Below are 56544 nucleotides of genomic sequence, written 5' to 3' on the forward strand. Positions count from 1 at the left end.
GGGTTCCTGTCCAACGTTAATCGGGGCAGGGTGAGTCGACCCCTAAGGCGAGGCCGAAAGGCGTAGTCGATGGGAAGCAGGTTAATATTCCTGCACGACTTGTAATTGCGATGGGGGGACGGAGAAGGCTAGGTGGGCCAGGCGACGGTTGTCCTGGTGAAAGTGCGTAGGTGGTGTTTCTAGGCAAATCCGGAGACACAACACTGAGACACGAGACGAACGCACTACGGTGCGGAAGCCATTGATGCCCTGCTTCCAGGAAAAGCCTCTAAGCTTCAGATTACAAGTCATCGTACCCCAAACCGACACAGGTGGTCGGGTAGAGAATACCAAGGCGCTTGAGAGAACTCGGGTGAAGGAACTAGGCAAAATAGAACCGTAACTTCGGGAGAAGGTTCGCTCTTGATGGTGAAGTCCCTTGCGGATGGAGCTGTCGGGAGTCGCAGTGACCAGATGGCTGGGACTGTTTATCAAAAACACAGCACTCTGCAAACACGAAAGTGGACGTATAGGGTGTGACACCTGCCCGGTGCCGGAAGGTTAATTGATGGGGTTAGCGCAAGCGAAGCTCTTGATCGAAGCCCCGGTAAACGGCGGCCGTAACTATAACGGTCCTAAGGTAGCGAAATTCCTTGTCGGGTAAGTTCCGACCTGCACGAATGGTGTAACCATGGCCATGCTGTCTCCACCCGAGACTCAGTGAAATCGAATTCGCCGTGAAGATGCGGTGTACCCGCGGCTAGACGGAAAGACCCCGTGAACCTTTACTACAGCTTGGCACTGAACATTGAACCTACATGTGTAGGATAGGTGGGAGGCTTTGAAGGCGTGACGCCAGTTGCGCTGGAGCCGTCCTTGAAATACCACCCTTGTATGTTTGATGTTCTAACGCAGGGCCCTGAATCGGGCTCGCGGACAGTGCCTGGTGGGTAGTTTGACTGGGGCGGTCTCCTCCCAAAGAGTAACGGAGGAGCACGAAGGTTGGCTAATCCTGGTCGGACATCAGGAGGTTAGTGCAATGGCATAAGCCAGCTTAACTGCGAGACGGACAGGTCGAGCAGGTACGAAAGTAGGTCATAGTGATCCGGTGGTTCTGAATGGAAGGGCCATCGCTCAACGGATAAAAGGTACTCCGGGGATAACAGGCTGATACCGCCCAAGAGTTCATATCGACGGCGGTGTTTGGCACCTCGATGTCGGCTCATCACATCCTGGGGCTGAAGTCGGTCCCAAGGGTATGGCTGTTCGCCATTTAAAGTGGTACGCGAGCTGGGTTCAGAACGTCGTGAGACAGTTCGGTCCCTATCTGCCGTGGGCGTTGGATGATTGAAGGGAGTTGCTCCTAGTACGAGAGGACCGGAGTGAACGAACCTCTGGTGTTCGGGTTGTCACGCCAGTGGCACTGCCCGGTAGCTAAGTTCGGAATCGATAACCGCTGAAAGCATCTAAGCGGGAAGCGAGCCCTGAGATGAGTCATCCCTGACCCCTTGAGGGTCCTAAAGGGCCGTTGGAGACCACAACGTTGATAGGTGGGGTGTGTAAGCGTAGCGATACGTTGAGCTAACCCATACTAATTACCCGTGAGGCTTAACCATACAACACCCAAGAAGTGTTTCTGGCCTTGTAGCGAATGAGTGAACTACTTACAAATTCAGTGATAATGACAAGCAACTAGCAAAGTCGTTATTCACGTCAGCTTTCTGGATTAAGATTTTGCCTGGCGGCAATAGCGCAGTGGAACCACCTGACCCCATGCCGAACTCAGAAGTGAAACGCTGTAGCGCCGATGGTAGTGTGGCATTCGCCATGCGAGAGTAGGACACTGCCAGGCACCCAATTTTAGATTACGCATTGAGCGTGGTCTTTACCGGTTAGTGTGCTGATATGGCTCAGTCGGTAGAGCGCATCCTTGGTAAGGATGAGGTCCCCAGTTCGATTCTGGGTATCAGCACCATTTTCAAGCAGTACAGCTTTTGCCTGACGGCAATAGCGCCGTGGAACCACCTGATCCCATGCCGAACTCAGAAGTGAAACGCGGTAGCGCCGATGGTAGTGTGGCATTCGCCATGCGAGAGTAGGACACTGTCAGGCACCTATTCAGAAGAGGCCTCCCATGCGGGAGGCCTTTTTGCATTTCTGTCCTCCCGCCGCAATTCCCTGCTTCTATTTCAGTAAAAATGCTGGGCTATCAAGGGATTGCTCGTTACTCTTTAGCCGTTGCCCGATGAACACGTGATGCTGCCTGCGAGGTATTGATGGCTACGTTGAAGGAAATTGCACAGGAGGCGGGGGTATCGCTTGCTACCGTATCCCGTGTGCTGAACGAGGATCCCAGCCTGAGCGTCAAGGACGAGACCAGGCAGAAGATCTTCGAGATTGCCGAGCGGCTGGAGTACAAGACCAGCAGCGCCCGCAAAGGGGTGCACAAGAGCAAGCTGCAGCTCCTGGCTGTCTACGCCTATCCCCAGAGCACCGAGGTCAACGATCCCTATTACCTCGCCATCCGCTACGGCATCGAGACCCAGTGCACCCGCCTCAACATCGAGCTGGCCCACTGTTACAACGGTGCCGAGGGGCGTGAGCTCTCTGCCGTCGATGGCATCCTGGTCATCGGCCATCTGCCGGAAGAACGGCTGGCCGTGCTGCGCGGCCTGTCTGCCCAGCTGGTGTTCGTGGATTGCCGCTCCCAGGGGGATTTTGACTCGATTGACGTGGATCTGGCACTCATCAGCCAGCAGGTAGTGGACTTCTTCATCGCCGAGGGCCATCAGCGCATCGGCTATATCGGTGGCCAGGATGATGGCCCGGATCTGCGGGAACTCGCCTTTCGCGATTATGGCCAGCGGCTTGGCGTGGTACAGGAGAGCGATCTCTATCGCGGAGACTTCTCCAGCGCTTCCGGCTACAAGCTGGCGAAGGAGATGCTGGCCGGCGACTGGCCCAGGGCACTGTTTGTCGCCTCCGACTCCATCGCCATCGGTGTGTTGCGTGCCATTCACGAGAAGGGATTGGCGATTCCCCAGCAGATCGAGCTCATCAGCGTCAACGATATTCCGACCGCCAAGTTCACCTTTCCGCCGCTCTCCACGGTGCGGATCCACTCCGAGTTGATGGGCTCCCAGGGGGTCAATTTGCTGGTTGAGCGGCTGCGAGACGAGCGGGATATTCCACTCCGAGTGCTGGTACCGAGCAAGCTGACCCTGCGTGGCACCACTCGCTGATTTTAGTAAAATATTCTGCTTTTTAGTCGCGCCATCTTGCGGTGGTGCGACACCTCTCCCAAACAAACCTCTTTCCCATATCATCCAACAACTTCATATCATATTGTTTTATAGTTGATTTTATTGTAGCTCAGCCAGCTACTATCAACATCCATGCCACTCATCCATATCTTGCCCTCCTTTATCTCCCGCTTCTGATCTCGCTCACAAAACCATCTGTTCATTGTGATCAGGTTAAAACTTTACCAATCAAAAGCTGATATTTAGTAAATGTTTATCTAGAGTTTACCCAGTCAAAGTTGCCTTGTTCCGGGAGGACATGTGAATAACTGGGAAAACGTCCAATTCGTTGGTGAAAACAGGCTGGCCCCGCGCGCCTACTTCTTCTCTTATGCCGACCACGCGCTGGCGGCCACCATGCAGCGCGAGCTGAGCCGCCGTTTTCTGAGCCTTGGCGGCCAGTGGCAGTTCCACTACTTCGACCACCCCCTGCAGGTGCCGGAGGCCTTCTATCACAGCCCCATGAGCGAGTGGGGCCAGATCACCGTGCCCAACATGTGGCAGATGGAAGGACATGGTCAGCTGCAGTACACCGACGAAGGTTTTCCCTTCCCCATCGACGTGCCCTTCGTGCCGACCAACAACCCCACCGGCGCCTATCAGCGCAGCTTCACGCTGAGCCCGGCCTGGGACGGCGAGCAGGTGATCATCAAGTTTGACGGGGTGGAGACCTACTTCGAGGTCTATGTGAACGGCCACTATGTCGGCTTCAGCAAGGGGAGCCGTCTCACAGCCGAGTTCGATATCAGCGCCTACGCCAACATTGGCGAGAACCTGCTGTCAGTGCGGGTGATGCAGTGGGCTGACTCCACCTATATCGAAGATCAGGACATGTGGTGGATGGCGGGGATCTTCCGCGACGTCTATCTGGTGGGCAAACCGGCCGCCCATGTGCAGGACTTCTTCATCCGCACCGCGCTGGCGGATGACAATCAAAGTGCCACTCTGAGCTGCGATATACAGCTGGAGAATCTGGGGGCGGCTGCCTGTGATCACCGTCTGGTCTGGTCGCTGCTGGATCAGGGCCGCGAGATCGCCAGTGGCTCGCTCGACCATCTCGCCATCGACGGCAAGTGTGATTGCCGCTTCACGCTGGATCTGGCCACCCCCCATCTGTGGAGCGCCGAAGATCCTTACCTCTATCAGCTACAACTCTCCCTCTACAACGGTCAGGGCGAGCTGCTGGAAGTGATCCCGCAGCGAGTCGGGGTGCGTGAAATCAAGGTCAAGGATGGCCTCTTCTACGTCAACGGTCACTATCTCAAGTTGCACGGGGTGAACCGTCACGACAACGACCACCTCAAGAGCCGCGCGGTCGGCATGGACCGTGTTGAACGCGATATCGTGCTGATGAAGCTGCACAACCTCAACTCGGTGCGCACCGCCCACTACCCGAATGACCCGCGCTTCTACGAGCTGTGCGACCAGTACGGTTTGTTCGTGATGGCGGAGACCGATGTGGAGACCCACGGTTTTGCCAACGTCGGCGATCTCAGCCGCATCACCGACGACCCCTTCTGGGAGCCGGTGTTCGTGGATCGCATCGAGCGCCACGTGCACGCCCAGAAGAACCACCCCTCCATCATCATCTGGTCGCTCGGCAACGAGTCCGGCTACGGCTGCAACATCAGAGCCATGTACCAGCGCTGCAAGGCGATCGACCCGACCCGGCTGGTGCACTACGAAGAGGATCGCGATGCCGAGGTGGTGGACGTGGTGAGTACCATGTATTCCCGCGTCTCCCAGATGAACTGCTTTGGCGAGTTCCCGATGGCCAAGCCACGCATCCTCTGCGAATACGCCCACGCCATGGGCAACGGCCCGGGGGGCCTCAGCGAATACCAGCAGGTGTTCGACCGCCATCCCCACATTCAGGGTCACTACATCTGGGAGTGGTGCGATCACGGCATTCTGGATCAGGACGAGCAGGGCCGCCCCGTCTACAAGTACGGCGGCGACTACGGCGACTACCCCAACAACTACAACTTCTGCATGGATGGCCTCATCTATCCGGATCAGACCCCGGGGCCGGGGCTGCGCGAATACAAGCAGGTGATCTGCCCGGTCAAGGTGCGCGCCCTGGATCTGGCGAGCGGCAAGCTGGCGGTGGAAAACCGCTACTGGTTCTCCAATCTTGACGATATCCGCTTGCTGGTCGAAGTGAAGGCCGAGGGCGAGCTGCTGGCCAGCCAGCAAATCCGGCTGGAAGGGGTTTCCCCCGGAGCCACTACCGAGTTGCAACTCGAACTGCCATCCCTCGATGGGCGGGAAACCTTCGTCCAGCTGCGGGTCATCAAGGCCACAGCTACCCGTTACAGCGCGGCGGAGCACGAGCTGGGCCAGTACCAGTTCCAGCTGAAAGAGTCGACTCGCCAGCTGCAGCCCTTTGCCAATCCCAACGCCACCCCGTTGCAGATTGCCGACGAACGGCTTGACCTGACCTTGAGCGGTAGCGGCTTTGCCCTGCGCTTCTCGCGCCTCGACGGCAAGCTGGTGAGCTGGCAGCAGGATGGTATCGAGCTGATTGAGCGCTCGCCGCGCCTCACTTTCTTCAAGCCGATGATCGACAACCACAAGCAGGAGTACGAGAGCCTGTGGCACCCGAACCACCTGCAGATCATGCAGGAGCACTTCCGTACTCTGAGCTGGCGCCAGCTGGGTGAGGCGGTCGAGGTGACGGTCGAGAGTCTGATCGCGCCGCCGGTGTTCGACTTCGGCATGCGTTGCCGCTACGTCTACACCCTGAGCCCGAACGGCCAACTGCACGTGGCGCTGTCCGGTCAGCCCTACGGCGGCTATGACGACATCATCCCCAAGATCGGCTTCGAGCTGGGTATTCGTCAGGATCTCGACCGGGTGCACTACTACGGCATGGGGCCGGGCGAAAACTATCAGGACAGCCGCCAGAGCAACTGGATCGACAGCTTCCAGAGCACAGTCGGCGAGATGTGGGAGCACTACCCCTTCCCGCAGGACAACGGCAACCGCCAGCAGGTGCGCTGGGCGACCCTGACCAACCGCCACGGCGCCGGTCTCTACGTGCGACCCGATGCCCCCATCAATCTGAGCGTCTGGCCCTACAGCTGGGAGCATATCCACGCGGCGCAGCACATCAACGAGCTGGAACCGAGCGGTTATCTCACCCTCAATCTGGATCACAAGGTACTGGGGCTTGGATCCAACTCCTGGGGCTCCGAGGTGCTGGACTCCTGGCGGGTGCGCTTCGAGCCGTTCAGATTCGGCCTGACCCTGCTGCCCATCGCCCGTGGCAACCTCAATCCGGCTGCGCTGGCCGGGCTCGATCTCACCATCAACGGCGGGAGGAACCTCGCATGATCACCCTGGACAACCTGACCCTGTTCAAAAACATCTACCGGGAGGGCAAGAAGTGGGGCCGCTGCGTGGAGGCCATCAACAACCTGGCCAACCTCAAGCCCGGTATCTGCCACTCCATCGGTGACTCCCTCACCTACCGCTTGCAGGAGGGGGCCAGCCCGGCCACCTCGTTGTTCGAGGGGCAGCGCCGCTACTTCGACGTTCACTACTACCTGGAAGGGGAAGAGACGGTGGAGTGGGCAGCCAAGAGCGAGCTGGCGGTCGAGCAGGCCTATGACGACACCACAGACCGCGAGTGGCTGGCTGGCGAGGTGCGTGAGCGCCAGCAGGTGGGCAACGGGCAGGTGGTGATCTTCGAGAACGACGAGGCTTACCGGTTCGTAGGCGACAGCCCGGTGCGCAAGGTGATCATCAAGGTCACCGTCGAAGGCGGCTACTTCAAAAACAAATAACAAGCCGCCGGTTCTGCACTGACAAAAGCCGGAAGGGCGGGGCTCACCCTACACATCATGCCCCGCCCTTTCGCGAGATAACTACAGGTCTGGAGATGCACCATGTCTGATTCCAAACGCAATACGATAGGCAAGTTTGGTCTGCTGTCGCTCACCTTCGCGGCGGTATTCAGCTTCAACAACGTCATCAACAACAACATCGAAATCGGTCTGGCCTCCGCCCCGATGTTCTTTCTGGCCACCATTTTTTACTTCATTCCGTTTTGCCTGATCATTGCGGAGTTCGTGTCACTGAACAAAAACTCCGAAGCGGGCGTCTATGCCTGGGTGAAGAGCGCCCTCGGCGGTCGCTGGGCCTTTATCTCCGCCTACACCTACTGGTTCGTGAACCTCTTCTTCTTCACCTCGCTGCTGCCGCGGGTCATCGCCTACGCCTCCTATGCCTTCCTCGGCTACGAGTACATTCTCACCCCGGTGGCGACCACGGCATTGAGCATGGTGCTGTTCGCCTTTGCCACTTACGTCTCCACCAACGGCGCCAAGATGCTGGGCCCCATCACCTCGGTGACCTCGTCCCTGATGCTGCTGCTGACCCTCTCCTACATTCTGCTGGCGGGTGCGGCACTGGTGGGCGGCGTGCAGCCGGCCGACCCCATCACGGTAGAGGCCATGGTCCCCGATTTCAGCTGGGCCTTCCTCGGCATCACCACCTGGATCTTTATGGCAGCCGGTGGCGCCGAGTCGGTGGCGGTCTACGTCAATGACGTGAAAGGGGGCTCCAAATCCTTCGTGAAGGTGATCATCGTCGCCGGGATCTTTATCGGCGTGCTCTACTCCATCGCATCCCTGTTGATCAACGTGTTCGTCCACAGCGACACCCTGAAATATACCGGCGGCTCGGTGCAGGTGTTTGAAGGGCTGGCAGCCTACTTCGGCCTGCCGGAGATCCTGATGAACCGCTTCGTCGGGTTGGTCTCCTTCACCGCCATGTTCGGCTCCCTGCTGATGTGGACGGCGACCCCGGTGAAGATCTTCTTCTCCGAGATCCCGGCCGGCATCTTCGGCAAGAAGACGGTCGAGCTGAACGAGCACGGCGTGCCCGCCCGCGCAGCCTGGATCCAGTACCTTATCGTGCTGCCGCTGATGGTGATCCCGACTCTGGGCTCCAACACCGCGCAGGATCTGATGAACACCGTCATCAACATGACCGCTGCCGCCTCCATGCTGCCGCCGCTGTTCATCATGCTGGCCTACCTCAATCTGCGGCTGAAGCTCGACCACCTGCCTCGGGAGTTCAAGATGGGCTCGCGCACCACCGGCATCGCCGTGGTCTCGGTGCTGATCGTTCTCTTCTCGGTGGGCTTCCTCGCCTCCACCTTCCCGACCGGCGCCGACATCCTGACCATCATCTTCTACAACGTCGGCGGGATCGTGATTTTCCTCGGCTTCGCCTGGTGGAAGTACAACCGCTACGAAGCCTCCCTCAGCGCCGAAGCGCGTGCCAAAGAGGCCCAGCCGACGGCGCAGGTTGCCATGCAGACGTCATAGCCACGGCATTGAATCCCAATCAAACCGGGTGGCCGTTGGCCACCCGCAAACCGTTGAACCAGAGAAGGAAAAGAGCATGAGCGAGACGATCGAGTTTGCCGAATTCAAGCGGGTCGAGATGAAGGTGGGCAAGGTGCTGGAGGTGGTGCGCCACCCCGGGGCCAACAAACTCTACATCGTCCAGATCGACGTAGGGGGCGAGCGGCCGCTGCAGACCGTCACCAGTCTGGTGCCTTACTACAGCGAAGAGGAGCTGATGGGCAGCCAGGTGGTGGTACTGACCAACCTCAAGCCCACCAGGATGCGCGGTGAGCGTTCCGAGTGCATGTTGCTCTGCGCCGAGACCCCGGACGAGAGCCAGAGCGTGCTGTTGCAACCGCGGGTGCCGATGGCGCCGGGCACCCCGATCGTCTGAATGGTATTGCGAGCCGGTGCGGGAGACTGCACCGGTTCAGCAACGAGGCCGCCCACGCGGCCCGATCATAACAAGAGAGTAAAGGGCAGGGCCGACAGACCCTTGCCGAACACATCACAGAGTCACTGCGCTCCCCGCAGGGAGTGCGAGTCCACTGGAGGACACCATGTCTGAATCCGTACGCGGCACCATAGGCAAGTTTGCCCTGTTGTCGATGACCTTTGCCGCCGTGTTCAACGTGCGCAACATCGTCAACAACAACATCGAGCTGGGGCTCAGCTCCGCCCCCATCTTCCTGCTGGCGACCATCGTCTACTTCATTCCCTTCGTCTTCATCATCGCTGAGTTCGTCTCGGCCAACAAAAACTCCGAGTCGGGGATGTACGACTGGCTGAAAAAGCCGCTCGGCACCCGGATGGCCTATCTGGGCTCGTTTCTCTACTGGTTCGTGAACCTGTTCTGGTTTGTCTCCCTGCTGCCCAACGTCATCGCCTACGCCTCCTACGCCATGCTGGGCTATGAGTACAGCTTCTCGCCCATGGTCACCTCGATCATCTCCATCGTGCTGTTTGCGGCGGCGACCCACATCTCCACCAAGGGGGCGAGCTGGCTCGGCAAGATTGCCGAAATAGTGGCCTACGGGGTATTTGCCCTGTTCGCCATCTATGTACTGGGCGCCCTGATGGCTCTGAGTGGGGATCATGTGCCGGTCCAGCCCATCACGCTGGAGGCGATGACTCCCACCGTCAACTGGGCGACCCTCGGCATCATGTGCTGGATCTTCCAGGCGGCAGGCGGTGCCGAGACCGCAGCGGCCTACCTCAATGACGTGAAGGGCGGCCAGAAGTCCTTCATCAAGGTGATCATCAGCGCGGGTATCGTCATCGGTGCCATGTATGCGGTCGGTTCCCTCTTGGTGAACGTGTTCGTGCCGCGCGAGAGCCTCACCTATGCCGGCGGCATGGTGGAGATCTTCACCGGCATGGCGCAGTATTTCGGGCTCTCCGAGGCGCTGGTGGGCCGCTTCGTCGGCGTGGTGCTGTTTATCGCCATGTTCGGCTCCATGATGATGTGGACCTCGGCGCCGGTGAAGATCCACTTCTCCGAGATCCCCCAGGGGGTGTACGGCGAGAAGACCACCCAGCTCAACGAGCACGGGGTGCCGGTGCGCGCCGCCTGGTGGCAGTTTGTCTTCGTGTTCGCGATGCTGGTGGTCAACGGTTTCGGCTCCGAGTCGGTGCAGCAGATGATGAACACCGCCATCAACCTCACCGCCGGTACCGCCATGTTGCCGCCGATCTTCATCATGGTGGCCTACTTCGTGTTCCGCTGGAAACATGACGACACCCCCCGCGACTTCCGCATGGGGTCGCGCACCTTCGGGATGGCGGTGGTGTCGGTGCTGATCGCCATCTTCGTGGTGAGCATGAGCGCCTCCGCCTTCCCGGCCGGGGTGGATCTGGTGCGCGCCTTCTTCATCAACGTCTTCATGACCGCGGTCTTCTCGGCGCTGGCCTACTGGTGGATCTCCCGCTTCGAGAAGCGCCAGGCCCGCAAGTCAGGTGGCAACGAGAAGAAAGCGGGCAGCGACACCCTGGCCAGCCAGCGCTGATCGGCTGGGTGAGAAAGCGGAACGGGCGGCCTTGGTCGCCCGTTTTTTTATCCATTTTTAGTCGTTTGGGAGCTGTCAGGGCCGTTTTATCGTCTACTTTTGCTACTCGATATGGCGAAGGCGTTAAGCATTGATGAACAATTATTCGCCGCTCAACTTTGCGCCTCTCCGTTATCGGGGTAAGCTGGAGGTTCGTTTTAGCGGGAGGTGCCAGACATCTCCCGCTCTGTTTCTTGTCCTCCCCAATCCTGACTGCTGCCATGGCTGCAGGATGCCCTTCTGATGGAGACCTTTCGTGCGTCTGGATCCCTTTACTGTTGTGCTGATTGCGGTGGTCACCCTGGCCTCCCTCTTTCCCTGCGAGGGGCAGGTAGCCGTCTGGTTCGGTCTGCTGACCAAGCTGGCGGTGGCGCTCTTGTTCTTCATGCATGGCGCCAAGCTGTCGCGCCAGAACCTGCTGGCAGGCCTCGGCCACTGGCGGCTCCATCTGGTGGTGATGCTCAGCACCTTCGTGCTGTTTCCGCTGCTGGGGCTGCTGCTCACGCCACTGGTACCGGGCTGGCTGAGCCCGGCTATCTACCTCGGCTTCCTCTATCTCTGCGCTTTGCCAGCCACCGTGCAGTCGGCCATTGCCTTCACCTCGATGGCGGGAGGCAATGTGTCGGCGGCGGTGTGCAGCGCTTCGGCCTCCAGCATCCTCGGCATCTTCCTCTCGCCGGTGCTGGTGGGGCTGATGATCAATGTGCAGGGGGAGGGGGTCGATACCTGGCACTCCATTCAGGCCATCATGGTGCAGCTGATGCTGCCCTTCGTGGTGGGGCACCTGTCACGCCCCCTCATCGGTCGCTGGGTTGACAGCCACCGGCCACTCATCGGCAAGCTGGACCAGAGCTCCATCCTGCTGGTGGTCTATGTGGCCTTCAGCGAGGCGGTGGTGCAGGGGATCTGGCACCAGGTCGGCTGGTACGATCTGGCGAGTATCGTGCTGCTGAGCTGCGTGCTGCTGGCGCTGGTGCTGGGGTGGAACGTCTGGATCAGCCGTCGCCTCGGTTTCAACAGGGCGGACGAGATCACCATCGTCTTCTGCGGCTCCAAGAAGAGCCTGGCCAACGGGGTGCCCATGGCCAACGTCATGTTCCCCGCCGCCAGCGTCGGGGTGATGGTGCTGCCCCTGATGATCTTCCACCAGATCCAGCTGATGGTGTGCGCCGTGCTGGCCCGCCGCTACCGCGAGCAGGAGGCCCTGCCCCAGGTTCAGGAGGGGTAAGCGGTCCGGATAAAGAAGAGGGAGGCCATGGGCCTCCCTCTTTCGTTTGCCGCGTCGTCAGCGTTTGCGCCAGACGGTGAGCTGGGCCACCGTGTGCTGGTACTTGCGGGCGGTCTCGCGGATGACGAAGGGGACGTCCCTCGGGGGCATGTGCTCCTCGAACTCCTCCGCCAGCAGCCGTTGCAGCGCCTGATAGGTGCCGAGGGCCTCGCCGTTTTCCCGGATGCCGCCGAGCCAGTTGGCCTTGGGGGTGTAGTCGGTCAGCCAGGTGTAGGGGCTGGTGAGCACCAGCAGGCCGCCGCTGCGAAGGCGCGGCGCAATGTCCCGCAGGAAGCGGGCGGGCTCCCGCAGTCGGTCGATCAGGTTGGAGGCGAGCACCAGGTCGTAGTCGCCGTACCTGGGCTTGAGGTTGCAGGCATCCCCCTGGCTGAAGTGGACCCGCTCGCTCTGCTCGCGACCAAGCTCGTGGCGGGAGAGGCGCGCCTCGCAATATTCCACCAGATCCCCTTCCACCGGCACCGCATAGCGGAAGCTGTCCTGTCTTGCCAGGGTCAGGGCCACGTCGATGAAGCGGGCCGAGTAGTCCACCCCGTCCACGTGGGCGAAGCGGCGAGCCAGTTCGAAGCTGGCGCGGCCGGTGGCGCAGCCGATATCCAGCGCCCGCTCATGGCGGCCGCAGAGCTCGCTGGCAAGACCGGCCAGAGCCTCGGCGTAGTTGGCGACCCCGAAGTGGCTCGGGCCGTACTGGAAGTCGAGGTACTGAGCGACGAGCGTGTCGGTTTCATAAGGATTCACGATGACGGGCTCCTGATGGCGTGAGACCAGGTAGCGGAAGCCCGCGTGCTGGAAGAAGTGGCGACGGAAGGCGTAGCGGGAGGACTTGAGCGCCTCGTTGCCGGTGCTGATCCAGCTCCCGCCCTTGATGAGGGTGTGCTTGCCGTCGAAGGTGGGGGTGGAGAAGTCGTCGTAGAGGGGGTGCACCTTGAACCCCTCGAAGCCGTCGATGGCGGTGCTGGTCCACTGCCAGACGTTGCCCACCAGATCGAAGAAGCTGCCCTGGGGGCAGGCATCCACCGGGCAGGAGGAGGCGAAGCGTGCCAGGTTGATGTTGCCGGGGGCCTCCATCCAGTCCGGCTGATCGCCGGCCAGTTGCTCCCGCAGCAGCATCCACTCCCCCTCGCTTGGCAACTGGACGGGCAGGCCGGTCTGATCCGCCTTCCAGCGGCAGAAGGCGGCGGCCTCCAGCTGGTTCACCTCCACCGGCCAGTCCCAGGGCATGGGGACCTGCTCGGTCATCAGCCGCAGTTGCAACTGCTCGGGTTCATTGGGATCGCCGACCCAGAAGGTGGGCATGCGGGCGTTGGCATACTGGCGCCAGCCCCGGCCCTCGTCGTCCCACCAGGCGGGCGCTTCATATCCGCCCGCCTGCACGAAGGCCAGGTATTCGGCGTTGCTCACCAGCATGCGGCTGGCCTGGAAGGGGGCCAGCTCGATGTGGCGCTCGCCGTATTCGTTGTCCCAGCCGTAGGTGGCATCCCGTTTGCCGAGACGCACCTGGCCGCCGGCCACCGGCAGCAGGGTGTTGACGGGGACGGCGGCGAGATCGTGGCGCGCCTCGGGGCAGACCGGCCACTGGGGCTGGCTGCGCACCCAGGCCAGGGGCAGCTGGCGGATCAGCACGCTGGAGGTCTCGAGGTGGATGCGCTCGTGCTCTATGCCCATCAGGATGACCCAGGCCGGGCTTTGCCAATGGATGGGCAGCTCGATCGGCATTCGCTCGATGAAATCACACACCAGATCCCGCACCCGGCCGCGGTAGGCGCGCAGTTCGGCCACAGTGGGCCAGTCGTAGTGGGTTTCGTCCAGATCGTCCCAGCTCATCTCGTCCACCCCGATGGCGACCAGGGCCTCGATGCGGGGGTCGATCCGACCCTCGATGAGACGGGCCGCCAGCAGCTTGTTGACGAAGAAGGCGGCGGTATGGCCGTAGTAGAAGATGAGCGGGTGGCGTAGGGGGATCGCCTTGTTGAACCAGGCCCGCTCGTCGGCCAGGCAGTCGAACAGCGAGTCGTAGAGATCGAAGGTCTGGCAGAAGTAGGCGAGGAGCTCGCGGCGCTTGTGGTCGGGATCGTCGCCGGTCAGCAGCGGGGTGCGGGTGGGGGCAGGCAGGCCCGGATGAACGAATGAGTGGCTGGCTTGGGTCACGCTCTGACTCCTTGTTGATTCTGGCGGGTGAAGCAGCGATGGAGTGCTCTATACGCACCAGGTATCACTATTGGCTCAACGAACCGGGGCGGCAACCAAAAAAATGGGTCAACGCCCTCCTTCGGGTGTGGTCAGATTGACCAGATTGTGGTCTGAATGACTCTTTGTTATGGACCCTTCGAGCCTCGAAATATTGAAATGGATAGATAAATCATGATGTTAGCCATATGGCACAGGGTTTGCTGATTGCCACTCACCTGCCGCGCCGTGCGGCAAAGAGGAAACGAGGAGTAGCGGGATGAAATGGATGCTGGGAGTGGTGCTGGCCCTGGGACTGACCGGATGCAGCTGGCAGGATGACGTCAAGGTGCGCGGGGAGGGGGCCGTGGTGGAGCAGCAGCATCCCCTTGGGCATGCGGTGACCCGGGTGTTGGCGGGCGTGCCCGCCAACCTGTACCTGGTGGCGGGAGAGAGCCACACCCTCAAGGTCAAGGGGGAGGCCAACCTGCTGCCCTATCTGGTACTCACCGAGAAGGGGGAGAAGCTGGAGATCGAGGTCAAGGATGGCTACCGGCTCGACCCCACCCAGCCGCTGGAGATCACCATCACCCTGCCGACGCTGCACGAGTTGGCACTGGCGGGGGTTGGCAACGGCGCCTTGCGCGACTTCAAGGGGGATGATCTGGTGCTCTCCCTGGCGGGCACGGGGGACATCGTCGCCAGCGGGCTGACGCTGGATCGGCTGGAGGGCAACATCGCCGGGCTGGGCAACCTGGATCTGGGGCAGGGCTCCGCCCGGGTGATGACGCTGAACATTGCCGGCGCTGGTGGCGTCAAGGGGGCCGGGCTCACCAGCGAGGAGGTCGAGGTGAGCATCGCCGGTAGTGGCGAGGTCGAGGTGCGGGCCCAGTCGCAGCTCAAGATAGAGATCGCCGGTGCCGGTGCGGTCAACTACTGGGGCAGCCCAGCGCTGACCAGCGAGATCGCGGGTTCGGGTCAGGTGAGCCGGTTGGGGAGCTGATCCCATCACCGCAACAATGAAAAAGGCCCCTCGGGGCCTTTTTTGCAGGATACGACACTGTTGAGCGACGCCTCACTCGAGGGGGAGTGCGAGGCCCAGATCGGCGTTCAGGCGCATCAGCAGCCACTGCATGCCGGCGAGGTGCTGGTGGTCATGGCTGACGAGCAGGCGCACCAGACCGTCCAGGGTCACCTCCCCATAGCCGCCATAGCGGGCGCGGCGCTGCCAGGCGTCGGACGGCACCTTCTTCAGCCATTCGACGGTCTGCAGGCGGGCGGTGCGAAACCGGTCGAGCTGCCTGGCGGTATCCTGCCGGGGGTAATCATGGTCCAGCGCCAGCTGATAGCCATCGAGGGAGGCGAGTTCCGGCAGGCTTTCCGCCAGGGTGCGACGAAACCGCACCTGATAGCCCAGCACTTCGATGTCCAGCAGGTGGCAGAGGTGCCCCCTGGCACTGAAACGCTCGGAGGGGATCCCGGCCCAGTTGGCGGGTTCCCAGTCCAGACGGTCGGTGGGGACCTGTGCCAGCAGCCGCTCGAACTGGTCCGGCATGGCCAGCAATGTGGTGAAGAGAGGCATCCTTGTCTCCTGTTTCCGGGTGAATGGCCGCCCGCTGACGGGTCGGACACGAGCGGGTCAGCCTCAGGCCGGTTCGCCCAGATGGCGGGCGTGGAAGCGCAGGTGCGCCTCGATGAAGCTCGCCACGAAGTAGTAGCTGTGGTCGTAGCCGGGGTGACGGTTGAGCTCGAGGGGCCAGCCCTTGGTACCGGCCACCTCGGCCAGGGTATCGATGCCGAGCTGCTCCGCCAGGAAGGGGTCGTCCAGCCCCACGTCCACCAGGGTCGGCAGGGGCGGGCTGTCGTGATGGCGCAGCAGCTGGCAGGCATCCCACTCCTGCCACAGCAAGGGGTTGTTGCCGAGGTAGGCGCCGAGCGCCTTTTGGCCCCAGGGGCAGCGGCTCGGGTGGCTGATGGGGCTGAAGGCCGACACGGAGCGGTAGCGACCGGGCTCGCGCAGGGCGGCGATCAGCGCACCGTGGCCCCCCATGGAGTGGCCGCTGATGGCGCGCTTCGTCGAGACCGGGAAGTGGGTCTCGATGAGATCGGGCAGCTCCCGGGTGACGTAATCGTACATCTGGTAGTGGTCGCGCCAGGGGTGCTGGGTGGCGTTGACGTAGAAGCCAGCCCCCATGCCGAGGTCGTAGCCGGGATCGTCCGCCACCCCCTCGCCGCGGGGGCTGGTGTCCGGTGCCACCAGGGCGATGCCGAGCTCGGCGGCGATGCGCTGGGCTCCCGCCTTCTGCATGAAGTTCTCGTCGGTGCAGGTGAGGCCGGAGAGCCAGTAGAGCACGGGCACCTTCTGGCCGGTGAGGGCTCGGGGTGGCAGATAGATGGCGAAGCGCATCTCGCAATCGAGCACATTGGAGCGGTGGCGATACTGCTTGTGCCAGCCGTCGAAGCTCTTGTTGCTGCTGATGATGTCCAGATTCATCGAAGGACTCCTTCCCCCGCCCATGTATCGATGGGCGGGGCGCTCATGGGATCAGTAGTGGATAACGGTGCGGATGCTCTTGCCTTCGTGCATCAGATCGAACGCCTCGTTGATCTGCTCGAGGGGCATGGTGTGGGTGATGAAGTCGTCCAGCTTGAACTCACCCTGCATGTAGCGCTGCACGTAGCTCGGCAGCTCGCTGCGACCGCGCACGCCGCCGAAGGCGCTGCCGCGCCACACCCGGCCGGTGACCAGCTGGAACGGGCGGGTGCTGATCTCCTGGCCCGCACCGGCCACGCCGATGATGACGGATTCGCCCCAGCCCTTGTGGCAGCACTCCAGCGCCGCGCGCATCACCTTGACGTTGCCGATGCACTCGAAGGAGAAGTCGACGCCGCCGTCGGTCATCTCGACGATCACCTCCTGGATAGGCTTGTCGAACGTGTTCGGGTTGATGCAGTCGGTGGCGCCCAGCTTGCGGGCCAGCTCGAACTTGCTCTCGTTGATGTCGATGGCGATGATGCGGCCGGCCTTGGCCAGGCGCGCGCCTATGATGGCGGAGAGGCCGATGCCCCCCAGCCCGAAGATGGCGACGCTCTCACCCTCTTTCACCTTGGCGGTGTTCATCACTGCGCCGATGCCGGTGGTGACGCCGCAGCCCAGCAGACAGACCTCTTCCAGCGGGGCGGCCGGATCCACCTTGGCGATGGAGATTTCGGGCAGTACCGTGTATTCGCTGAAGGTGGAGGTGCCCATGTAGTGGTAGATGGGCTGGCCGTCCTTGGAGAAGCGGGTGGTGCCGTCCGGCATCAGCCCCTTGCCCTGGGTGGCGCGGATCTTCTGGCACAGGTTGGTCTTGCCGGATTTGCAGAACTTGCACTCGCCGCACTCGGGGGTGTAGAGCGGGATCACGTGATCGCCGACCTTGACGCTGGTGACACCCTCGCCGACGGACTCGACGATACCGCCCCCTTCATGGCCCAGGATGCAGGGGAAGACCCCTTCCGGATCTTCACCGGAGAGGGTGAAGGCATCGGTGTGGCAGACGCCGGTCGCGACGATCCGCACCCGCACCTCGCCGGCCTGGGGCGGCATGACCTCGACCTCTTCGATGGAGAGGGGCTGACCCGGTCCCCAGGCGATGGCGGCTTTACACTTGATGCTCTGAACCTGTGCCATGAATGACGTCCTCGTAGTGGTTGGATGAACGGAAATGAGTTCGGAGATCCAGTGTAGTTTCCCGCCGATTTGGTGATAATAACGCTAAGTATCAAATCACTTTTACACACAGGTAATAATGTTCGGCTGGGAAGGGGTCTGTGAATTTGTCAGCGTGGCGGAGCAGGGGGGCTTTACCCCGGCCGCGCGCAAGCTCGGGGTGTCGGTGGCCCAGGTGAGCCGCCAGGTGGCGCAGCTCGAAGACAGGCTGCAGGCCAAGCTGCTGCTGCGCACCACCCGCCAGGTGCGTCTCACCGAACTCGGGGAGATCTATTTTCGCCACTGCCGCCAGCTGCTGGACAACCTCTACGAGGCGGAGCTGGCGGTGGGACGCCATCAGGCGGTGCCCCAGGGCTCCTTGCGCATCACGGCCCCGGTCTCCTACGGCGAGAGCCGCATCGCCCCCCTGGTGAACGACTTCATGGTGCGCTTCCCCCAGTTGGAGGTGACCCTCAACCTCACCAACCAGTTGCTGGATCTGGTGCACGAGGGGTTCGATCTGGCGATCCGCCTCGGCCACCTCAAGGATTCGACCCTGGTGGCCCGCAAGCTGGCGCAGCGGGTACCCTATGTGTGCGCCTCCCCCGCCTACACCGCCCGCCACGGCATGCCCAACAGTCTCTCGGAGCTGGCCCGTCACACCTGCCTGGTGGGCAACGGGGACGAGTGGCACTTCACCCTGAACGGTAAACCCCACAGCGTGCGGGTACGCGGTCTGCTGCAGTGCAACAGCGGCCACGCCCTGCTGGATGCGGCCATCAAGGGGATCGGCATCATCCAGTTGCCGGACTACTACGTGAGCGACCACCTCGCCCGGGGGGAGCTCATCGAGCTGCTGCCGGAGCTGCGGGCCCCCGAGGAGGGGATCTGGGCCCTCTATCCCCACAACCGCCACCTCTCCCCCAAGGTGCGGCTGCTGGTGGACTATCTGGCCGAGCGCCTCAGTGATCCCCACCAACCCGCCCTGGTTCGGCCCATCGGTTGATGGGGGCGATACAGGTATAAGAAAGAGGCTTGAATGGGTTGGTAGGGCGTTGTTGCCCAAATCGATGCAGCTTGAATGGAACTAACTGAGGACTTGGTGATCTGATCACCACCATCTCCTTCAAGTCTGCATCATGAGCACGTCGCTTCACCCCATCACCAACTGGCCTACATACAACAAATCTTTGATTAACCGTGGTTCACTCACCTTCTGGGTTGATGCCGAGGCCATGAACAACTGGTTTCACCACGGCCATCATGGGCGGCGGGGCCGCAGCCAACTATACACTGACCAGACCATCTGCACCTTCCTGATGCTCAAGGGGATTTTCAACCTCACTCTGCGGGCCACCCAGGGACTACTCGACTCCCTGTTCGAGTTGATGAACGTACCGCTTTGTGCCCCCGATTACAGCTGTGTCAGCAAGCGAGCACGCACGGTGGCGGTGGCTTATCGACAGCCCTCTAAGGGGCGCATCACTGACTTGGTTATCGATTCGACGGGCCTGAAGGTATTTGGTGAAGGCGAGTGGAAGGTCAGAAAACACGGCGCCGAGAAGCGGCGAGTGTGGCGCAAGTTGCATCTGGCGGTAGACCCGGTGACCCACGATATCGTGGCGGCGGAAGTCTCGCTGGAAAATGTCCATGATGCCGAGGTGTTGCCGACCTTGCTCAACCCACTGCGGCGCAAGCTGGGACGTGTTTATGCGGATGGCGCCTATGACAGCAAAGCCAGCCATCAGCTAATCTCGCGCAAAGGGGCGACAGCCTGTATCCCGCCTCGCAAGAACGCTGGGCTATGGGAAAAAGGACATCCAAGAAATGAGGCTGTGCTGGTGATGCGCAAGGAAGGGCTGGCGCACTGGAAGAAGATATCGGGGTATCACCGTCGCTCGCTGGCGGAAACGGCGATGTATCGGTTCAAGCAGTTGCTGGCGGGGAGAATCAGTCTGCGTAACTACAATGGCCAAGTGGGAGAAGTCATGGCGTATGTCAGTGCCATAAACAAACTGAATACCCTTGGTCTGCCTGTCAGAAAGCCCCGAGTGTAACGGTCACTTGGGGCTGGGGCAGTTGTGGCTTGACGGGAATTCAGATAATAAGTGCGACACTCATGGATGAATGGCGAGAGGTGGCCAACTGCTGATTGGTGGTACCCTTCTGCTCGCCAAAGTAAAAGCAGTATCACCATGAGCTATCAGCAGTTGACCGAGGGGCAACGATACCAGTTATCGGTGCTTCGCGCACAGGGGATGTCCATCCTTGCCACCGCACGCGCCATTGGCGTTCATCGCTCCACCCTCTACCGGGAGCTGCGTCGTAACGCCGGGCCGCAGGGCTACCAGCCAGACAATGCGCATCAGCACGCCACCCACCGACGGGCCAGTGCGGCCAAATCTCGGCTATCTGCCGATGTCATCCAGTTTGTCGAGCTGACACTCGCCTGGTGGTGGAGCCCGGAGCAGATAAGCGCGGTGGGCAAGCAGATAGGCCTCATGGTGAGTCACGAGTGGATATACCGCCATGTGGCCGCCGACAAAGCCCGGGGTGGCCAGTTGTACCGCCATCTGCGCCAGGGCCACAAGCGCTACCGCAAGGGGGCGAGCAGCCTGCGTTCTCCCATCAAGGAAGCCCGCTCTATTGATGAACGGCCGGCTATCGTCGATAGCCGGGAGCGGCTCGGTGATTGGGAGGCGGACACGGTGCTGGGCAAGCAAGGCACAGGTGCACTGGTCACCCTGGTGGAGCGCAAGAGCCGGCTCTATCTGGTCAAGCGGGTCGCGAGTAAACAGGCTGGGGTGGTGCGGGATGCGATAATCGAGATGTTAACGCCCTACATCGAGCAGGTGCATACCATCACCTTTGACAACGGCGGCGAGTTTGCCGAACACAAGGCGATAGAGGAAGCGCTGGGTGCCGAGACTTACTTTGCGCACCCTTACTCTTCGTGGGAGCGCGGTCTGAACGAGAACAGCAATGGGCTGTTGAGGCAGTTTATCCCAAAGGGAACAGACCTGAGAGAGGTCACGGACGAGGATGTCAGGAGAGCGGAGCAGTGGCTCAACCTACGACCTCGGAAATGTCTCGGATTCAGGCAGCCTGTCAAGGTATTCGAAGAGTACTGTCAGGCGGCATAGGCGAGTGTCGCACTTCGAAGTTGAATTCGCGTGATGGTTGATTTGGGAAACAGCGCCGGTTGGTAGAATACAAGTATTCATAAATGAATTTTTGTTTCAAATGAGCTTTTGTTGTTGTAGCCTGTCAAACGCAATAGACCTGCTCATACCGGGTCTTTATCCTCTTATTGCTAAAGGACAGATAATAATGAAAGGCACGGTTATTGATTTTAATGAATCAGCTCGTACTGGTTTGATTTCTGGGGATGATAGTAATAGATATCAGTTTGACATTATTGAATGGAAAGGGAATCAGCTCCCGAAGAGTGGCTTGAAAGTTGATTTTTCTATTGAAGGCGAGCATGCAAAAGCCATCTATGCCATAGCCTCTAATGCTGGTTCTTCCAAGAAGGTCGCAGCTGCGCTGTTTGCATTTTTCCTGGGCGCTTTCGGTGCTCACAAGTTCTACCTGGGTTACACCAAACAAGGTGTGATCATGCTGCTGATATTTCTGCTTGGTTTCATTCTGCTTGGTTTGCCGTCGGTTGTTATCGGGATCATTGCCTTCATCGAATTTGTTGTTTATATCTCCAAGTCAGATGAAGAATTTGAGCAGACCTATATTATCAATAAGAAAGTATGGTTCTAGCCGATAAATTACCCGGCTAATTACAGGTTTATTGATATGTTGTGCTGATGAAGGAATAACCCGTTCTTTGACAAGGCCGGGTTATTTTTCTATTCAGCCAAGAACATCCTGGATATCTCAAAGAAAAGGCCCGCATGTGCGGGCCTTTTGCATGGCATGAAGGGCGGGGCTATTCCCGCTCCTTGACGTAGGGGGTGCCGAGGGCCTTGGGGGCCACCGCCTTGCCGATGAAACCGGCCAGCAGGAAGACCGTCAGGATGTAGGGCAGCGCCTCGATGGCCTGCACTGGGATCGGGAAATCGCCGATGCTGACCCCTTGCAGCCGGATGGCGACCGCGTCGAGGAAGCCGAACAGCAGACAGGCCGCCATGGCGTTCCAGGGGCGCCACTTGCCGAACACCAGGGCCGCCAGCGCCATGAAGCCCTTGCCCGCGCTCATGTTGGGGATGAACTGGGCGGTCTGGGCCACCGCCAGATAGGTGCCCCCGATCCCCGCCAGCAGGCCACCGATGATGAGGGCTGTGTAGCGCATCCGCACCACGGAGATACCGGCGGTGTCGACCGCCGCCGGTGCCTCGCCCACCGCCCGCAGCCGCAGGCCGAAGCGGGTGCGGAACAGCACCCACCAGGCCAGGGGCACGGCGGCGAACGCCACATACTCCAGCAGGGAGTGACCGCTCAAGAGCTCGCTGTAGAGCTGGCCGATGACGGGTACGTCATAGAGCTCCTTGGCATAGGGCAGGTCGATGGGGGCGAAGCGCGCCGCACCGGAGAGCGCCGGGGTCTGGCCCCCCTGATCGAACCAGTAGCGCCCCAGGGTCACGGTGAGACCGGCCGCCAGGATGTTGATGGCCATGCCGCTCACCACCTGATCACCCCGGTGGGTGATGGTGGCGAAGCCGTGCAGCAGGGCGAACAGGATAGAGATCCCCACCCCGACCCCCAGCCCAATCCAGGCGGAACCGGTGACGGCGGCGGCCGCCGCACTGGCGAAGGCGGAGGCCAGCAGCTTGCCCTCCAGGGCGATGTTGACCACCCCGGAGCGTTCACAAAACATCCCGGCCATGGCCGCCAGGATGAGCGGCGGCGCGGTACGAATGGTCGCGTCCAGCATCAGGATCAGCATTTCGAACATGATCAGGCTCCTTTCACTTGGGCGACCGGGCGGTTGGCAAAGGCCAGATAGGCCTGCTCGATGCGCGGGCGCAGCATGTGCTCCAGGGCGCCGCAGAACAGGATCACCAGACCCTGCAGCACCACGACGATGTTGCGGTCCACCCCGAACTCGAAGCTGAGCTCGGCGCCGCCCTGGTAGAGGAAGCCGAACAGCAGGCTGGCGATGATGACGCCGACCGGGTGGTTGCGGCCCATCAGGGCCACCGCGATGCCGGTGAAGCCGAAGCCTTCCACGAAGTTGAGCTTGATCTGGTGCAGCTCACCCTGCAGCACGTTGAGGGCGAAGAAGCCCGCCAGCATGCCGGAGATCACCATGGCCAGGATCACCACCTTGGGGTAGGAGATGCCCGCATAGGCGGAGGCACTCTGGCTTGCGCCCACGGAGCGGATCTCGTAGCCCCAGCGGGTATGCCAGATGAAGACCCACACCAGGGCCGCACAGATCAGCGCCCAGAAGAAGCTGATGTTGAGGGGGCTGTTGGGCATGGCGATGCCGAAACCGGCCGCCAGCTCGCTCATCTTCGGCAGCCAGCTCGCCACGGCGAACACCTTGCTCTCGGTGGCCATGGATCCTGGCGGCTTGAAGACGTCGACCAAGAGGTAGGCCATCAGGGAGGCGGCGATGAAGTTGAACATGATGGTGGTGATGACGATGTGGCTGCCCCGCTTGGCTTGCAGCCAGGCCGGGATGAAGGCCCAGGCCGCGCCGAACAGGCCGCCGGCGATGATGGCGAGCGGCAGCAGCAGGGCGAACGGCAGTACGTCCCCGAGCAGCAGACAGACCAGACCGACCCCGAGGCCGCCGATATAGGCCTGCCCTTCACCGCCGATGTTGAACAGGCCGGCGTGGAAGGCCACCGCCACCGCCAGACCGGTGAAGATGAAACCGGTGGCGTAATAGAGGGTGAAGCCTATCCCCTCGCCGGTGCCGAAGGCGCCGTACCACATGATTTCGGCTGCCTCGATGGGACTGATGTCGAGGTAATAGAACAGGATGGCCGACACCAGGAAGGCCAGCAGGATATTGACTGCGGGCAGCACGCCCACGGATATCCAGGCAGGAACACGTGCTTGGCTCATGAATGGGCCTCCTTGATATCGTCGGGGACTGGTGTGTTGACCATCATCAGGCCGAATCCGTTACAAGTGGTTGTGACCTTCATGATGTGGCTCCTTGTGATTGGCTTGCCGCCACGTCGTCAGGAACTATGTTCGCCATCATCAGGCCGATGGTGCGTTCATCCGCCCTGGCGCCGTCCAGCTCGCCGACGATGCGGCCATCGGCGATGACCAGAATGCGGTCGGAGAGGCTCATGATCTCGTCCAGCTCCACCGACACCAGCAGCACCGCCTTGCCCTTGTCGCGCATGGCGATGATCTGCTGGTGGATGTACTCGATGGCGCCGATGTCGACGCCCCGGGTCGGCTGGCCGACCAGCAGCACATCCGGGTCCTGCTCCACTTCCCGGGCGATCACCAGCTTCTGCTGGTTGCCGCCGGAGAAGTTGGCGGTCTTGTGCTCCGGGCTCGGCGGGCGCACGTCCCACTTCTCCATCTTGGCCTGGCAATCCTGGCGGATCGCCTCCTTGTCCTGCAGCCAGCCCTTGTTGTACTGGGCACGGCGGTGATAACCGAGGATGAAGGCCTCTTTCGCCTCGAAGCGGTTGATGAGCCCCATCTTGTGCCTGTCTTCCGGGATGTGGCCGAGGCCGAAGTTGCGCACCTGCTCCGGGTCGGCCGGGTGGCTCTGGCTCACCTCGTGGCGCTGCGCCCCGGCGATGGTGAAGCCGCCCTTGCTGGGCTTGAGGATGCCGCCGAGCATGCTGAGCAGCTCGGACTGGCCGTTGCCGGAGACCCCGGCGATGCCGACTACTTCCCCCGCCCGCACTTCGAAGCTGACGGATTTGACCCGTTCCACCCCGGCGTCATCGACGTAAGAGAGGCCCTCGACCTTGAGCTTGGCCTCGCCCGGCTGGGCGGTGCCCTTGTCGACCTTGAGGCGCACCTTGCGGCCCACCATCAGCTCGGCGAGCTGCTCCTTGTCGGTGTCTTTGGTGGCGACATGGGCCACCATTTCACCCCGGCGCATGATGGAGACCTGATCCGTGATGGCCAGGATCTCCCGCAGCTTGTGGGTGATGAGGATGACGGTCGCCCCCTGATCCCGCAGCTTTTTCAGCACCTCGAACAGGTGATCCGCCTCTTGCGGGGTCAGCACCCCGGTGGGCTCGTCGAGGATCAGGATGCGGGCACCGCGATAGAGCGCCTTGAGGATCTCGACCCGCTGTTGCAGGCCCACCGGCAGATCCTCGACCTTCTCGTGCAGCGGCACCTCGAGACCATAGTCCCGTGCCAGCTCGCCCAGCAGCTTCTCGGCGGCCGCCAGGCTCTTGCCCAGGTGCCAGCCGTTCTCGGCGCCGAGGATGACGTTTTCCAATACGGTAAAGTTGTTCACCAGCATGAAGTGCTGGTGCACCATGCCCACCCCGGCGGCAATCGCATCTTGGGAGCCATGGGGTTTGAACGGATTCCCGTCGATCAGCATCTCGCCTCTGTCGGCGTGGTAGAAACCGTAAATGATGCTCATCAGGGTCGACTTGCCGGCGCCATTTTCGCCGACGATGCCGTGAATGCTGCCTTTACGAACCTGAAGGTCGATCTGCTTGTTGGCGTACACGTCGCCGAACCGCTTATCGATACCCCTTAATTCGATGGCATAGCGATCTGTCTGGTCCATGATGCAGTCCTTGCGGGTCATGAAGTAGAGACTAAAAACCGGCCCGTGCGGGCCGGTCATCACTGGTTGAGAGTCGTAGCAGTGACTCGGTATTTGCAGGATCAGTACTTACAGGAGTTGTCGCTCATGTAGTCGTGCACCTTGATCTTGCCGGCGATGATGTCGGCCTTGATGCTCTCGACCTTGGCTTTCATTTCCGGGGTGATCAGCTTGGCGTTGTTCTCGTCCAGCGCCCAGTCAACCCCGCCTTCGGCCAGACCCAGGGACTGGATGCCCGGCTTCCAGCTGCCCTTGGCGGCGTCATCCCAGCTCTTGTACGCGGCCAGACCCACGGACTTGACCATGGAGGTCAGCATGGTGCCCGGTTGCAGGTGGTTCTGGTTGGAATCCACACCGATGGCCAGCTTGCCTTCGTCCTTGGCAGCCTGATAGACACCGATACCGGTGCCACCGGCAGCGGCATAGACCACATCGGCGCCCTTGGCGAACTGGGACTTGGCCAGTTCTGCACCCTTGGCCGGGTCGGCGAAGGCTGCCGGGGTGGAGCCGGTCATGTTCTGATAGACGTCGATCTTCGGATTGATGTACTTGGCGCCCTGCTCATAGCCGCACTGGAACTTGCGGATCAGCGGGATGTCCATGCCGCCCACGAAGCCGACCTTGCCGGTCTTGGAGGCGATGGCCGCCAGGGCACCCACCAGGAAGGAACCTTCATGCTCCTTGAAGATGAGGGACTGGACGTTCGGCTTGTCGACCACCATGTCGATGATGGTGAACTGGGTGTTCGGGAACTCGGTGGCCACTTTCTCTACCGCGGAACCCATGTTGAAGCCGACGGCGACGATGGGGCCGTTGCCACGGCTGGCCAGACGACGCAGGCCCTGCTCGCGCTGGGCTTCGTTCTGGGGTTCGAACTCCTTGACCTTGACGCCTTTGTCCTTGTTGTAGACTTCGACGCCGTTGCGGAACACGGCTTCGTTGAAGGACTTGTCGAATTTGCCTGCGGTGTCATAGATGACGGCGGGCTCGGAGGCTGCCTGGGCGGACAGGGCAGCGAGGGTGAGGGCGGCCACGGTGGCCAGCTTGAGCACTTTAGTCACGATCGTATCCTTGATTGTTATGTGAGGGTCCACAACCTGTCTTGGCAGGTCATAAAGCACGCTGGCTAACTGTAAGTGAGCCAGCCCGTTGGTCAAGGGGATCATAGAGGAAAAACGTTTGCGTTAACGGTTTGAAATATAAGCAAATTGCCTTATAAGTTTTTGTTTTATGGTGTTTTTGCAGAATTAAATTCCGGGATTAATAGGGCTCGATCGACATTTGTGTTTGGATTCATGACGTTAGGCGCAACCGTTTTCCTCCCCTGATGAAAAAACTGGCTTCCATCGGCACCAGCCCTGCGGCCTCATCGACGCCACGTTGGCGGGCGGGCTGGCTGATCGCCAGGAGATCCGCCCCGGGTGTGACAGCCCAAGATGGGTGGCTATTTCCCCTCCCAGGGCCGTCGTCTGTGGCCGTTTTTCCTGCTCGTTCGGGGCCTGCGTGATGGCAAGCACGTTCATATGGAAATGTATTGGTGTTTGTCATATGGGTACGCTAGGTTATACCCGGGTTAACTTGGCCCCCGGGATGGGGGCGTATTTTTTACATTTGTTCGGGTGATAAAAATGAAAAAGAACGTGCTGAGTATGGCAGTGGCTTGTGTGTTGTCCGGTGTCATGTTGACCGCTTGCGGGGGCGGTGGTGACGATAACGGTGGCGGCAGCAATGGTGGCAACAATGGCGGTGGCACCGACACCGGCAGCAAGCCTCTTCACACTGCCGTCTTCCTGGATTCCGTCGTGGGTGGCCTCGACTATCGGTGCAACGATTACACCGGTGTCACCAATGCCAAGGGTGAATTCCTGTTTGATGATGGCGACACCTGCGAATTCGCATTGGGTAACCAACGCCTGGGGGCGGTGACCCTCAAGGCGGGCAACTCGCTGGTGACCCCTTACACCCTGGCGGGTGACGACAAGGAGAAAGCGATCCGCATTGCGGCATTGCTGCAGACGCTCGACAGCGACAGCAATCCGGAGAACGGCATCACCCTCGACAAGGCGCAGGTCGCGCAACTGGGGATCGTCGAACTGGGTAGCGATGACGCCTTCAACACCTCCCTGGTCGAGGCGCTGAAAACAGCGGGCCTCACCAAGGCCGTCGTCTCTCTGGCTGCGGCGAAAGCCCACCTCTCTGCCACCCTGGCTGGCGTCAATGGCCGCTCCGTGGCGGTCGACAAGGTGCTGAGCGATCTGCAGGGACTGACCGATCTGAAAAACCTGGACGTCGAGAGCAAGTTCAAGGAGTACAAGGAGACCCTGCAGGCCGAGACCGGTGAGAGCGGCAAGGCCGATCGCCAGATCGTGCTGGCCATGCTGACCATGCTGGAGGTGACCAACAACCCCGTGGTGGCTGAACGCCTGGCCTTCACCTCGTCCGCCATTGGCAGTGGTTACAGCACCAGCCTGGCCAAGGTGATGGATGTCATCATCCATACCCCCGGCACCGCCTCCGTGGCGCTCAAAGGTGGCAAGGGATATACCCGTGACGTGGCCAAGCTGATGGGCGCCTATGCCGACAGCCTGGAAAACGTCGCGGCTGCCCTGGCCGATATCCAGGATCCGGATTACAGCGCCACCTATGGCGATGACGATACCGTCACCCTCAACCTCGACGGTGCCAAGGCCCTGCGGGCTTCGGCGATGGCGATGGCATCGGCCCTCAACATCGCCGCCTCCTACCAGTACGGTCCGGACAGCGCCTATGTCACCCAGCAGGAAGAAGTGACCTTGCCGCGTATGCACATCAAGGACACCTGGGGCATGCAGCCGACCACCACCTATGAAGAGAGCAGCAGCACCTTCGAGACCCAGTTCAGTCAGCAGGAAATCGAGCCGGATGCGCTGGTGGCGCACGCCGATTTCTTCCGTTTGACCGACGATGCCAAAGCACGGTTGGCCAAGGCCAAGTCGCAGTTGAAGGATGCGGTGAGCCTCGCTCTGACCATCGATCAGAGCAAGCTGGACGAGTCGTTGACCCAGGATGAGATCGAGGCCAATGCCGCGACTCTCAAGGAGCTGGCGAACCACTTTGCAGGCACTGTGCCCACTATCCAGTGGGAAAGCGTCGAGACCCGATACGTCAATACCGGCATGGGCTGGCAGCCTCAAGAGGTGGGGGTGAAGTACAACATCAATGTGCTGCCGTTCTTCGATGAGATGCTGGATCGCAGTGACATGACCATCAAGGTGACCGGCGGCTGTGATGGCGCCGTGGGGGCGCGGGATGCCGAGCTGTCCAAGGCCATGGGAGAGCCCATGTGTCTCATCACGAGTGACGAGTTCAAGGCACTTGCCCAGAGCGATCGCGGCGCACTGAAGTACATCGGCTGGATGCAGGAAGATCAGGAGAGCCACACCGCCATCTATGCCAAGGGGGTGGGTTATGACTGGTCAACCCAGATGACGCCGGTGGCCGGGTCGACCTTTGACAAGGTATTCGTCTCCTGTACCGACCTGGATGACAACAAGGTCAGCTGTGCCGATCAGCTGTAAACCAGTGGGAGCGCTCCTGACGGGGGCGCTCCTGTTGTGGATGCCGGTGGCACAGGCTGCCGGCATGCTGACGCGCTACACCGATTATCGGGAGCGTGTCTTCGATCGTCAGGGTCAGTTGCAATATCAATTGACCACCCACGAATACTTGCAGCGGATGCCCAGCGGGCGTCCGTCATTGTCCAGTCTGTTTGCGTTGCGAGAGATGCAACGAGCATCACTGCAGCTCAAGCAGGGCACCTTGATGGTGAATGACGTCATCGTGCGCTTCGAGCATGGGCATTATCAGGACGGCATGTTGATGATGGGGAACACGGAAGTGACCCTGCCTGAGGGCCGCATGCTGGCCGCTTCACTGCGATTTGATCCCGTCCAGCAGGTGCTGGATGCCCCCCGCGCCCGGTTGCTCAGCTTTTCCGGTGAGGTACTGGGCCAATACCGGGACTATCACCGCCCCCTTCGTTGATCCTGCCGGTTGGTCTCTGGCGGCTCAGGTCGTATAATCCCCGCCTGTATAAATAAACAGGAGTGGTGATGGACGTTTCAACCCTGCTCGACGGGCTCAATGACAAGCAAAGAGACGCGGTGGCGGCCCCCCGTTGCAACCTGCTGGTGCTGGCCGGTGCCGGTTCGGGCAAGACCCGGGTGCTGGTGCACCGTATCGCCTGGCTGATGCAGGTGGAACGCTGTTCACCCTTCTCCATCATCGCGGTGACCTTTACCAACAAGGCGGCGGCCGAGATGCGCGGCCGGGTCGAGAAGGTGATCGGCGACGGCGTGCGCGGCATGTGGATCGGCACCTTCCACGGCATCGCCCACCGCCTGCTGCGGGCCCACCATCTGGATGCGGGGCTGCCACAGGATTTCCAGATCCTCGACTCCGACGACCAGTACCGCCTCATTCGCCGGGTGCTCAAGGCCCTCAACCTCGACGAGAAGCACTGGGCCCCGCGCGCCGTGATGGGCTACATCAACGGCAAGAAAGACGAGGGGCTGCGCCCCGGCGACATCGACCTCTACGGCGACCCCGTCACCCGCACCTATCAGCAGATCTACAAGACCTATCAGGAGACCTGCGATCGCTCCGGGCTGGTGGACTTCGCAGAACTCCTGCTGCGCGCCCACGAGCTGTGGCTGAACAAGCCCCACATCCTCGAGCACTACCGCGACCGCTTCCAGAACATCCTGGTGGACGAGTTCCAGGACACCAACGGCATCCAGTACGCCTGGCTGCGGATGCTGGCCGGCGACACCGGCAAGGTGATGATCGTCGGCGACGATGACCAGTCCATCTACGGCTGGCGCGGCGCCAAGATAGAGAATATCCAGCGCTTCCTGACCGACTATCAGGGCGCTGAGACCATTCGCCTCGAGCAGAACTACCGCTCCACCGCCAACATCCTGAAAGCCGCCAACAGCGTCATCGCCAACAACGCCGAGCGCCTCGGCAAGGAGCTGTGGACCGAGGGGGCCGAGGGGGAGCCGATCTCCCTTTACGCCGCCTTCAACGAGGTGGACGAGGCCCGCTTCGTGGTGGGTCGCCTCAAGGATTGGAAAGAGAAGGGGGGTCTGCTCGCCGACTGCGCCATCCTCTATCGCTCCAACGCCCAGTCGCGGGTGCTGGAAGAGGCACTGATGCAGGACGCCATGCCGTATCGCATCTACGGCGGCCTGCGCTTCTTCGAGCGCCAGGAAATCAAGGACGCCATGGCCTACCTGCGTCTTATCAACAACCGTGGCGACGACGCCAGCTTCGAGCGGGTGGTCAACACCCCGACCCGGGGCATCGGCGATCGCACCCTCGAGATCTTGCGCAATAACGCTCGCGATCAGGGCCAGAACCTCTGGCAGTCCGCCAAGACCTTGCTCAATGACAAGGTGCTGACCGGCCGTGCCGGCAACGCGGTGCGCGGCTTTGTGGATCTGATCGACGCGCTGGAGGAACAGGTTTCCCTGCTGCCCCTGCACCAGCAGGCGGACATCGTCATCCAGCACTCCGGCCTCAAGGCGATGTATCTGGCGGAAAAAGGCGAGAAATCCCAGGCGCGGGTAGAGAACCTGGACGAACTGGTCACCGCTTGCCGTCAGTACCAGCGCCCGGATGAGCTGGAAGACATGAGCGATCTCTCCGCCTTCCTCGCCCATGCAGCGCTGGAGTCCGGCGAGAATCAGGCGGACGAATACGCCGACGCGGTGCAACTGATGACATTGCACAGCGCCAAGGGGCTGGAATATCCCCTGGTGCTGCTGGTCGGTGTGGAAGAGGGCATGTTCCCCAGCCAGCAATCCACCGAGGAGTCGGGGCGGCTGGAGGAAGAGCGCCGCCTCTGTTACGTGGGCATGACCCGCGCCATGGAGAAGCTCTACATCTGTTATGCCGAGAGCCGCCGTATCTATGGCCGCGAGATGTTCCACAAGCCGAGCCGCTTTATCCGCGAGATGCCCGCGGAGTGTCTGGAAGAGATCCGGCTGCGCACCCAGGTCAGCCGCCCCACCCAGTACGGCCGCTTTAGCCAGAACGAGGTGCAGCAGAGCTTCGACGCCAGCGGCATCAAGCTCGGCCAGCGGGTGCTCCACCCGAAATTCGGGGAAGGGATCGTGCTGAACTTCGAAGGGGTCGGCCAGCAGAGCCGGGTGCAGATCCAGTTCGACGACGTCGGCGCCAAGTGGCTGGTGACGGCTTATGCGAGATTGGAGGCGCTCTGATTATTCCTGCCTTTTGACCCAACCAACCCGGCTTAGGCCGGGTTGGTTTTTATATTACCTATCGCGACAACTGTAGATACGCGATCGTCCGAATACGCTTCGCTATTCGAACCTACGAGACTGGCATCAGGTTACAACAAGTGTTATTAATACATTCACGTTAATTACCAGAAAATGCTCATGAATAACATTTTCTTTTTAGGTTTTATACCCAAGCCATATGTTTGGGTTGTAGTAGATGCTAATGAACATTGGTATGATTTTAATGCTAGAAACAATAAGTCTCTTTTTATAAGGGAGGTGGTTTTTGCTGCTGAAGGGAAAGAGCTCTCTATAAAAGTAACAAGACCAGGCATGGTTTGGATATCAAGCAAAACAAAGAGATTAACAACAAACCAAGAGGATGACTATTTTAAAACTGTTGAGTTGCGAAAAGATTTAATTAAGATCGCTAATGTCTATAACTATCTACTAGCTTTGACATCCAAGGAGTACACTTCAGGCTTTACTACTTCGGGAATTCAGATAATAAGTGCGACACTCATGGATGAATGGCGAGAGGTGGCCAACTGCTGATTGGTGGTACCCTTCTGCTCGCCAAAGTAAAAGCAGTATCACCATGAGCTATCAGCAGTTGACCGAGGGGCAACGATACCAGTTATCGGTGCTTCGCGCACAGGGGATGTCCATCCTTGCCACCGCACGCGCCATTGGCGTTCATCGCTCCACCCTCTACCGGGAGCTGCGTCGTAACGCCGGGCCGCAGGGCTACCAGCCAGACAATGCGCATCAGCACGCCACCCACCGACGGGCCAGTGCGGCCAAATCTCGGCTATCTGCCGATGTCATCCAGTTTGTCGAGCTGACACTCGCCTGGTGGTGGAGCCCGGAGCAGATAAGCGCGGTGGGCAAGCAGATAGGCCTCATGGTGAGTCACGAGTGGATATACCGCCATGTGGCCGCCGACAAAGCCCGGGGTGGCCAGTTGTACCGCCATCTGCGCCAGGGCCACAAGCGCTACCGCAAGGGGGCGAGCAGCCTGCGTTCTCCCATCAAGGAAGCCCGCTCTATTGATGAACGGCCGGCTATCGTCGATAGCCGGGAGCGGCTCGGTGATTGGGAGGCGGACACGGTGCTGGGCAAGCAAGGCACAGGTGCACTGGTCACCCTGGTGGAGCGCAAGAGCCGGCTCTATCTGGTCAAGCGGGTCGCGAGCAAACAGGCTGGGGTGGTGCGGGATGCGATAATCGAGATGTTAACGCCCTACATCGAGCAGGTGCATACCATCACCTTTGACAACGGCGGCGAGTTTGCCGAACACAAGGCGATAGAGGAAGCGCTGGGTGCCGAGACTTACTTTGCGCACCCTTACTCTTCGTGGGAGCGCGGTCTGAACGAGAACAGCAATGGGCTGTTGAGGCAGTTTATCCCAAAGGGAACAGACCTGAGAGAGGTCACGGACGAGGATGTCAGGAGAGCGGAGCAGTGGCTCAACCTACGACCTCGGAAATGTCTCGGATTCAGGCAGCCTGTCAAGGTATTCGAAGAGTACTGTCAGGCGGCATAGGCGAGTGTCGCACTTCGAAGTTGAATTCGCGCTTCAATTGTCCCAATAGAAATCACACTTCATGAAACCATGTGCATGAAATTCTTCGGTGAAAGCGGTCAAAACCTCGATGAACCAACAACATTCATCCCGACATGCCCTAATGTAACCTCAGCTATGAATCTTGAGTTCAAAGAATTAGAAAGTCGAGATGGCCAAATTTATATTGATGCATACAAAAAGGCTTTTGATGTTTTAGAACGTTTAGATGAGAAGGGAATTGAATGCTTAAACACTCTATCAAAATCTGAAAGCGAGTATTTAAATAGTGACTACAGCACCTCATTAATTCTCTCTTGGTTTATCATAGAGCATATCATACTTGATATTTTCTTAAGAGAAGCAAATGGCAGCATGAATAAAAATGGGAACTCACCGAAGTTCGATGACATGCTATCAAAAGTGCAAAGCACTGCTAACTATCGTGAGTATTCATCTGTTATTACATTGATAACGCAAGCTAAGAATGCACGTAATGGTTTTGCTCATCGAAATGAGAAAGTAGATAAGGATTCAGCAGAAAAGTCCTTGAATGCAGCATTCGCTTTAGCTTCCTACAAATTAAAGATCGATTTGAAGCACAGTATTTATGTACCCCAGATTCTTTCTTACGGTAGGTAGGACCGTAGGTTCGATTCATGTACAGAACCTTAAGCGGCAAGCGAATTAATAATACCGTCTAACGTGTTGTTTTGCTTGGATTTTCTCTGCCTACTCTTTTTGCCGTTTTTGGATAAATACACCATTGCCCACTCCAACTTCTCTGTTATTTCCTGCCACGCACCATGGATGATGCTCGCCAATATCGGCATTAACCAAAGCGCGCTGTTTTTGGCAATCTTCAGCATCGATAACTCCGCGCTGCCAATCAGCGTCAGCGCCAGCCGACGTTTGACCAGCAAGGCCAGCAAACTAGCCCAGATCAAGCCTTCCGCTATCGCTTTTTGTCGTGTCGCGAACGCCTTCAACCGGTTATGTGATTTCAGCTCTTTGAACAACAGTTCGATCTGCCAACGGCAACGATACAATGCCATCACCTTCTCGGCTGGCCATCGCTCACGCGGAAGATTGGTCATCCATATACAGAACCGTTTTTCCTCTGCAAACCAACGTCTTATGAGTCGATATTTATACTTTCCCGAACTCACATCCAGATCCAGAACCTCGGCTCTGCAGCTTCTCCGATCGATATCCTTGAGCTTTTTTCCGAGTAACTTGGGCATTTCCCTGCCGTCCTGTCGGTAAGCTGCCTGTACTTTGGGATTGAGATTTTGACTCCCTCTGACCAGATAGCTTCCTTTGGCTTTGGTCACATCAGCAAAGTACTCGCGGCTGATGTAACCGGCATCCGCCAATAACAGTTTGTTATTTAACGAATTTGCGGCCGGAAGATGCTTGCGCTCCGATTCGGTATCCGCCGTGATACTCATCGATATCGGCGACTGGTCCAGCAAGGACATGGTCATATGACACTCTACCGCAGCGGGGCTGTGCTTATTGAATCGGCCCGGGAAATGTTCTGCCAATTGCGGATGTAACGCGAATGACGACCCGTCCTGCAGCAGTACCTGCTCAAAGCCTGCCAGTCCGTGGGCGTCCGGTAGACACTCCTTGAGGCGTAAGGCGATGGCTCGTTCAACCAGTGCGCGCATGAACAAGGGAAAACCCTGCTTGCGTAACTGGTTGTGAAAGGGTTTATACGCTATTTGGTCAGTATCATGGAGCTGCAACGCATTGAAATGGCGATGCAAACCAGCAATACCATCCACCTTGTCGCAACCAAGCCTTGAGAGCAGAGCCGGGAGTAGTCTCGCAGGCTGGATATCCCGGAGTCGCTGACAAAAACCGGTAAATTTACCGATCCGGTTGAGTTCAGAAGAGCTAAGAAGTTGCTTGAGGTACTGGGTTGCATTGATAATAGTCATGGCTTCGGGCGTGTCGGTTTTTTTTTGCGATTAAATCAGATCACAAACGAAGCCTTTTTTCTATCTATTTCAATTGGTTGTAGCTAAAGATCCTGTACATGACAGGTCACTGCAGCGGCCAAACTGTTGCCACATCTCAGTTCAGGAGGAAACGCAATGACTCAGGAAAGGATCCAGACCCGCTACCCACTCGGCGGCCCCTTCGCCACCCAGGCTGAGCTGGAGCAGGCCATCACCCAGGCCATAACGACCCACAGACAAGATTTCTTCCCTCTGCTGGAACGGCTGGTGGACGTGGGGGACACCCGGGTCAACCTCAGTCAGGAGAACCCGCTGCGGGTGCTCAGCATCGAACTCGCTGACGGCCGTGAAGGAGTGGCCCATATCAACTACGAGTCCAACTTCGCCGAGAGCTGCCTGATTATCAACGAATACGACCAGCACCAGACCAGCCTGGCCTTTCGCCTCGACGGGGATGCACTTATCTTCGACGTCGAACTGCCGATCGCGTGGAATTTCAATAACTGAAGATTCAGCGGTGTAATGCCGCCTGGTTGCTACACCCGGTCAGCCAGCTCCCCTCACCCTAACCCTCTCCCAAAGGGAGAGGGGATCAGCCCGTGCCAACCTCCAGCCGTGGTAGTCACTCCATACTCTGCTGTTATTTCAGGCGCCTGTAATCTTCCCCATATGGCTGTCATCTGAATAGCAATATCCAGCATATAGCCACCATAACCCTCACTCATGTACAGGATCTTTAGCGGCAACCAATTGAAATAGATATAAAAAAGGCTTCGTTTGTGATCTGATTTTATCGCCAAACAAAATCAACACGCGCGAAGCCTATGACTATTATCAACGCTAATTACTATCTGGAGCAACTCTTGGCTCCCGCCGCACTCGAGCGCATTGCTCGGCTCTGCAAGTTTTGTCTGCGTCAGCGTGCCATTACCCCAGCCATGCTCGTACCTGCACTGCTGCGGGCCATGGGAGGCGACCAGGTCAATGACATTGCCGGTTTACACCGCCATTTCAATGCCTTGCAACTGGTAAACACCCATCAGGTTTCTTACAAACCGTTTCACAATCAGCTGCGCAAAGAGAGCTTTGCCCTGTTTATGAAAGCCCTGGTCGAGCGGGCCATCGCCTTGCGTATCGACCATCAACTCAAAGCAGCCTCCCTCGGCGCGTTCAAGCAGGTGTTACTGCACGATGGCACCTCCTTTGCGGTGCATCGGCGCCTTGCTGCTGATTTTCCCGGCCGGTTCAAGACCATCAGTCCGGCAGCTATCGAGTGCCATATGACCATGTCACTGTCGGAGCAGAGCCCGTTGTGCATGAGTGTGTCTGCCGATACCGCAGGGGAACGGCAATTTCTGCCTGAAGCCCACTCGCTGACCAACTGCCTGCTGCTGGCTGACGCAGGTTACATTGACAGGGCTTGGTTTGAGCAGGTGAACGACGCTGGCGGATTTTATCTGGTGCGCGGCACGAAAAGCCTGAACCCCAAGATAATCCAAGCCTGGCGCGGTGATGGACGGGAAGTACCCAAGCTGGCGGGACTATCTCTGAGAGAGGCCGGACGGCGACGCTGTCGGGCCGAGGTACTGGATATGGTGGTGAAGTCCGGCCAGGTCGAGTACCGGTTGATCCGGCGCTGGTTTGCTGAGGAAAAGCGGTTCTGTCTGTGGATGACGAACCTACCGCGAGCAGCATGGTCAGCAGAGCAGGTGATGAGCCTGTATCGCTGCCGTTGGCAGGTGGAGTTGTTATTTAAAGAGTGGAAATCGCACAACCGGCTCAAGGGGTTTGTGACGGGCGAGAAAGCGATTGCCGAGGGGTTGGTGTGGACGAGCCTGCTGTCGCTGGTGATGAAGAGACGGGTCGCGCAGAGTGTGATGAGTGGGGCGCTATCGATGCTGAAAGCGTCGAAGAACAGTGCGACGTGGTGGCTACCGCTATTGGAAGCAGTGGCCCATAGGGCGCTGACAGAAATAAGGGAAAGATTGGAATGGGCTGCCGATTATTTGGCCAAGAACGCCTGCCGAACCAAGCAGAGAAAGTCGATACAGAACAGGACCTTGGAAGGCGTTTTAAATGGACTCGCCGCTTAAGGTCCTGTACATGAGGTTCGATTAGCGAAGCGTAATCGGACGATCGCGTAAGACGTTCGCGTAATCGGACGTCCACAAAGGCATAACCCTTGAGGGGTCTACTCCAATCCTCCCAGCACCCCATCCACCGACCCGCACCAATCTGGCGGATAGATGCCGCTCGCCACATAACGATGGAAGGTGGAATACGGCCAATCGGCCACCCGTGATACATGACCATGTTTTAGCGGGTTGATATGGATGTAATCCATATGGCGGCGGTAATCCCGCTCATCCCGGATCAGGTGTTCCCAATAATGGCGTTGCCAGATGCCCCGCTCCCCGTGGCGCAACCGGGTCTGGCTGCGGCGCTCGGTCACCGGCAAGGCGCGGGAGAAGTGGCTTTTGATCAGCCGCCAACGCAGGGGGAAATCGGTGTCCCCTTCCGGCAGAGAGAGGATGCAGTGGAGATGGTCGGGCAGCACCACCCAGGCGTGAATGGCGAAGGGGTGAGCCTGCTGCACCTTGGCAACGCTATGGCGCAGCAGGTCGATCTGCTCCACCAGCAACCGGTTGTTGCGCCGCTCCAGCAGGTTGACGGTAAAGAACCAGGTTCCTCCGGGCCACCATGCCCGCCGCCAGTTGGCCATCCTTTTCACCTCGCTGAGACCGAAAAACCAAGCATAGCCTTGCCGCTATATAACCAATCACGCGAACGTCCGATTCCGCGAACGTCCGATGACGCTTCGCTAATCGAACCTACACGCCGCATATGATGGGTTATCGGTATCGTGGCCGAGAGGCACAAACCCCAGGCTCGCCTGTCGGGCTCACCGCAACTGAAACGCCTTGACGATAAACTCGATAAAGAGACGCACGTTGCGGGACTGCTCCTTGTGGAAGGGGTAGACGGCGAAGAGGGCGTGGGGGTCGGGTTGCCAGTCGGGGAGCAGTTTGACCAGGGTGCCGTCCGACAGGTCGTTCGACACGAATTCATCCGGTACCAGGATCACCCCGAGCCCCTGCACCGCCGCCTGTTTCAGGGCGATGCCGTTGTTGGCGCAGAAGCTGGCGGGGGGCAGCTCCACCGCCACGCTCTCCGCGTCCCGGGTGAAGAACCACTTGTTGGGGGAGGAGGAAAGGCTGTAGCGCAGGCAGTTGTGGCCCTTGAGATCCGCCGGGTGGGCGGGCTGGCCCGCCTCCTTCAGGTAATCGGGGGCGGCGCAGAGCACCCGCGGTACCTCGCACAGGGGTTTGGCGCGCAGGGTGGAGTCCTCCAGGGTGCCAGCCCCCCGGATCACCACGTCCAGCCCCTGGTCTATCAGATCCATGTAGGTGTCGCTCAGGATCACCTCGATGCCGATTTCCGGGTAGCGGCGCTGGAATTCGCAGACGAGGGGGTTGAGGCGGATCAGCCCGTAGGACATGGGCATGCCGATCCTCAGCCTGCCCCTGGGGGTGAAGGAGGCGGCCATGATGGACTGGTCGGCGGCCTCCAGGCTGTCCAGCACGGCGCATATCTGGCCGTAATAGGCCATGCCCGATTCGGTGACGCTCAGCCGCCTTGTGGTGCGGTTGATCAGCGCAATGCCGAGATAGGCCTCCAGCTCGTTGATGTTCTTGCTGACCGCCGCCTGGGAGAGGTGCAGGTCGTCCGCCGCCGCCCTGAAGGTGCCCATTTCCACCACCCGGCGAAAGACGTTCAGCGCCGTGATCTTGTTCATCCTGCCCCCGTTAATTCACTACTGGTAAATGATGGCGCCATCATTGCGCACTTTCATCACAATAGTGCGGTTCCCCGGGGTGTCCACCCCCCATCCCCCCCAGACAGAGAGCTGCCCGTGGCAGACCGGCCCGGATCATGGCCCTCCGGGCGTGGCGGGCCCGGCAGAGACGCAGACGAAAGAGAGGCGATGGGCCCAGGGCTCCCCGGCCCCGAGGTGGCAGGCATAGCAGGCATAAAAGCAGGCGGCAGGGCCCGGGCCCCGCCGCCAGATGGCACGCACCGGCTTACTGTACCTTGCCGGGGGCGGGGGGCAGGGTGATGCCGACATCGGCCCAGGGGTTGGTGCCAAGCAACTGGGCGTGGGGCACGTCGGCCTGGTAGCGCATGGTGAACGCTTTGGGCCCGTGGGCGAAGGCCACCAGCAGCCCCTGTTTTGCATCCATCAACCCGGCGTGCATGCCGAGCCCGTGATAGCTGATCCGCACGGCCTTGTCCTCAAGGCCCACCTTGTCTATCTGGAAGCGGGCGATGCTGCCGTCTTTGAGGGTAAAGCCCCAGCGGAACGGGCCGCCGCTGACCACCGTCATCACCTCGTCGATGTCGGTGCCGTCCTCGGCGGAGTTGACGTGCATGCGGCCATATTTGCCGAGCACGGCGCTGCGGGTGCGCTCGTCCAGCGCCATCAGGTCATAGACCTTGGGGTAGGGGCCGACACCGGTCTCCTCGGTGGCGACGCCGCCCCCTTGCACTGCGGGCTCGCGCCCTGCGAGCCTGGCCTGCTCCAGCAGCTCCCCCTGACTCAGGTTGAAGGCCGCAATCAGGGCGCCGTGCTCCGCTTTGGTCAACGCGCGGCGGTGGGAGGCGGCGAGCAGCGGCCTGGCGGCCTCGGGAATGTCGACGGTGACCACGTTGACGCCGATGGGGTTGAGCGCGTTGTTGACCGCCTCGACCCCGGTCACGGCGGGGCGGCCATCGCTGAACTGCACCGAGACAAGGTCACCGGCGAAGGTGTTGAAAGAGAAGGCCGAGGCGAGGGTGCCGGCCAGCAACGGGATAGGGGTGAGTTTCATACAAGACTCCTCGTTAAGGTTCGAGAAGCAGTCTAGGGCGGCGATGTGTTCACTGAAATGACACTCGGATGATATGAAAATTCACTGACAGTAATGAATCGTGGGGGTCAGGGTCGTCGGCCCGCCCCGGGTGAGATCGCCCTCTGCCAGAGGGTGTGAGCCCGGTTGACGCAACGGGGCCCTGCTTGTGGTATGACTCTGGACGTTACTCATCAGAACCTGTCGGAGGACGAGACAATGCTGGCGTTGATCACCACGGCGCACCACACCTGCTACCCCAATCCCATCGCCTTTCGGGCCGGAGAGCGGGTGCGCATCGGCCACGAGGACGACGAGTTCCCGGGCTGGGTGCGCACCTTTACCGCAGACGGCAACGAGGGGTGGGCGCCCCTGTCCCTGCTGACCCCGATCGGCACGGAGGAGGCGCAGGCGCGCCAGGACTATACCGCCCGGGAGCTGGACGTGGCGGCGGGGGAGCGGGTACGGGTGGAGCGGGAGCTGGCAGGCTGGCTCTGGGTTCACAACGAAGCGGGGCAATCAGGCTGGATACCGGCCAGCTGCATCGCCTCGCCCTCATAAGGTGGCAGCGGCTCGGAGAAGGAGTCGAGAGCGGAGAGAGAAACCCGGCCAGCGACATGGCGCGGCGGCCGGGTGAATTGTAAAGAGTAGGGTGACGGAAAACGGGATCAGCCTAGTCTAATCAACTCGATGGGGGCGTAGCGCTCCTGGCTGTTCGTCAGCAGCACGCACTTCTCATGTTCCGCCTCATAGGGGGTCAGATTGTCGGTGTGCGCCTCCTTGAGGGTGTCGACCGCGCCGGTGGCGGCAATCATCACCCGTTGGCCCAGGGTCAGCACATTGCGGTTTCGATCGTAGATCTTCATGGCATTCTCCTTGTGGGATGGGTGCCCCGGCCCGTGCCGGGGCAACGGGCTCCAGACTACGCCCCTCGAAAAACGAGATGTCTGTCACAGATCAAAAAAAGGGGAAAGAGGGACTCGGTGCGGCGACGGGGTATGGCGCGCTGGCCTCGCAGCCCGCCGGTGATCGCCACTGCCTGTCGCAGGGCAAGGAGGACGCCCTCGCTTTTCATCCCCTCGGGCTCGAACTGCAAGGGGGATGCGCTATAGTGGAGCCGCTCGTTTTACTGCCTTCAACCAACCGAGAGTGCATTATGAATCGTGAAATCGCCGCCCAGTTCATCAAGATGCTGACCAACCTGGACCAGTGTCTGGCCAAGGCCGAGGCCCACGCCGAGGCAAAGAAATTCAACGTGGACAACTTCTTCAATGAGCGCCTCATCGTCGACATGCTGCCCCTGAGCAAGCAGGTGCTGATCTGTTGTGACAGCGCCCGCGCCGTGGTGGCCACCGCCAGCCTGAGCGAGCCGCCGGTGCTGGGGGATGATCCCAAGACCATGGCGGATCTGCGCGCCCACGTGGCCAAGACCATCGCCTACCTGCAAGGCAAGCTGGACGCCGATTTCAGCCAGTATGCGAGCGGCCACTACTACCCCTACTGGGCCGGTGGCAAGGGGATGGACGGCCATAGCTGCGTCCACGAGTACGGCATCCCGAACTTCTACTTCCACCTCACCATGACCTATGCCCTGCTGCGCCAGGCCGGGGTGGATCTGGGCAAGCGGGATTACCTGGGCGGTCTGAACCTGCAATAAGCCGCGCTTCAGCGACGACAAAGCCTGCCCCCTGGCAGGCTTTGTCGTTTTCGGCCCGGCTCAGCGCCCCAGGTTGTCGGCCAGTTGTTTGGCGCGACTTGCGGCCCACTGATCGATCATCTTCTCCATCTCCTCGGCGGTGATGGGGGAATCCTTGTGGGTGGTGTCCGGGCTCTCGCGAGCGTCCATCACCCGCACCAGCAGCTTGCCGCTCTGGGCGTCGAGCAACTGGGCCATGCTGCCCACCTTGAGCAGATAGGGCTCCTTGCCTATCACCTCGCGGGTGACGTTGATGGCGATCTTGGCGGGCAGCAGATCCCGCAGCTTGGGGTCGGGCCGGGTCAGGTCGAAGTTGGTGATGGCCGCCTGCACCCGCATCACGCCGGGACCGGGTTCGGTAGCCATCTTGATGCCCTGGCTCATCAGTTCGCGCTGGAAGGTGGCGTGGTAGTAGCGGCCGATCTCGTTCTGCTCGTTGGCGGTCAGCAGATACCACTGGCCGTTCTCCTGGCGGATGAACTGCAAGGGATCGAGCAGTACCTGATGGTACTGGCGCAGATCCACGCCGGGCTCCTTGTAGATGCGCTGGTTGGGGTTGCTCTCGCTTTGCTGGAAGGCGGTGAGCGGGATCGCCTGCAGGCTGTGGGTGACCTGGTTCTTCACGGCGCACCCGCCCAGCAGGGCGGCGGCCATGGTCATCATCAAGACTCGTTTCATGGGGGCTCCTGGCGGTGGATGGTCGCTGCAAGAACGCAGCCCGCCCTGCCCACAGAGATACCTGATCAGGCCCCTCTCTCACAAGGGGTATCTGTGCGGGGCCACCGGGGGAGCCCCCGTGTCGGGTCACTCGGCGGGGATCTCGGGCTCCACCAGGGTGGCGAGCTGCATCAGGGACTCCTGCCAGCCGAGGTAGCACATCTCCACCGGGATGACCGCCGGAATACCCGCCTGTTCGATGGCGAGATCGGTGCCGCACAGCACCTGGGTGAGGGTGATGGTGACCTGCATCTCCCCCGGCAGGTTGGGGTCGTCGAAGCGGTCGGTGTAGCGGATGCGCTTGCCCGGCTCCAGCGCGAGATACTCGCCGCCGAAGGCGTGGGTGTGGCCGGTGCCGAAATTCGTGAACGACATACTGAAGGTGCCGCCGACCCGGGCCTCCAGTGCCGCCACCTTGCAGGTGAAGCCATGGGGGGGCAGCCATTTGGCCAGGGCGTCCGGCTCGATAAAGGCTCTGTATACCCACATCGGCGGGGCCTTGAGTACGCGGTGCAGGGTGACTGTGTTCATGGGGGACTCCTCTTGGCGGCAACAGGGACGGGTCGCAGCAAGGATAGCCGTCATCCCCGTGGCCTGCGGGGGGGCGTCGCCTCCTTTCGCCTGCAGAGAGGATTTTTCGTTTTCTCTTCAAGGAGTTGATCAAGATAGAGGTTATTGTCACCGTTCGCTCATATAATCGCCGCCATGCAAGCGACTCGGAAGGATTCGATGACACAGCTGATGGCGGCCCTGCTGGGGCTGTTTTACGCCAGCCTGATCTGGGCGGCGCCCGTCCCCTTCGTGACGGCCCCCGGCCCCCATGCCACGCAGGCGAGGCTGGAGCCCCTGCTCTCCTGGTTCTCGGGGGAGTTTTCCAGCCAGGAGCAGGCCACCTTCGATGCCCGCTTCACCAGCGCCGAGCTGCGGCTGGTGGAGATCTGGCCCGGGGAGGGCCCCTTTCGCTGGGTCTATGCGGAGCAGTTTCTGACCGAGCGGGCGCAGCGACCGTTTCGCCAGCGCATCTACCGCTTCTCCTCCCTGCCCGATGGCCGCATCCTGATGGCCGAACTGACCATGCCGAGGGCCACGGATTTTGCCGGCGCCTGGCGTCGGCCCGAGCTGCTTGACTCCCTCACCCCGCAGCAACTCTCTCTGCGCGAAGGGTGCGAGATCTGGCTGACCCGCCAGCCGGGCGGGGAGTACAAGGGACAGACCCGGGTCGGGCATTGCGCCACCGATTTTGGCGGTGCCACCACCCTGGTGCAGTACCTCTGGATCGGCCCGGACAGTGTCCGGCTGCTGGACAGGGCCTATGACAACGGCGCCCATCAGCGCTGGGGCAGCCCGGGGGAGGGTTACGTCTACCTGCGCAAGGGGATGCGGCGCGGGGAGTAGTCACGCCGTCCGTCAAGGCCCCTCCCTGCTTGCCGCCATAAAGAACGTGCCGGTCAGGCCGCCGGCCAGTACCCTTGCAGATCCACCAGGATGGAGAGGCTGACCGCGCCAAACAGCAGGCCCGTCATCAGGTTGAGCGGGCGCTGGATGCGGCCGAGCAGGTGCTGGGCGCGGGGAGTGGAGAGGCTCCAGGCCAGGGCGCTGAACCAGACGAGGGAGAGCAGGAACAGCTCCAGGATCAGCAATCCCCGGGTCAGGCCATCCACCTGGGGCGTCACCATGGCGGCCAGCAGTCCTATGAAGAACAGCATCGCCTTGGGGTTGAGCAGATTGGTGGCCAGCCCGCTCTTCACCCCCTTGCGCCAGCCCGGCCGCTCGCCCCCGGCGCGCAGCGCCAGATCCCCGCTTCCCTGCCAGGCCGCTTTCAGCGCCCCCCAGCCCAGCCAGCCCAGATAGAGGGCACCCACCAGTTTCACGGCGAGAAAGAGCCAGGGCTGGCTTGCGATCAGCAGGCTGATGCCGGTGAGACTGAGGGTGGCGTGGAGCAGGATGGCGAGGGCGATGCCAAGGGCCGCTCCGAGGGCGGTGGGCCTGTGCAGGCTGGTGCGCAGGATGAGTGCGAAATCCGGGCCCGGGCTCGCCAGGGCGACGAGGTGGACGAGACCCAGGGTCAGAAACAGGCTGGTGAACATAAAAGACCTCCGACAGCGGTATGGAGGTGACAGCATGGGGCAGGACGGGGGACGGGAGATTGTAAAAGATTGCAGCAGCGACGATTCAGGCGGGCAGCATCTGCTGGCGATACTCCGCCGGGGTGAGCCCGAAGGCCTGACGAAAACCGTGGTGGAAGTGGCTCTGATCGAAGAAGCCCACCGCCAGTGCCACCTCGCTCACCGGCAGACCGCTGCCGAGCAGGCGCTTGCCCTGTTCGAGGCGCAGCCGCTTGAGCCAGGCATAGGGGGTCATGCCGGTCTTCTTCTTGAACTGACGCAGGAAGGCGAAGCGATCCAGCCCGAACAGGGCGGCCAGATCCTCCAGAGTGTGGCGCTCGTCCAGCCGGGCCAGCAGATGGTCGCGCAGGAACCTGAGCTGGGGATCCGCCAGGGCGTGGCGCTCGGGGGCGAGCCGGAACAGTTCGCCCAGCAGGGCCAGCAACTGGCTCTCCGCCAGCAGGCCGTCGGGGGCGGGGCCGTCCAGGTGCATGTGCAGGCGGGCAAAGCCCTGGTAGAGGTCGGGGCGGCTCTGCAATCCCTGGTGGAAAAAGGGCTCGGGGTGCTCCGGCAGCCAGCGGGCCAGCTGCTCGGGGGCGATGGAGAAGACCCGCACCTCGTACCCTTCCGGCAGCAGGCTGAGGCCGTCGTGCATCTCGTCCGGGTTGACGGTGGAGAGTTCGCCGCGCACCAGGTTGTGGCTGTTCCCCTTGTGGATGAACTTCTGGCCGCCCCGCTGCACCAGACCGATGTGGTAGTCCAGATGCACGTGGCGGCCATAGCTGAACTCCCTGTGGTGGGAGTGGGAGAGTTCAACCCCCGGCAGCAGCCGGGATTGCCAGTAGTGGATGCGGGATTGGGGTGCGTTCATCCCCTATTGATACCCCGAAAGCGGCCCCTTGGCTTGTAGATTATTGCGCCGGCGCCTCAGCCGGCCTCCTGGCGCCGCTTGCCGCTGCGCAGGCCATCCAGGCTGAACAGCACCAGGGCGCTCCAGATGCAGCCGAAGGTGATCATCTTGTCCAGCGCCAGCGCCTCGCCATAAAGGGTCACCGCCAGGATGAACATCAGGCTGGGGCCTATGTACTGGAAGAAGCCCAGGGTGGAGAGCTTGAGCCGGGTGGCCGCTGCGGTGAAGCAGAGCAGGGGGGCCGTGGTGACGGCGCCCGCGGCGATGAGCAGCAGGTTCAGGTGCCAGTCATTCTGGGTGAGGTGGCTGGTGGGGCTGTCGGCGATGCCCCACAGATAGAAGGCGGCTGGCGGCAGCATGATCAGGGTCTCGATGAGCAGGCCGGTGAGGGCGTCCAGGGCCAGTTTCTTGCGAATGAGGCCGTAGATGGCGAAGCTCGAGGCCAGCACCAGGGCTATCCAGGGCAGGGAGCCGAAGGCGATGAGCTGGACGGCGACACCGACAAAGGCGAGCCCTACCGCCCACCACTGCAGGCGGCGCAGCTTCTCGCTCAGAAACACCATGCCGAGCAGCACGTTGAACAGGGGGTTGATGTAGTAGCCCAGGCTCGCATCCAGCATGTGGCCGTTGTTGATGGCCCAGATGAACAGCAGCCAGTTGCCGCCGACGGTGACGGAGGTGAAGGCCAGAGTGAGCAGCACCTTGGGATGGCGCAGCACCGCCTGCACCTTGTGCCACTGGCGTCCGAGCAGCACCAGCACCATCAGCAGGGCGCAGGACCAGATCATGCGGTGGGTCAGGATCTCGGCGGCCGGCACGGCGGAGAGGGACTTGAAGTAGATGGGTGCCAGGCCCCAAAGGGTGTAGGCGCCGAGGGCATAGAGGACGCCCTGGCGCTGGATCTGTTGTTGCATGCGGATAACCTTCACTGGAGTGCGGATGTCGGGAAACATCGCAAAAAGTCAGTGTAGCGATCCTTTTGCAGGGAAAGAAGACAATAAATGGGTCTGACGGGATTTTAACAGCAGGAGCGACTTCAGCGACCGCCCCCGCGGCGGATCTTCTCCACGTCCATCAGCAGCCACAGCATGAGGGCGATGGCGGAGATCCAGGGGCCCCAGGTGACATAGGCTTCCCCCTGACCCAGCACGAAGAACAACAGCGGCAGTCCCACCACCAGAAACAGTACACTTCCCAGAAAAAACAGCATTTTTATCTTTAAATTTAATGGCTTGCTATTTGACGATTATATCGATTGAGCGAGGGGATAAAAGAGTAAAAATGAGAAAGGGGGATTTCTCCCCCCTGTTTTGTTGATAAGCGTCATTTATGACGTTATTCGAGCTGGATCCAGGTGCTTTTCAGCTCGGTGTACTTCTCCAGGGCGTGCAGGGACTTGTCGCGCCCGTTGCCGGACTGCTTGAAGCCGCCAAACGGCATGGTCATGTCGCCGCCATCCCAGTTGTTGACGAAGACGGTGCCGGCGCGCAGGGCGCGGGAGCCCTTCACCGCCTGGTTGAGATCCGCCGTCCAGATCGCCGCGGCCAGGCCGTAGTCGGTGTCGTTACCCAGCGCAATGGCCTCTTCCAGGGTGTCGAAGCCGGTCACCGCCAGCACGGGGCCGAAGATCTCCTCGCGGAAGATGCGCATCGTCGGGGTCACGTCGTCAAAGATGGTGGGTTCGATGTAGTAGCCGCCCTCCTCGGGCTGGGTGCGCTTGCCCCCCAGCAGCAGCTTGGCGCCCTCCTGCTGGCCGATGGCGATGTAGTTGAGCACCTGCTCCATCTGGATGTGGTCCACCATGGCGCCGATGCGGGTGGTGGGGTCGAGCGGGTTGGCCGAGATCCACTCGCGGGCGTGGGCCAGCAGCCGCTCCATGAACTGGGGCTTGATGCTGTTTTGCACCAGCAGGCGGGAGGCGGCGGTGCACACTTCCCCCTGGTTGTAGAAGATGGCGCCGACGGCGCTGCGGGCGGCGGCATCCAGATCCGGTGCATCCGCCAGCACGATGTTGGGGCTCTTGCCGCCGCACTCCATAAAGGCGCGTTTCAGATTGGACTTGCCGGAGCACTGCACCAGATGCTTGCCGATCTTGGTGGAGCCGGTGAAGGTGATGCAGTCGACGTCCATGTGCATGGCCAGCGCCTCGCCCACGGTGTGACCAAAGCCCGGCAGCACGTTGAAGACGCCGTCGGGGATGCCCGCCTCCTTCGCCAGACCCGCGATGCGCAGGGCGGTGAGGGGGGATTTCTCGGAGGGTTTGAGGATCACCGAGTTGCCGGTGGCGAGCGCCGGGCCCAGCTTCCAGCAGGCCATCACCAGGGGGAAGTTCCAGGGCACGATGGCAGCCACGACACCGAGGGGCTCGCGGGTCACCAGGGCCAGGGCGGACTCTTCCACCGGGGCGACCTGATCGTAGATCTTGTCTATCGCCTCGGCGTTCCAGGCGATGCAGTTCGCGGCGGCGGGGGCGTCATACCCCATGGCGTCGCCGATGGGCTTGCCCATATCCAGCGACTCCAGCAGTGCCAGCTCCACCAGGTTCAGGCGCATCAGCTCGGCGAAGCGCTGCATGATGAGCTTGCGCTGCTTGGGAGAGAGGCCGCACCAGCGCTTGTCGTCGAAGGCGGCACGGGCCGCCTTGACCGCCAGCTCGGCATCGGCGGCGTCGCAGGAGGCGACCCTGGTCAGCAGTTGGCCGTTGGCCGGGTTGATGCAATCGAAGGTGGCGCCGTTGACGGCATCCCGGTAGGTGCCGTCGATAAAGGCTTGCGAGGGCAGGGTCAGATGGGCGGCCTTGTGTTGCCACTGGGCCAGGGTCAGGTCACTCATGTTCACTCCTTGAACCGGCAGAAAGTCAGTCTCCGCGTATCAATATGCTAAACATCCTGCCGCTTGTAAATCCATCTTGTAACAATTCATTAAACACTGTTCCCGAACAACCCGGGCCAACGGCGGGTCACACCGGGCGCCCTGGCCTGTGGTGTCGCGGGCCTGATCCCCGGGTCGGGCAGGGGTGGATCCCGGCGGGCTGTTCCGAGAGAAGGCCCGTCAAAAGCTGGCGGGCGTGTTGGCCGAGATCAGCACGCACTCCTGATCCCCCACGTTGCGAAAACGGTGGGGAGTGCGGCTGTCGAAGTAGTAGCCATCCCCCGGTGCCAGCAGGTGAACCTGCTCGCCTACCGTGACTTCCACCTGACCCCGGATGACGATGCCGCACTCTTCCCCTTCGTGACTCAGCATGTCGTCACCGGTGTCGGCGCCCGGGGGCAGTATCTCCTGCATCATGCCGATGGCGCGGTTGGCGCGGCTGTGACCCACCAGACGGTAGCTGATGGGGTGGGTGCCGAGATCCGGCATGTCGTCCGCACGGAAGATCACCTCGGAATCCATCTCCGTCTCGTCGGTGAAGAAGCTGGCCAATGACATGGGGATGCCTTCCAGCACCTTGCGCAGGGAGGCCACCGAGGGGCTCACCTGATTTTTCTCGATCTGGGAGATAAAGCCGTTGGTCACACCGGAGCGTTTTGCCAGCTCGCGCTGGGAGAGGGCCGCCTTGGTGCGAACCGCCTTGAGGCGGTGACCGATATCCATCGATAGACACTCCTTGACTGTTTACTATTATTAAAATTGTGTTAAATATCTTATACCACCCCTGAGGGGTGACACCAAGCCGGGCGATAAAAGCCCTTTTTTATGGATTCAGGTGTTTAATTTAATAGGCATGAGCCGGGTGTTACTAAACGCCTTAAGGATGAGGTGACCATGAAACCTGTCAGCGACATCAATACCCCCGACATGTCCGCATTCTGGATGCCGTTCACCGCCAACCAGCAGTTCAAGGCGGCGCCGCGCATCCTGAAGTCGGCAGAGGGGATGTATTATCACTCAGAGGATGGCCGCAAGATACTGGATGGCACTGCCGGACTCTGGTGTTGCAACGCAGGCCATGGTCGGCGCGAGATCGCCGAGGCGGTCTCCCAGCAGATCTCCCACCTCGATTTTGCCCCCACCTTCCAGATGGGCCACCCCCTGCCGTTCGAGCTGGCCAACCGGCTGGTGGAGATCGCCCCCAAGGGATTCGGTCACGTCTTCTATACCAACTCCGGATCGGAATCCGTGGACACCGCGCTCAAGATTGCGCTGGCCTGGCAGCGGGCTCGCGGCCAGGGGACTCGTACCCGGCTCATCGGCCGCGAGCGCGGCTACCACGGGGTGGGTTTTGGCGGCATCTCGGTGGGGGGCATTCCCGGCAACCGCAAGTGGTTCGGCTCCCTGCTGACCGGGGTGGATCATCTGCCTCACACCCTCAACATAGGGAAAAATGCGTTCACCAAGGGATTGCCAGCAGAAGACCTCACCCTGGCCGATGAACTGGAGAAGATTGTCTTCCTGCACGACGCCAGCAACATCGCGGCGGTCATCGTCGAGCCCATCGCCGGCAGCACCGGGGTCATCATGCCCCCCAAGGGCTATCTCAAGCGGCTGCGGGAGATCTGTACCAAACACGGCATCCTGCTGATTTTTGACGAGGTGATCACCGGTTTCGGCCGCCTCGGCTCCCCCTTCGCCGCCCAGGAGTTCGACGTCATCCCCGATATGATCACTTGCGCCAAGGGGCTCACCAATGGCGCCATCCCCATGGGGGCCGTGCTGGTACAGAACCACATCTATGACGACATGATGGCGGCGGGCAAGGGGGCCATCGAGCTGTTCCACGGCTACACCTACTCCGGCCACCCGGTGGCGGCGGCGGCGGGTCTGGCCACCCTCGAGATCTACCGTAACGAAAATCTGCTGACCCGGGCGGCCGATCTGGCGGGCTACTGGGAGGAGGCGGCCCATTCCCTCAAGGGCTGCAAGCACGTGAAGGACGTGCGCAACTACGGCCTGGTGGCGGGCATCGAGCTCGAACCTATGCCCGATGCGCCGGGCAAGCGGGCCTACGAGGTGTTCGTGCGCTGTTTCGAGAAGGGGGCGCTTATCCGGGTGACCGGCGACATCATCGCCCTGTCGCCGCCCCTCATCATCGAGCGCAGCCAGATCGACGATCTCTTCACCCTGCTGCAGGACGCCCTGCAGGCCCAGGACTGACCCCACATCACACAGGATGGCGCTCGTCCCGGGCGTCATCCCCCTGTGCTGCCCCGGCGCGGCGAGGGGAGGACGGATGACCCATCACGGAGGATTTATGAGTTACAGGATCGACAACTTCATCGACGGCGAGACGACCGAGAGTCGCAGCGAGCGTTTCGGTGCCATCTTCAATCCGGCCACCGGCCAGCAGCAGGGCTCCGTCGTTCTCAGCACGGCCGACGAGTGTGCCGAGGCGATTGCCTGCGCCGAACGCGCCTTTGGGGAGTGGTCCCAGACCCCGCCGCTGGTGCGGGCCCGGGTGCTGTTTCGCTTCAAGGAGCTGATGGAGCAGCACAGGGACGAGCTGGCCCAGCTCATCAGCCGCGAGCACGGCAAGGTCTTCTCCGACGCCCAGGGGGAGCTGACCCGGGGGCTGGAGGTGGTGGAGTTTGCCTGCGGCATTCCCCATCTGCTCAAGGGGGAGCACTCCCTCAACGTGGGCCGCGGGGTGGACAGCCACTCCATGATGCAGCCGGTGGGAGTATGCGCCGGCATCACCCCGTTCAACTTCCCGGCCATGGTGCCGCTCTGGATGTTCCCGGTGGCCCTGGCCTGCGGCAACACCTTCATTCTCAAGCCCTCGGAGAAGGATCCGTCCCTCTCCCTGCGCATGGCCGAACTGCTCAAGCAGGCGGGCCTGCCGGACGGGGTGCTCAACGTGGTCAACGGCGACAAGGAGGTGGTGGACGTGCTGCTGACCGACCCGAGGGTCGGTGCCGTGTCGTTTGTCGGCTCCACCCCCATCGCCCAGTACATCTATGCCACCGCCTCGGCCCACGGCAAGCGGGTGCAGGCCCTGGGCGGCGCCAAGAACCACATGGTGGTCATGCCGGATGCCAATCTGGATCAGGCGGTTTCCGCCCTGATGGGGGCCGCCTATGGCGCGGCGGGCGAGCGTTGCATGGCGATCTCGGTGGCCGTGGTGGTGGGTGACGAGACCGCCGATACCCTGGTGGCGAAGCTCTCGCCCCTGGTGGCGGCCCTGCGGGTGGGCCCGGGACTGGGCCAGAGCCCGGAGAACGAGATGGGGCCCCTCATCAGCCGGGAACACCTGGCCAAGGTGCGCGGCTACGTGGATCAGGGGGTGGCCGAGGGGGCCGAGCTGGTGGTGGATGGCCGGGGCCTGAGCCATGGCGAGGGCTACTTCATCGGGGGCAGCCTGTTCGATCGGGTCGGCCCCGAGATGCGCATCTACCGGGAGGAGATCTTCGGCCCCGTACTCGCCATCGTGCGGGCCCCGGACTACGAGACGGCCCTGCGCCTCATCAACGAACATGAGTACGGCAACGGCACCGCCATCTTCACCGGTGACGGAGATACCGCAAGGGACTTCACCACGCGGGTTCAGGTCGGTATGGTAGGGGTGAACGTTCCCATTCCGGTGCCCATGGCGTTTCACAGCTTCGGTGGCTGGAAACGGTCCATCTTCGGGCCGCTCAACATGCACGGGCCGGATGGGGTGCGCTTCTACACCCGGATGAAGACGGTGACCGCCCGCTGGCCCCAGAGCCTGCGCGCCGGCGCCGAGTTCTCCATGCCGACCATGAAGTGAGCCACCGGCTCGCTGCCATGGCTTTAATCTCTTGCCCCCGCAGGCCGCCGGTTTGCGGGGGCGCTTCTGTCAAGGAGTAACAGATGCGACTGGGTATTCTCGATTGTGACCGGCTGGACCCCGATTTGGTGGGGGATTTTGGTCCCGTTTACTCCGAGATGTTTATCAAGGGTTTCCGGGCGTTGGCCCCCGAGCTGGAATTTCGGGTCTGGTCCGCCCTCGACGGCGATCTGCCCCCGGATCTGACCGAATGCGATGCCTGGCTCATCACCGGCTCGCGCCACGATGCCTACAGCGACATCCCCTGGATCCTGGCGCTGCGCGACTGGATCCGCCGGGCCCACGATGCCAACGTCAAGCTGGCCGGGGTCTGCTTCGGCCATCAGGTGATCGCCCAGGCGCTGGGAGGGGAGGTAATGAAGTCCACCAAGGGGTGGGGGCTGGGGGTGTCGGTCCATGCCATGCAGACGACAAAACCCTGGATGGCGCCGGGGCTGGACACCATCCGCATCCTGGCAAGCCACCAGGATCAGGTGGAGCAGCTTCCGCCGGGGGCGACCCTGCTTGCGGGCAACGACTTCTGCCCCAACTTCATGTTCCTGCAGGGGGATCACATCGTCGCCATCCAGGGGCACCCGGAATTCTCGGTGGCGTACAACCGGGCCCTGATCGAGCGGCGACGGGACAGGCTGCCCGATGCACATTACCAGAGCAGCCTCTCTTCCCTGGAAGGGGAGGTGGATTCCGCCACCATGATGCAGTGGCTGCTGCAGTTCCTCGGCATCCTGCCGATCGGGGCCGACGCGCGCTGAACCCTGTTTGTCATATCCACCGCGCTGATGCTAGATTTTGTAGCAAAATGAAGGATCAAGCGGCGATATGCCCAGTCCGGATGATACACTGGCCGCCATTTTTGGCGGCCTAGTCCATCGACGAGCGCCGCGTCAGTCTGTGAGGGGGCAACCTTGAAACTACAGCAGTTGAAGTATCTGATCGCGGTGCGGGACCACAATCTCAACGTCTCCGTTGCCTCCGATGCGCTCTATACCAGCCAGCCTGGGGTGAGCAAGCAGATCGGCTTGCTGGAGAGCGAGCTGGGGGTGCGCATCTTCGAGCGCCGCGGCAAGCACCTGCACCGGATCACCCCGGTGGGGGAGGAGATCATCAAGTGTGCCGAGGCCATGCTCAATATCGAGAGCAAGATCAAGGCCATCTCCCGGGAATACCTGGATCCGACCGTGGGCACCCTCAACATCCACACCACCCACACCATCGCCCGCTACCTGCTGCCGAAAAGCGTCACCTACTTCACCAAAAAGTACCCCAAGATCTCGTTCCACCTGCATCCTGTGATGTCCGCCACCAAGGAGCAGATCAGCAAGGGATACTCGGATTTTTCCATCGTGGCCCACGAGATAGGCTTCGACAAGGAGCTGATCGCGCTGCCCGCCTACCTCTGGACCCTCTCCCTGGTGGTGCCCCAGGAGCACCCCCTGGCCAAGGTGAAGAAGCCGACCCTGGAGCAGCTCTGCCAGTATCCCATCCTGAGCTACGAGAGCGGCGCCACCGGGCGTCAGGTGCAGGACAAGGTGTTCCAGGCGGCTGGCCTCACCCCCAACTACTACATGACGGTGATGGATGCCGGCGTCATCAAGCGCTACGTGGAGCTGGGCTTTGGCATCGGCATCATCTCCTCCCTGGTTGCCAACGATAGCGATGCCCCCGGCCTCGTGGCCATCAATCTGGAGCACCTGTTCGAGCCCTGCCCGGCCCAGATCTGCTTCAGCAAGAGCATCCTCTTGCAGAACTACATGTATGACTTCATCAGCTCCTTCTCCCCCCATCTCACCAAGGAGATGATCCAGAACGTGATGCAGCAGCCGACCCAGGCGCGCATCGACGAGCTGTTGTCAGGGGTGGAGCTGCCCGTCTACTGATCCCGCTTCCGTTTCTGTGCCGGCACCCCGGGGGGCCGGCCTCCTCCCGCCGAGGTTTCCATGTCCCGCATCCTGCTGCTCGCCAATCTCAACTGTGATCATGTGCTCTCCCTGGCCGAACCCCTGGTGGCGGGGGCGCGGCTGCAATACGTGGATCAGGGGCGCAGACTCGGCGGCGGCGCCGCCAATACCGGCATCGGACTGGTGTGGGCGGGGCACGAGGTGATCATCGCCTCCCGGGTCGGGCTGGACGACACCGGTGACTGGCTGCTGGAGCAGGCGGCCTCATACGGCCTGGATTGCAGCCATGTGGAGCGCTTTGGCGGCGAGACCGGCGAGCTGCTGGTGCTGGTGGACGCCACCGGTGAGCGCACCATCCTCAGGCGCCCACGTCGTCCGGATCTGCCGGGGGATCTGCCGACCGAAGGGGTGGACTGCCTCTATGTGAACTATCCGGGTACCGCCATCGTGGGCTACATGCGCCAGATGCTCGCCAAGAGTTTCGTGGTGGCCCAGTATCCCAAGGGGGGGCAGGCCCGCCGCCCCTGCCACGTACTGGTGGCCTCCCGCTCCGATCTCGGCGAGGTGAGCGACCCCTGGCAGCATGCCCGCCAGCTCGCAGGGGAGCAGCTTGAATGGCTGGTGCTGACCGAGGGCAAGGCGGGAGCCGTGGCCATTCACGGGGAGGAGCAGGTCAGGGTGGCGGCGCGACCGGTCTCCGTGGTGGATACCACGGGGGCGGGGGATGCCTTCGCGGGCGGTCTCATCCACGGTCTTGCGCGGGGCATGGCCATGGCCGATGCGTTGCAGTGCGCCGTGGACTGGGGCGCCTTCGCGGTGGCCTCCGAGAGCTCCATCCCCTCCCAGGCGCTGCGCAACTGGCTGAAACAGCCCCACTGAACTCGCCGGACAACGGCGCCGGCGATGGCAGAGGAGGTGGGGGTTTGTCGACGGAAACCGCCAAAACCCCTCGCTGAGGCGGCAAGTTTGCGATCAATCAAAGAAAGTGTCGATTTATGTACATCTTCGTCGACACCCGCCCGGGCTGCTCTTACCCTTGTGACTTCACGACTCGGTCGAAGAAGCCCATCCCGTGCACACGCATGTGCAGACCCCCTCTTTGGCCACCGGCTGTCGTCCTGATTTCTGGCTTGTAGTAAGAGGCAAGTGCGACCATGCAACTGACACGATTTACCGACTACGCCCTGCGTACCCTGACCTTCCTGGCCATCCAGCCCGGTGATCGCCTGTCGACCATCACGGAAGTGGCCGACACCTTCGCCATCTCCCGCAATCACGTGGTCAAGATAGTGCATCAGCTCGGCATCAAAGGTTACATCGAGACGGTGCGTGGCAAGCATGGGGGCATCCGCCTCGGCCGTGCCGCCGTCTCCATCAACCTGCGCGATGTGGTGATGGACATGGAGCACGTGCTCTGCCCGGTGGACTGCAAGCGCGAAAACTGCCGTCTCTCCGGGGGCTGCCGCATCCAGGGCATTCTGCGCCGCGCCATGCACGCCTTCCTCGAGGTACTGGGGGAGTACACTTTGGCGGATGCGGTGCGGGATCCCACTCGTCTGTGCCACCTTCTCGGCATAGAGCAGGATAATATTCTGACCATGGCATGATGCCACGGTGAATGACAGAGGGGCCTGCGGGCCCCTCTGTCATTGCCAGCGGTCAGAGCTGGGGCACAAGGGTGATGGCACCGTGCAGACAGGCGAGGCCGCAAGCGCCGCAGCCATCGCAGGCGGCCATGTTGACGGTCACTCCCTCGCTGCCGACCTTGATCGCCTGCTGGGGGCAGGCATCTTCACACAGCAGGCAGTAGTAGCCCTGACGGGCCTGGCAGCTCGCCTCTATCCTGACCCGGGTCTGCACCTGGCGGCCGAGGCAGAGATCCAGTGCGCCCGTGGGGCAGGCTCTGGCGCAGCTGCCGCAATAGCTGCACTGGCCACAGGCGAGATCCAGCACTGGGGTACCGGCGATGGGGCTGCCGTCATATTCGGGGCGATCGGCAGGTTTGATGAGGCCGTTGGGACACGCCTTGAAGCAGTCGCCACAACGGGTGCAGAGGGTGAGGAACTGGGACTCGTCGATGGCCCAGGGCGGGCGTGCCTCATGGCAGACCACCTCGGGTCTGCGGGGGCTCCCCCATGCGTGTGCCAGCCAGCGACAGAAAAAATGCGTCATGCCCACCTCTATACCTATTAGGGGTTAATTTTATCCAGTTTTAGGCCGG

Annotated in this window: 51 protein-coding genes, 1 tRNA gene and 3 rRNA genes (1 of these 55 cut by a window edge); 33 read left to right on the forward strand and 22 right to left on the reverse strand. The window is 61.1% G+C overall.

Translation table 11 applies throughout. The features are described 5' to 3' along the window. The 11 genes from C3F36_RS10995 to C3F36_RS11045 all read left to right on the forward strand — a co-directional run. A 23S ribosomal RNA gene (locus tag C3F36_RS10995) occupies positions 1-1595 on the forward strand; it begins 1294 nt to the left of the window's first position. Positions 1596-1716: 121 nt separating this feature from the next. Next, positions 1717-1831, forward strand: a 5S ribosomal RNA gene (gene rrf / locus C3F36_RS11000). Positions 1832-1878: 47 nt separating this feature from the next. Then, positions 1879-1954: transfer RNA gene (locus C3F36_RS11005), tRNA-Thr, on the forward strand. A 22-nt stretch (positions 1955-1976) separates the two neighbouring features. Next, positions 1977-2091 (forward strand): 5S ribosomal RNA (gene rrf, locus C3F36_RS11010). A gap of 164 nt (positions 2092-2255) precedes the next feature. Beyond that, complete coding sequence (ebgR, locus tag C3F36_RS11015) at positions 2256-3221, forward strand: transcriptional regulator EbgR (protein WP_041214116.1); 966 nt, start codon at positions 2256-2258, stop codon at positions 3219-3221. 321 nt (positions 3222-3542) lie between these two features. Further along, complete coding sequence (ebgA, locus tag C3F36_RS11020; protein ID WP_104455065.1) at positions 3543-6617, forward strand: beta-galactosidase subunit alpha; 3075 nt, start codon at positions 3543-3545, stop codon at positions 6615-6617. Then, positions 6614-7069 carry a beta-galactosidase subunit beta gene (locus tag C3F36_RS11025; RefSeq protein ID WP_104455066.1) on the forward strand — a complete coding sequence of 152 codons (456 nt, stop codon included), beginning with the start codon at positions 6614-6616 and terminating at the stop codon, positions 7067-7069. The genes ebgA and C3F36_RS11025 overlap by 4 nt, the downstream gene beginning before the upstream one ends. Positions 7070-7171: 102 nt before the next feature. After that, on the forward strand, positions 7172-8617 hold the full coding sequence (locus C3F36_RS11030) for an amino acid permease (RefSeq protein WP_104455067.1): 1446 nt from the start codon (positions 7172-7174) through the stop codon (positions 8615-8617). Between the two features lie 76 nt (positions 8618-8693). Then, positions 8694-9032, forward strand: coding sequence for a tRNA-binding protein (locus C3F36_RS11035; RefSeq protein ID WP_199769693.1), 339 nt, complete (start codon positions 8694-8696; stop codon positions 9030-9032). 166 nt (positions 9033-9198) lie between these two features. After that, on the forward strand, positions 9199-10644 hold the full coding sequence (locus C3F36_RS11040; RefSeq protein ID WP_104455069.1) for an amino acid permease: 1446 nt from the start codon (positions 9199-9201) through the stop codon (positions 10642-10644). A gap of 295 nt (positions 10645-10939) precedes the next feature. Beyond that, on the forward strand, positions 10940-11911 hold the full coding sequence (locus C3F36_RS11045; protein ID WP_104455070.1) for a bile acid:sodium symporter family protein: 972 nt from the start codon (positions 10940-10942) through the stop codon (positions 11909-11911). 57 nt (positions 11912-11968) lie between these two features. On the opposite strand, the gene ovoA is transcribed toward C3F36_RS11045, so the two are convergent. Next, positions 11969-14116 (reverse strand): 5-histidylcysteine sulfoxide synthase, encoded by a 2148-nt coding sequence (gene ovoA / locus C3F36_RS11050; RefSeq protein WP_104455071.1) that lies wholly within the window; start codon positions 14114-14116, stop codon positions 11969-11971. Positions 14117-14414: 298 nt separating this feature from the next. Between ovoA and C3F36_RS11055 the strand changes: the two genes are divergently transcribed. Next, positions 14415-15137 carry a head GIN domain-containing protein gene (locus C3F36_RS11055; protein WP_104452055.1) on the forward strand — a complete coding sequence of 241 codons (723 nt, stop codon included), beginning with the start codon at positions 14415-14417 and terminating at the stop codon, positions 15135-15137. 72 nt (positions 15138-15209) lie between these two features. On the opposite strand, the gene C3F36_RS11060 is transcribed toward C3F36_RS11055, so the two are convergent. The 3 genes from C3F36_RS11060 to C3F36_RS11070 form a co-directional block, all read right to left on the reverse strand. After that, complete coding sequence (locus C3F36_RS11060; RefSeq protein ID WP_104452054.1) at positions 15210-15716, reverse strand: DinB family protein; 507 nt, start codon at positions 15714-15716, stop codon at positions 15210-15212. 63 nt (positions 15717-15779) lie between these two features. Beyond that, positions 15780-16628 (reverse strand): S-formylglutathione hydrolase, encoded by an 849-nt coding sequence (gene fghA / locus C3F36_RS11065; protein WP_104452053.1) that lies wholly within the window; start codon positions 16626-16628, stop codon positions 15780-15782. A gap of 51 nt (positions 16629-16679) precedes the next feature. After that, positions 16680-17807, reverse strand: a complete 1128-nt coding sequence (locus tag C3F36_RS11070; RefSeq protein WP_010672469.1) for an S-(hydroxymethyl)glutathione dehydrogenase/class III alcohol dehydrogenase — start codon at positions 17805-17807, stop codon at positions 16680-16682. 118 nt (positions 17808-17925) lie between these two features. Between C3F36_RS11070 and C3F36_RS11075 the strand changes: the two genes are divergently transcribed. The 4 genes from C3F36_RS11075 (at position 17926) to C3F36_RS11090 (ending at position 21596) form a co-directional block, all read left to right on the forward strand. Further along, positions 17926-18831, forward strand: a complete 906-nt coding sequence (locus C3F36_RS11075; protein ID WP_039039541.1) for a LysR substrate-binding domain-containing protein — start codon at positions 17926-17928, stop codon at positions 18829-18831. A 133-nt stretch (positions 18832-18964) separates the two neighbouring features. Next, entirely contained in the window at positions 18965-19882 is a 918-nt protein-coding gene (locus tag C3F36_RS11080) for an IS5-like element ISAs13 family transposase (RefSeq protein ID WP_005345606.1), read from the forward strand. Positions 19883-20020: 138 nt separating this feature from the next. Further along, positions 20021-20968, forward strand: coding sequence for an IS30-like element ISAs2 family transposase (locus C3F36_RS11085; protein ID WP_104454191.1), 948 nt, complete (start codon positions 20021-20023; stop codon positions 20966-20968). A gap of 187 nt (positions 20969-21155) precedes the next feature. Beyond that, a complete protein-coding gene (locus C3F36_RS11090; RefSeq protein ID WP_033131364.1) occupies positions 21156-21596 on the forward strand; it encodes a TM2 domain-containing protein in 441 nt (146 codons plus the stop codon). Between the two features lie 169 nt (positions 21597-21765). Here the strand turns inward: C3F36_RS11090 and C3F36_RS11095 are convergent, their stop codons facing one another. From C3F36_RS11095 to C3F36_RS11110, 4 genes are all read right to left on the reverse strand, one after another. Further along, positions 21766-22731 carry an ABC transporter permease gene (locus C3F36_RS11095; protein ID WP_010672471.1) on the reverse strand — a complete coding sequence of 322 codons (966 nt, stop codon included), beginning with the start codon at positions 22729-22731 and terminating at the stop codon, positions 21766-21768. A 2-nt stretch (positions 22732-22733) separates the two neighbouring features. Next, positions 22734-23852, reverse strand: coding sequence for an ABC transporter permease (locus tag C3F36_RS11100; RefSeq protein ID WP_104455072.1), 1119 nt, complete (start codon positions 23850-23852; stop codon positions 22734-22736). A gap of 79 nt (positions 23853-23931) precedes the next feature. Then, positions 23932-25509, reverse strand: coding sequence for an ABC transporter ATP-binding protein (locus C3F36_RS11105; RefSeq protein WP_104456038.1), 1578 nt, complete (start codon positions 25507-25509; stop codon positions 23932-23934). Between the two features lie 101 nt (positions 25510-25610). Further along, the gene (locus tag C3F36_RS11110; protein WP_041212138.1) at positions 25611-26609 is read right to left on the reverse strand and encodes a BMP family lipoprotein; all 999 of its coding nucleotides are present in this window, start codon (positions 26607-26609) and stop codon (positions 25611-25613) included. A gap of 567 nt (positions 26610-27176) precedes the next feature. On the opposite strand from C3F36_RS11110, the gene C3F36_RS11115 reads away from it, so the two are divergent. The 6 genes from C3F36_RS11115 to C3F36_RS23285 all read left to right on the forward strand — a co-directional run bounded on the left by C3F36_RS11115 (position 27177) and on the right by C3F36_RS23285 (position 34038). Then, a complete protein-coding gene (locus C3F36_RS11115) occupies positions 27177-29105 on the forward strand; it encodes a hypothetical protein (RefSeq protein ID WP_158656098.1) in 1929 nt (642 codons plus the stop codon). A gap of 4 nt (positions 29106-29109) precedes the next feature. Continuing rightward, complete coding sequence (locus C3F36_RS11120) at positions 29110-29571, forward strand: hypothetical protein (protein WP_158656099.1); 462 nt, start codon at positions 29110-29112, stop codon at positions 29569-29571. Between the two features lie 68 nt (positions 29572-29639). Further along, the gene (gene uvrD, locus C3F36_RS11125; RefSeq protein WP_104455075.1) at positions 29640-31811 is read left to right on the forward strand and encodes a DNA helicase II; all 2172 of its coding nucleotides are present in this window, start codon (positions 29640-29642) and stop codon (positions 31809-31811) included. A gap of 180 nt (positions 31812-31991) precedes the next feature. Next, a complete protein-coding gene (locus C3F36_RS23280) occupies positions 31992-32387 on the forward strand; it encodes a hypothetical protein (RefSeq protein WP_158656100.1) in 396 nt (131 codons plus the stop codon). Positions 32388-32430: 43 nt separating this feature from the next. Then, complete coding sequence (locus C3F36_RS11135) at positions 32431-33378, forward strand: IS30-like element ISAs2 family transposase (RefSeq protein ID WP_104454191.1); 948 nt, start codon at positions 32431-32433, stop codon at positions 33376-33378. A gap of 75 nt (positions 33379-33453) precedes the next feature. Continuing rightward, the gene (locus tag C3F36_RS23285; protein WP_158656101.1) at positions 33454-34038 is read left to right on the forward strand and encodes a hypothetical protein; all 585 of its coding nucleotides are present in this window, start codon (positions 33454-33456) and stop codon (positions 34036-34038) included. Positions 34039-34067: 29 nt separating this feature from the next. On the opposite strand, the gene C3F36_RS11140 is transcribed toward C3F36_RS23285, so the two are convergent. Beyond that, a complete protein-coding gene (locus C3F36_RS11140) occupies positions 34068-35342 on the reverse strand; it encodes an IS4-like element ISApu2 family transposase (RefSeq protein WP_104455077.1) in 1275 nt (424 codons plus the stop codon). Between the two features lie 156 nt (positions 35343-35498). Between C3F36_RS11140 and C3F36_RS11145 the strand changes: the two genes are divergently transcribed. Continuing rightward, positions 35499-35870 carry a hypothetical protein gene (locus tag C3F36_RS11145; RefSeq protein WP_004099020.1) on the forward strand — a complete coding sequence of 124 codons (372 nt, stop codon included), beginning with the start codon at positions 35499-35501 and terminating at the stop codon, positions 35868-35870. Positions 35871-36187: 317 nt separating this feature from the next. Further along, positions 36188-37456, forward strand: a complete 1269-nt coding sequence (locus C3F36_RS11150; protein WP_104454921.1) for an IS4-like element ISApu1 family transposase — start codon at positions 36188-36190, stop codon at positions 37454-37456. A gap of 98 nt (positions 37457-37554) precedes the next feature. Here C3F36_RS11150 and C3F36_RS11155 read toward each other — a convergent pair whose 3' ends face one another. From C3F36_RS11155 to C3F36_RS11165, 3 genes are all read right to left on the reverse strand, one after another. Continuing rightward, a complete protein-coding gene (locus tag C3F36_RS11155; protein WP_104455078.1) occupies positions 37555-38085 on the reverse strand; it encodes an REP-associated tyrosine transposase in 531 nt (176 codons plus the stop codon). 180 nt (positions 38086-38265) lie between these two features. Further along, complete coding sequence (locus C3F36_RS11160) at positions 38266-39159, reverse strand: LysR family transcriptional regulator (RefSeq protein WP_104455079.1); 894 nt, start codon at positions 39157-39159, stop codon at positions 38266-38268. Positions 39160-39445: 286 nt separating this feature from the next. Further along, a complete protein-coding gene (locus C3F36_RS11165; RefSeq protein WP_104455080.1) occupies positions 39446-40231 on the reverse strand; it encodes a hypothetical protein in 786 nt (261 codons plus the stop codon). Between the two features lie 237 nt (positions 40232-40468). Here C3F36_RS11165 and C3F36_RS11170 point away from each other — a divergent pair, with 237 nt between their 5' ends. Continuing rightward, positions 40469-40810: an SH3 domain-containing protein gene (locus C3F36_RS11170; protein WP_104455081.1), complete on the forward strand. Its 342-nt coding sequence runs from the start codon at positions 40469-40471 to the stop codon at positions 40808-40810. A gap of 107 nt (positions 40811-40917) precedes the next feature. On the opposite strand, the gene ydfZ is transcribed toward C3F36_RS11170, so the two are convergent. Beyond that, complete coding sequence (ydfZ, locus tag C3F36_RS11175; RefSeq protein WP_010672483.1) at positions 40918-41115, reverse strand: putative selenium delivery protein YdfZ; 198 nt, start codon at positions 41113-41115, stop codon at positions 40918-40920. 290 nt (positions 41116-41405) lie between these two features. Between ydfZ and C3F36_RS11180 the strand changes: the two genes are divergently transcribed. Then, positions 41406-41906, forward strand: coding sequence for a DUF1993 domain-containing protein (locus C3F36_RS11180; protein WP_042864615.1), 501 nt, complete (start codon positions 41406-41408; stop codon positions 41904-41906). Between the two features lie 60 nt (positions 41907-41966). On the opposite strand, the gene C3F36_RS11185 is transcribed toward C3F36_RS11180, so the two are convergent. Continuing rightward, complete coding sequence (locus C3F36_RS11185) at positions 41967-42623, reverse strand: DUF3313 domain-containing protein (protein WP_104455082.1); 657 nt, start codon at positions 42621-42623, stop codon at positions 41967-41969. A gap of 126 nt (positions 42624-42749) precedes the next feature. Continuing rightward, entirely contained in the window at positions 42750-43193 is a 444-nt protein-coding gene (locus C3F36_RS11190; RefSeq protein ID WP_104455083.1) for an SRPBCC family protein, read from the reverse strand. Between the two features lie 198 nt (positions 43194-43391). Between C3F36_RS11190 and C3F36_RS11195 the strand changes: the two genes are divergently transcribed. Further along, positions 43392-44057, forward strand: coding sequence for a chromophore lyase CpcT/CpeT (locus C3F36_RS11195; protein WP_182976170.1), 666 nt, complete (start codon positions 43392-43394; stop codon positions 44055-44057). 53 nt (positions 44058-44110) lie between these two features. Here the strand turns inward: C3F36_RS11195 and C3F36_RS11200 are convergent, their stop codons facing one another. The 6 genes from C3F36_RS11200 to C3F36_RS11220 all read right to left on the reverse strand — a co-directional run bounded on the left by C3F36_RS11200 (position 44111) and on the right by C3F36_RS11220 (position 49271). Further along, positions 44111-44749 carry a LysE family translocator gene (locus C3F36_RS11200; RefSeq protein ID WP_104455085.1) on the reverse strand — a complete coding sequence of 213 codons (639 nt, stop codon included), beginning with the start codon at positions 44747-44749 and terminating at the stop codon, positions 44111-44113. An 85-nt stretch (positions 44750-44834) separates the two neighbouring features. Then, on the reverse strand, positions 44835-45638 hold the full coding sequence (locus C3F36_RS11205; protein WP_010672489.1) for an AraC family transcriptional regulator: 804 nt from the start codon (positions 45636-45638) through the stop codon (positions 44835-44837). A 56-nt stretch (positions 45639-45694) separates the two neighbouring features. Next, complete coding sequence (gene rarD / locus C3F36_RS11210; RefSeq protein ID WP_104453197.1) at positions 45695-46591, reverse strand: EamA family transporter RarD; 897 nt, start codon at positions 46589-46591, stop codon at positions 45695-45697. A 122-nt stretch (positions 46592-46713) separates the two neighbouring features. Beyond that, a complete protein-coding gene (locus tag C3F36_RS23600; RefSeq protein ID WP_010672491.1) occupies positions 46714-46887 on the reverse strand; it encodes a hypothetical protein in 174 nt (57 codons plus the stop codon). Between the two features lie 125 nt (positions 46888-47012). Continuing rightward, on the reverse strand, positions 47013-48509 hold the full coding sequence (locus C3F36_RS11215) for an aldehyde dehydrogenase (RefSeq protein WP_039039526.1): 1497 nt from the start codon (positions 48507-48509) through the stop codon (positions 47013-47015). 219 nt (positions 48510-48728) lie between these two features. Beyond that, the gene (locus C3F36_RS11220) at positions 48729-49271 is read right to left on the reverse strand and encodes a cupin domain-containing protein (protein ID WP_010672493.1); all 543 of its coding nucleotides are present in this window, start codon (positions 49269-49271) and stop codon (positions 48729-48731) included. 171 nt (positions 49272-49442) lie between these two features. On the opposite strand from C3F36_RS11220, the gene C3F36_RS11225 reads away from it, so the two are divergent. From C3F36_RS11225 to C3F36_RS11250, 6 genes are all read left to right on the forward strand, one after another. After that, entirely contained in the window at positions 49443-50771 is a 1329-nt protein-coding gene (locus C3F36_RS11225; RefSeq protein WP_042864608.1) for an aspartate aminotransferase family protein, read from the forward strand. Positions 50772-50868: 97 nt separating this feature from the next. Further along, positions 50869-52365 carry a CoA-acylating methylmalonate-semialdehyde dehydrogenase gene (locus C3F36_RS11230; protein WP_104455086.1) on the forward strand — a complete coding sequence of 499 codons (1497 nt, stop codon included), beginning with the start codon at positions 50869-50871 and terminating at the stop codon, positions 52363-52365. Positions 52366-52448: 83 nt separating this feature from the next. Then, the gene (locus C3F36_RS11235) at positions 52449-53177 is read left to right on the forward strand and encodes a glutamine amidotransferase-related protein (protein ID WP_010672496.1); all 729 of its coding nucleotides are present in this window, start codon (positions 52449-52451) and stop codon (positions 53175-53177) included. Between the two features lie 153 nt (positions 53178-53330). Further along, on the forward strand, positions 53331-54302 hold the full coding sequence (locus tag C3F36_RS11240; protein WP_029313477.1) for a LysR substrate-binding domain-containing protein: 972 nt from the start codon (positions 53331-53333) through the stop codon (positions 54300-54302). A gap of 60 nt (positions 54303-54362) precedes the next feature. Then, positions 54363-55202 carry a PfkB family carbohydrate kinase gene (locus C3F36_RS11245; RefSeq protein ID WP_041212154.1) on the forward strand — a complete coding sequence of 280 codons (840 nt, stop codon included), beginning with the start codon at positions 54363-54365 and terminating at the stop codon, positions 55200-55202. Between the two features lie 275 nt (positions 55203-55477). Next, entirely contained in the window at positions 55478-55930 is a 453-nt protein-coding gene (locus C3F36_RS11250; protein WP_010672499.1) for an Rrf2 family transcriptional regulator, read from the forward strand. Between the two features lie 52 nt (positions 55931-55982). Here C3F36_RS11250 and C3F36_RS11255 read toward each other — a convergent pair whose 3' ends face one another. Continuing rightward, positions 55983-56495, reverse strand: coding sequence for a ferredoxin-type protein NapF (locus tag C3F36_RS11255; protein WP_010672500.1), 513 nt, complete (start codon positions 56493-56495; stop codon positions 55983-55985). Positions 56496-56544 lie beyond the last annotated feature (49 nt).

The sequence above is a fragment of the Aeromonas sp. ASNIH2 genome (assembly GCF_002934795.1).
Taxonomy (GTDB): domain Bacteria; phylum Pseudomonadota; class Gammaproteobacteria; order Enterobacterales; family Aeromonadaceae; genus Aeromonas; species Aeromonas caviae.

Excerpts from the sequence above, each read along its gene's own strand:
- ebgR (WP_041214116.1), top strand. The coding sequence starts at position 2,256 with ATGGCTACGTTGAAGGAAATTGCACAGGAGGCGGGGGTATCGCTTGCT.
- C3F36_RS11025 (WP_104455066.1), top strand. The coding sequence starts at position 6,614 with ATGATCACCCTGGACAACCTGACCCTGTTCAAAAACATCTACCGGGAG.
- C3F36_RS11030 (WP_104455067.1), top strand. The coding sequence starts at position 7,172 with ATGTCTGATTCCAAACGCAATACGATAGGCAAGTTTGGTCTGCTGTCG.
- C3F36_RS11035 (WP_199769693.1), top strand. The coding sequence starts at position 8,694 with ATGAGCGAGACGATCGAGTTTGCCGAATTCAAGCGGGTCGAGATGAAG.
- C3F36_RS11040 (WP_104455069.1), top strand. The coding sequence starts at position 9,199 with ATGTCTGAATCCGTACGCGGCACCATAGGCAAGTTTGCCCTGTTGTCG.
- C3F36_RS11055 (WP_104452055.1), top strand. The coding sequence starts at position 14,415 with ATGAAATGGATGCTGGGAGTGGTGCTGGCCCTGGGACTGACCGGATGC.
- C3F36_RS11060 (WP_104452054.1), bottom strand. The coding sequence starts at position 15,716 with ATGCCTCTCTTCACCACATTGCTGGCCATGCCGGACCAGTTCGAGCGG.
- fghA (WP_104452053.1), bottom strand. The coding sequence starts at position 16,628 with ATGAATCTGGACATCATCAGCAGCAACAAGAGCTTCGACGGCTGGCAC.
- C3F36_RS11070 (WP_010672469.1), bottom strand. The coding sequence starts at position 17,807 with ATGGCACAGGTTCAGAGCATCAAGTGTAAAGCCGCCATCGCCTGGGGA.
- C3F36_RS11075 (WP_039039541.1), top strand. The coding sequence starts at position 17,926 with ATGTTCGGCTGGGAAGGGGTCTGTGAATTTGTCAGCGTGGCGGAGCAG.
- C3F36_RS11080 (WP_005345606.1), top strand. The coding sequence starts at position 18,965 with ATGAGCACGTCGCTTCACCCCATCACCAACTGGCCTACATACAACAAA.
- C3F36_RS11085 (WP_104454191.1), top strand. The coding sequence starts at position 20,021 with ATGAGCTATCAGCAGTTGACCGAGGGGCAACGATACCAGTTATCGGTG.
- C3F36_RS11090 (WP_033131364.1), top strand. The coding sequence starts at position 21,156 with ATGAAAGGCACGGTTATTGATTTTAATGAATCAGCTCGTACTGGTTTG.
- C3F36_RS11095 (WP_010672471.1), bottom strand. The coding sequence starts at position 22,731 with ATGTTCGAAATGCTGATCCTGATGCTGGACGCGACCATTCGTACCGCG.
- C3F36_RS11100 (WP_104455072.1), bottom strand. The coding sequence starts at position 23,852 with ATGAGCCAAGCACGTGTTCCTGCCTGGATATCCGTGGGCGTGCTGCCC.
- C3F36_RS11105 (WP_104456038.1), bottom strand. The coding sequence starts at position 25,509 with ATGGACCAGACAGATCGCTATGCCATCGAATTAAGGGGTATCGATAAG.
- C3F36_RS11115 (WP_158656098.1), top strand. The coding sequence starts at position 27,177 with ATGAAAAAGAACGTGCTGAGTATGGCAGTGGCTTGTGTGTTGTCCGGT.
- uvrD (WP_104455075.1), top strand. The coding sequence starts at position 29,640 with ATGGACGTTTCAACCCTGCTCGACGGGCTCAATGACAAGCAAAGAGAC.
- C3F36_RS23280 (WP_158656100.1), top strand. The coding sequence starts at position 31,992 with ATGAATAACATTTTCTTTTTAGGTTTTATACCCAAGCCATATGTTTGG.
- C3F36_RS11135 (WP_104454191.1), top strand. The coding sequence starts at position 32,431 with ATGAGCTATCAGCAGTTGACCGAGGGGCAACGATACCAGTTATCGGTG.
- C3F36_RS23285 (WP_158656101.1), top strand. The coding sequence starts at position 33,454 with ATGAAATTCTTCGGTGAAAGCGGTCAAAACCTCGATGAACCAACAACA.
- C3F36_RS11140 (WP_104455077.1), bottom strand. The coding sequence starts at position 35,342 with ATGACTATTATCAATGCAACCCAGTACCTCAAGCAACTTCTTAGCTCT.
- C3F36_RS11145 (WP_004099020.1), top strand. The coding sequence starts at position 35,499 with ATGACTCAGGAAAGGATCCAGACCCGCTACCCACTCGGCGGCCCCTTC.
- C3F36_RS11150 (WP_104454921.1), top strand. The coding sequence starts at position 36,188 with ATGACTATTATCAACGCTAATTACTATCTGGAGCAACTCTTGGCTCCC.
- C3F36_RS11155 (WP_104455078.1), bottom strand. The coding sequence starts at position 38,085 with ATGGCCAACTGGCGGCGGGCATGGTGGCCCGGAGGAACCTGGTTCTTT.
- C3F36_RS11160 (WP_104455079.1), bottom strand. The coding sequence starts at position 39,159 with ATGAACAAGATCACGGCGCTGAACGTCTTTCGCCGGGTGGTGGAAATG.
- C3F36_RS11165 (WP_104455080.1), bottom strand. The coding sequence starts at position 40,231 with ATGAAACTCACCCCTATCCCGTTGCTGGCCGGCACCCTCGCCTCGGCC.
- C3F36_RS11170 (WP_104455081.1), top strand. The coding sequence starts at position 40,469 with ATGCTGGCGTTGATCACCACGGCGCACCACACCTGCTACCCCAATCCC.
- ydfZ (WP_010672483.1), bottom strand. The coding sequence starts at position 41,115 with ATGAAGATCTACGATCGAAACCGCAATGTGCTGACCCTGGGCCAACGG.
- C3F36_RS11180 (WP_042864615.1), top strand. The coding sequence starts at position 41,406 with ATGAATCGTGAAATCGCCGCCCAGTTCATCAAGATGCTGACCAACCTG.
- C3F36_RS11185 (WP_104455082.1), bottom strand. The coding sequence starts at position 42,623 with ATGAAACGAGTCTTGATGATGACCATGGCCGCCGCCCTGCTGGGCGGG.
- C3F36_RS11190 (WP_104455083.1), bottom strand. The coding sequence starts at position 43,193 with ATGAACACAGTCACCCTGCACCGCGTACTCAAGGCCCCGCCGATGTGG.
- C3F36_RS11195 (WP_182976170.1), top strand. The coding sequence starts at position 43,392 with ATGACACAGCTGATGGCGGCCCTGCTGGGGCTGTTTTACGCCAGCCTG.
- C3F36_RS11200 (WP_104455085.1), bottom strand. The coding sequence starts at position 44,749 with ATGTTCACCAGCCTGTTTCTGACCCTGGGTCTCGTCCACCTCGTCGCC.
- C3F36_RS11205 (WP_010672489.1), bottom strand. The coding sequence starts at position 45,638 with ATGAACGCACCCCAATCCCGCATCCACTACTGGCAATCCCGGCTGCTG.
- rarD (WP_104453197.1), bottom strand. The coding sequence starts at position 46,591 with ATGCAACAACAGATCCAGCGCCAGGGCGTCCTCTATGCCCTCGGCGCC.
- C3F36_RS23600 (WP_010672491.1), bottom strand. The coding sequence starts at position 46,887 with ATGCTGTTTTTTCTGGGAAGTGTACTGTTTCTGGTGGTGGGACTGCCG.
- C3F36_RS11215 (WP_039039526.1), bottom strand. The coding sequence starts at position 48,509 with ATGAGTGACCTGACCCTGGCCCAGTGGCAACACAAGGCCGCCCATCTG.
- C3F36_RS11220 (WP_010672493.1), bottom strand. The coding sequence starts at position 49,271 with ATGGATATCGGTCACCGCCTCAAGGCGGTTCGCACCAAGGCGGCCCTC.
- C3F36_RS11225 (WP_042864608.1), top strand. The coding sequence starts at position 49,443 with ATGAAACCTGTCAGCGACATCAATACCCCCGACATGTCCGCATTCTGG.
- C3F36_RS11230 (WP_104455086.1), top strand. The coding sequence starts at position 50,869 with ATGAGTTACAGGATCGACAACTTCATCGACGGCGAGACGACCGAGAGT.
- C3F36_RS11235 (WP_010672496.1), top strand. The coding sequence starts at position 52,449 with ATGCGACTGGGTATTCTCGATTGTGACCGGCTGGACCCCGATTTGGTG.
- C3F36_RS11245 (WP_041212154.1), top strand. The coding sequence starts at position 54,363 with ATGTCCCGCATCCTGCTGCTCGCCAATCTCAACTGTGATCATGTGCTC.
- C3F36_RS11250 (WP_010672499.1), top strand. The coding sequence starts at position 55,478 with ATGCAACTGACACGATTTACCGACTACGCCCTGCGTACCCTGACCTTC.
- C3F36_RS11255 (WP_010672500.1), bottom strand. The coding sequence starts at position 56,495 with ATGACGCATTTTTTCTGTCGCTGGCTGGCACACGCATGGGGGAGCCCC.